This is a genomic window from Natronorubrum halophilum (assembly GCF_003670115.1).
Classification (GTDB): Archaea; Halobacteriota; Halobacteria; order Halobacteriales; family Natrialbaceae; genus Natronorubrum; species Natronorubrum halophilum.
Map to the genome: position 1 here is coordinate 112636 of NZ_QQTY01000007.1, position 46846 is coordinate 159481.

Annotated in this window: 46 protein-coding genes (1 of these 46 cut by a window edge); 22 read left to right on the forward strand and 24 right to left on the reverse strand. The window is 60.8% G+C overall.

The window, feature by feature from the left end; all coding sequences use genetic code 11:
• On the forward strand, window positions 1–560 hold the 3' portion of the coding sequence (locus tag DWB23_RS22530; RefSeq protein WP_121745019.1) for a cob(I)yrinic acid a,c-diamide adenosyltransferase. The gene continues 130 nt to the left of window position 1, outside the view; 560 of the gene's 690 nt are visible here — the last part of the coding sequence; the start codon falls outside the window, past its left edge; the stop codon is at window positions 558–560.
• Between the two features lie 112 nt (window positions 561–672).
• Here the strand turns inward: DWB23_RS22530 and trxA are convergent, their stop codons facing one another.
• Both trxA and DWB23_RS22540 read right to left on the reverse strand, forming a co-directional pair.
• The gene (gene trxA / locus DWB23_RS22535) at window positions 673–1035 is read right to left on the reverse strand and encodes a thioredoxin (RefSeq protein WP_121745020.1); all 363 of its coding nucleotides are present in this window, start codon (window positions 1033–1035) and stop codon (window positions 673–675) included.
• A gap of 288 nt (window positions 1036–1323) precedes the next feature.
• Window positions 1324–1728 (reverse strand): helix-turn-helix domain-containing protein, encoded by a 405-nt coding sequence (locus DWB23_RS22540; RefSeq protein WP_121745021.1) that lies wholly within the window; start codon window positions 1726–1728, stop codon window positions 1324–1326.
• A gap of 198 nt (window positions 1729–1926) precedes the next feature.
• Here DWB23_RS22540 and DWB23_RS22545 point away from each other — a divergent pair, with 198 nt between their 5' ends.
• From DWB23_RS22545 to DWB23_RS22555, 3 genes are all read left to right on the forward strand, one after another.
• Entirely contained in the window at window positions 1927–2688 is a 762-nt protein-coding gene (locus tag DWB23_RS22545; protein ID WP_121745022.1) for an ABC transporter ATP-binding protein, read from the forward strand.
• A complete protein-coding gene (locus DWB23_RS22550; RefSeq protein WP_238717558.1) occupies window positions 2685–4157 on the forward strand; it encodes a hypothetical protein in 1473 nt (490 codons plus the stop codon). The genes DWB23_RS22545 and DWB23_RS22550 overlap by 4 nt, the downstream gene beginning before the upstream one ends.
• A gap of 141 nt (window positions 4158–4298) precedes the next feature.
• On the forward strand, window positions 4299–5966 hold the full coding sequence (locus DWB23_RS22555) for a cobyric acid synthase (RefSeq protein ID WP_121745023.1): 1668 nt from the start codon (window positions 4299–4301) through the stop codon (window positions 5964–5966).
• A gap of 22 nt (window positions 5967–5988) precedes the next feature.
• Here the strand turns inward: DWB23_RS22555 and DWB23_RS22560 are convergent, their stop codons facing one another.
• Window positions 5989–6378, reverse strand: a complete 390-nt coding sequence (locus tag DWB23_RS22560) for a CopG family transcriptional regulator (RefSeq protein ID WP_121745024.1) — start codon at window positions 6376–6378, stop codon at window positions 5989–5991.
• 183 nt (window positions 6379–6561) lie between these two features.
• On the opposite strand from DWB23_RS22560, the gene DWB23_RS22565 reads away from it, so the two are divergent.
• The 5 genes from DWB23_RS22565 (at window position 6562) to DWB23_RS22585 (ending at window position 12272) form a co-directional block, all read left to right on the forward strand.
• Window positions 6562–7395, forward strand: coding sequence for a hypothetical protein (locus DWB23_RS22565; protein ID WP_238717559.1), 834 nt, complete (start codon window positions 6562–6564; stop codon window positions 7393–7395).
• Between the two features lie 220 nt (window positions 7396–7615).
• A complete protein-coding gene (locus tag DWB23_RS22570; RefSeq protein ID WP_121745025.1) occupies window positions 7616–7867 on the forward strand; it encodes an MTH865 family protein in 252 nt (83 codons plus the stop codon).
• A 458-nt stretch (window positions 7868–8325) separates the two neighbouring features.
• Window positions 8326–10509 (forward strand): bacterio-opsin activator domain-containing protein, encoded by a 2184-nt coding sequence (locus DWB23_RS22575; RefSeq protein WP_121745026.1) that lies wholly within the window; start codon window positions 8326–8328, stop codon window positions 10507–10509.
• A 529-nt stretch (window positions 10510–11038) separates the two neighbouring features.
• Window positions 11039–11302, forward strand: a complete 264-nt coding sequence (locus DWB23_RS22580) for a hypothetical protein (protein ID WP_121745052.1) — start codon at window positions 11039–11041, stop codon at window positions 11300–11302.
• Between the two features lie 196 nt (window positions 11303–11498).
• Window positions 11499–12272, forward strand: a complete 774-nt coding sequence (locus DWB23_RS22585; protein ID WP_121745027.1) for a zinc metalloprotease — start codon at window positions 11499–11501, stop codon at window positions 12270–12272.
• Between the two features lie 47 nt (window positions 12273–12319).
• On the opposite strand, the gene DWB23_RS22590 is transcribed toward DWB23_RS22585, so the two are convergent.
• From DWB23_RS22590 to DWB23_RS22600, 3 genes are all read right to left on the reverse strand, one after another.
• Entirely contained in the window at window positions 12320–12673 is a 354-nt protein-coding gene (locus DWB23_RS22590) for a winged helix-turn-helix domain-containing protein (protein ID WP_121745028.1), read from the reverse strand.
• A 482-nt stretch (window positions 12674–13155) separates the two neighbouring features.
• Window positions 13156–14040: a trehalose-phosphatase gene (gene otsB, locus DWB23_RS22595; RefSeq protein WP_121745029.1), complete on the reverse strand. Its 885-nt coding sequence runs from the start codon at window positions 14038–14040 to the stop codon at window positions 13156–13158.
• A 3-nt stretch (window positions 14041–14043) separates the two neighbouring features.
• Window positions 14044–15846 (reverse strand): alpha,alpha-trehalose-phosphate synthase (UDP-forming), encoded by a 1803-nt coding sequence (locus DWB23_RS22600; RefSeq protein ID WP_121745030.1) that lies wholly within the window; start codon window positions 15844–15846, stop codon window positions 14044–14046.
• A 396-nt stretch (window positions 15847–16242) separates the two neighbouring features.
• Here DWB23_RS22600 and DWB23_RS22605 point away from each other — a divergent pair, with 396 nt between their 5' ends.
• Window positions 16243–17514: an aminopeptidase P family protein gene (locus tag DWB23_RS22605; protein ID WP_121745031.1), complete on the forward strand. Its 1272-nt coding sequence runs from the start codon at window positions 16243–16245 to the stop codon at window positions 17512–17514.
• 123 nt (window positions 17515–17637) lie between these two features.
• Here DWB23_RS22605 and DWB23_RS22610 read toward each other — a convergent pair whose 3' ends face one another.
• The 3 genes from DWB23_RS22610 to DWB23_RS22620 all read right to left on the reverse strand — a co-directional run bounded on the left by DWB23_RS22610 (window position 17638) and on the right by DWB23_RS22620 (window position 23530).
• A complete protein-coding gene (locus tag DWB23_RS22610) occupies window positions 17638–18843 on the reverse strand; it encodes a Cdc6/Cdc18 family protein (RefSeq protein ID WP_121745032.1) in 1206 nt (401 codons plus the stop codon).
• A gap of 1829 nt (window positions 18844–20672) precedes the next feature.
• On the reverse strand, window positions 20673–21848 hold the full coding sequence (locus tag DWB23_RS22615) for an iron transporter (RefSeq protein WP_121745033.1): 1176 nt from the start codon (window positions 21846–21848) through the stop codon (window positions 20673–20675).
• Window positions 21849–21925: 77 nt separating this feature from the next.
• Complete coding sequence (locus DWB23_RS22620) at window positions 21926–23530, reverse strand: hypothetical protein (protein WP_238717560.1); 1605 nt, start codon at window positions 23528–23530, stop codon at window positions 21926–21928.
• Window positions 23531–23747: 217 nt separating this feature from the next.
• Here DWB23_RS22620 and DWB23_RS22625 point away from each other — a divergent pair, with 217 nt between their 5' ends.
• Genes DWB23_RS22625 through DWB23_RS22635 form a run of 3 tightly spaced genes read left to right on the forward strand, consistent with a single transcriptional unit; the run spans window position 23748 to window position 25791 of the window.
• On the forward strand, window positions 23748–24545 hold the full coding sequence (locus DWB23_RS22625; RefSeq protein ID WP_121745053.1) for an SCO family protein: 798 nt from the start codon (window positions 23748–23750) through the stop codon (window positions 24543–24545).
• Window positions 24546–24547: 2 nt separating this feature from the next.
• A complete protein-coding gene (locus DWB23_RS22630; RefSeq protein ID WP_121745035.1) occupies window positions 24548–25120 on the forward strand; it encodes a TlpA family protein disulfide reductase in 573 nt (190 codons plus the stop codon).
• Window positions 25121–25122: 2 nt separating this feature from the next.
• A complete protein-coding gene (locus tag DWB23_RS22635) occupies window positions 25123–25791 on the forward strand; it encodes a cytochrome c biogenesis CcdA family protein (RefSeq protein WP_121745036.1) in 669 nt (222 codons plus the stop codon).
• A gap of 64 nt (window positions 25792–25855) precedes the next feature.
• Here the strand turns inward: DWB23_RS22635 and DWB23_RS22640 are convergent, their stop codons facing one another.
• Together DWB23_RS22640 and DWB23_RS22645 are read right to left on the reverse strand one after the other, a co-directional pair.
• A complete protein-coding gene (locus tag DWB23_RS22640) occupies window positions 25856–26077 on the reverse strand; it encodes a hypothetical protein (RefSeq protein WP_121745037.1) in 222 nt (73 codons plus the stop codon).
• Between the two features lie 167 nt (window positions 26078–26244).
• Complete coding sequence (locus tag DWB23_RS22645) at window positions 26245–27207, reverse strand: PGF-CTERM sorting domain-containing protein (protein WP_121745054.1); 963 nt, start codon at window positions 27205–27207, stop codon at window positions 26245–26247.
• A 486-nt stretch (window positions 27208–27693) separates the two neighbouring features.
• Between DWB23_RS22645 and DWB23_RS22650 the strand changes: the two genes are divergently transcribed.
• Window positions 27694–30528 (forward strand): DEAD/DEAH box helicase, encoded by a 2835-nt coding sequence (locus DWB23_RS22650; protein WP_121745038.1) that lies wholly within the window; start codon window positions 27694–27696, stop codon window positions 30526–30528.
• Window positions 30529–30659: 131 nt separating this feature from the next.
• Window positions 30660–31514, forward strand: a complete 855-nt coding sequence (locus DWB23_RS22655; RefSeq protein WP_121745039.1) for a protein sorting system archaetidylserine decarboxylase — start codon at window positions 30660–30662, stop codon at window positions 31512–31514.
• A 43-nt stretch (window positions 31515–31557) separates the two neighbouring features.
• Here the strand turns inward: DWB23_RS22655 and DWB23_RS22660 are convergent, their stop codons facing one another.
• The 3 genes from DWB23_RS22660 to DWB23_RS23355 all read right to left on the reverse strand — a co-directional run bounded on the left by DWB23_RS22660 (window position 31558) and on the right by DWB23_RS23355 (window position 34043).
• Window positions 31558–32361 carry a DUF6036 family nucleotidyltransferase gene (locus tag DWB23_RS22660; protein ID WP_121745040.1) on the reverse strand — a complete coding sequence of 268 codons (804 nt, stop codon included), beginning with the start codon at window positions 32359–32361 and terminating at the stop codon, window positions 31558–31560.
• Window positions 32358–33284: a MarR family transcriptional regulator gene (locus DWB23_RS22665; RefSeq protein WP_121745041.1), complete on the reverse strand. Its 927-nt coding sequence runs from the start codon at window positions 33282–33284 to the stop codon at window positions 32358–32360. The genes DWB23_RS22660 and DWB23_RS22665 overlap by 4 nt, the downstream gene beginning before the upstream one ends.
• A gap of 573 nt (window positions 33285–33857) precedes the next feature.
• Complete coding sequence (locus DWB23_RS23355; protein WP_162989938.1) at window positions 33858–34043, reverse strand: hypothetical protein; 186 nt, start codon at window positions 34041–34043, stop codon at window positions 33858–33860.
• Window positions 34044–34310: 267 nt separating this feature from the next.
• Here DWB23_RS23355 and DWB23_RS23360 point away from each other — a divergent pair, with 267 nt between their 5' ends.
• Both DWB23_RS23360 and DWB23_RS22675 read left to right on the forward strand, forming a co-directional pair.
• Complete coding sequence (locus DWB23_RS23360) at window positions 34311–34649, forward strand: hypothetical protein (RefSeq protein ID WP_137288073.1); 339 nt, start codon at window positions 34311–34313, stop codon at window positions 34647–34649.
• Window positions 34650–35561: 912 nt separating this feature from the next.
• The gene (locus DWB23_RS22675) at window positions 35562–35816 is read left to right on the forward strand and encodes a DUF7692 domain-containing protein (RefSeq protein ID WP_121743872.1); all 255 of its coding nucleotides are present in this window, start codon (window positions 35562–35564) and stop codon (window positions 35814–35816) included.
• Between the two features lie 210 nt (window positions 35817–36026).
• On the opposite strand, the gene DWB23_RS22680 is transcribed toward DWB23_RS22675, so the two are convergent.
• From DWB23_RS22680 to DWB23_RS22710, 8 genes are all read right to left on the reverse strand, one after another.
• Window positions 36027–36773 (reverse strand): hypothetical protein, encoded by a 747-nt coding sequence (locus DWB23_RS22680; protein ID WP_121743873.1) that lies wholly within the window; start codon window positions 36771–36773, stop codon window positions 36027–36029.
• 234 nt (window positions 36774–37007) lie between these two features.
• Complete coding sequence (locus DWB23_RS22685) at window positions 37008–37397, reverse strand: hypothetical protein (RefSeq protein WP_121743874.1); 390 nt, start codon at window positions 37395–37397, stop codon at window positions 37008–37010.
• A gap of 162 nt (window positions 37398–37559) precedes the next feature.
• Window positions 37560–38726 (reverse strand): hypothetical protein, encoded by a 1167-nt coding sequence (locus DWB23_RS22690; RefSeq protein ID WP_121743875.1) that lies wholly within the window; start codon window positions 38724–38726, stop codon window positions 37560–37562.
• On the reverse strand, window positions 38719–39537 hold the full coding sequence (locus DWB23_RS22695) for a hypothetical protein (RefSeq protein WP_121743876.1): 819 nt from the start codon (window positions 39535–39537) through the stop codon (window positions 38719–38721). Before DWB23_RS22695 ends, DWB23_RS22690 begins: the two co-directional genes overlap by 8 nt.
• The gene (locus DWB23_RS22700) at window positions 39534–40079 is read right to left on the reverse strand and encodes a hypothetical protein (protein WP_121743877.1); all 546 of its coding nucleotides are present in this window, start codon (window positions 40077–40079) and stop codon (window positions 39534–39536) included. Before DWB23_RS22700 ends, DWB23_RS22695 begins: the two co-directional genes overlap by 4 nt.
• Window positions 40080–40081: 2 nt before the next feature.
• Window positions 40082–41956, reverse strand: coding sequence for a hypothetical protein (locus DWB23_RS23650; RefSeq protein ID WP_238709223.1), 1875 nt, complete (start codon window positions 41954–41956; stop codon window positions 40082–40084).
• Window positions 41957–42082 (reverse strand): hypothetical protein, encoded by a 126-nt coding sequence (locus tag DWB23_RS23815; protein ID WP_275086319.1) that lies wholly within the window; start codon window positions 42080–42082, stop codon window positions 41957–41959.
• Between the two features lie 16 nt (window positions 42083–42098).
• Window positions 42099–42530, reverse strand: a complete 432-nt coding sequence (locus DWB23_RS22710) for a hypothetical protein (protein ID WP_121743769.1) — start codon at window positions 42528–42530, stop codon at window positions 42099–42101.
• A gap of 89 nt (window positions 42531–42619) precedes the next feature.
• Here DWB23_RS22710 and DWB23_RS22715 point away from each other — a divergent pair, with 89 nt between their 5' ends.
• A complete protein-coding gene (locus DWB23_RS22715) occupies window positions 42620–42802 on the forward strand; it encodes a hypothetical protein (RefSeq protein ID WP_121743878.1) in 183 nt (60 codons plus the stop codon).
• Between the two features lie 67 nt (window positions 42803–42869).
• On the opposite strand, the gene DWB23_RS22720 is transcribed toward DWB23_RS22715, so the two are convergent.
• Window positions 42870–43298: a type IV pilin gene (locus DWB23_RS22720; protein ID WP_121743879.1), complete on the reverse strand. Its 429-nt coding sequence runs from the start codon at window positions 43296–43298 to the stop codon at window positions 42870–42872.
• Window positions 43299–43611: 313 nt separating this feature from the next.
• Between DWB23_RS22720 and DWB23_RS22725 the strand changes: the two genes are divergently transcribed.
• Window positions 43612–44403 (forward strand): hypothetical protein, encoded by a 792-nt coding sequence (locus DWB23_RS22725; protein ID WP_121743880.1) that lies wholly within the window; start codon window positions 43612–43614, stop codon window positions 44401–44403.
• Window positions 44404–44417: 14 nt separating this feature from the next.
• Here the strand turns inward: DWB23_RS22725 and DWB23_RS22730 are convergent, their stop codons facing one another.
• Entirely contained in the window at window positions 44418–44672 is a 255-nt protein-coding gene (locus tag DWB23_RS22730; RefSeq protein WP_121743881.1) for a helix-turn-helix domain-containing protein, read from the reverse strand.
• Between the two features lie 645 nt (window positions 44673–45317).
• On the opposite strand from DWB23_RS22730, the gene DWB23_RS22735 reads away from it, so the two are divergent.
• The 3 genes from DWB23_RS22735 to DWB23_RS22745 are packed head-to-tail and all read left to right on the forward strand — an operon-like array spanning window position 45318 to window position 46761.
• Window positions 45318–45539, forward strand: a complete 222-nt coding sequence (locus DWB23_RS22735; RefSeq protein ID WP_121743882.1) for a hypothetical protein — start codon at window positions 45318–45320, stop codon at window positions 45537–45539.
• Complete coding sequence (locus DWB23_RS22740; protein ID WP_121743883.1) at window positions 45536–45742, forward strand: hypothetical protein; 207 nt, start codon at window positions 45536–45538, stop codon at window positions 45740–45742. The genes DWB23_RS22735 and DWB23_RS22740 overlap by 4 nt, the downstream gene beginning before the upstream one ends.
• A gap of 14 nt (window positions 45743–45756) precedes the next feature.
• A complete protein-coding gene (locus DWB23_RS22745) occupies window positions 45757–46761 on the forward strand; it encodes a tyrosine-type recombinase/integrase (protein ID WP_170972315.1) in 1005 nt (334 codons plus the stop codon).
• Window positions 46762–46846: the final 85 nt, after the last annotated feature.

The following is a 46846-nucleotide window of genomic DNA, read 5'->3' on the forward strand; positions in this document are numbered from 1 at the left end:
GCAAAGGAAAGACGACGGCGACGCTCGGCATGGGCGTTCGCGCCGCGGGCCACGGCTACCGCGTGCACGTGCTCCAGTTCATGAAAGGCGGAGCCTCGAGCGTCGATGCGGTCCGCGGCGAGTACAACGCGATGGCGGTCCTTCCGGGGATCAGCTACGAGAATCTCGGCCACTACGGCTGGCACGGCATGGCGGACGGGAGCGACGAAGCGGATCACGAAACGGAAGCGCGGGCCGGTCTCGAGCGCGCCCAGGAGTTACTCGCAGCGGCGGCGGAAACCGACCTCGGCGAGCCGATCAACCTCGACGCCCCGCCGGAAGAGGGGATGCATATGCTGATTCTCGACGAAGTGCTCTACGCCGCCGATCGCGGTCTACTCGACGAGGACGACGTCCGCGACCTGATCGATTCGAAACCGGACGATCTCGAACTCGTGCTCTCGGGAAGTCACACCGAGCCAGCCTATCTCGAGGATCGGGCCGACCTGATCACGAACGTCCGGAAGGTGGCCCATCCGATCGACGACGGCCAGCGGGCGCGACAGGGGACGGAGTTCTGAGCGACGAGAAACGCGAGATCGACCCGTGCGGCGTAGACCGCAGCCGAGAGGCAGCGACACCGGAACCGACGACCGACACCGGAGACCGATTCACTCGGGCCGCGGCGCTCGTTCACTCGCTCGTATAGCTCTCGATCAGATCGCGAAGTCGGTCCGCCGGCAGCGCGCCGGTGTGCTGTTCGACCTGCTCGCCGTCCGCAAAGAGCAGGAGCGTCGGAACGCCGCGAACGCCGTAGGCACCCGCGAGTTGCTGGTGTTGCTCGACGTCTACTTTCGCAATCACGGCGTCCGTTTCGCTCGCCAACCCGTCGAGAACCGGCTCGAGCATCTGGCAGGGGCCACACCAGTCGGCGTAGAAATCCACGAGCACGACGTCGTGGTCGGAGACGACGGCCTCGAGGTGATCGGTGCCGTCGATACGGACCGGTTCGTCGAGCGACTGTTCCGATGATCCGCGATGTGTATCGGTTGCCATCACGTGTCCGTAGGATCCGAGCGCGGTTAAATATGTTGTATGAATTGCGCAATACTGATGGGGTCGCGGCTACGGTTTCGACGGATTCGAGAACGGTTGCTATCGGTCAGTGCGTCGTATCGCACTCAAAGCAGCCGGTTACTGAAAAGCGGCTCGGGAGAGAGGTAATCGAAGAACTGCTAGACGTCGTACTCCGGATAGGTTTACGTTCGATATTGTGTGCGGGATTCAATAGTGTCGAATCGCGTTCGATCGGCCTCGAGCGCCCCTCCGAATCGGTGTTCGTCGCTAGCCCTCAGCCGCCGGCGCACCGTCGTCGGCGCGCTCGTACTTGTCCTCGAACTCGTGGATGAGCTGTCCCATCTTCGCGTACCAGTCGTTCAACAGTCGCTGCATGTCGTTTGCGACCTGGGTCGAATCGGTCGGGTAGTAGACGTGATAGTAGCCGCCCTGATCGTAGTTGATCTGCTCCTTTTGAATGAATCCACTCTGGAGTAGGCGCTGGATCGATCGGTAGGCCGTCGACCGTTCGCGATCCACCCGCTCGGCGACCCCGTCGATAGTCAGGGGTTCGTCGCTTTCGACCAGTGCTCGAAAGCACTCCTTGTCGAGTTGCTTGAGGCCGTGGATACACTCCAACAGCCCTTCGCACTCCATATCCTGCTGGAGTTGTTCCGCCATCGAATTAGCCATCGTACCACCTCGAGAGACGGGACGAACTGATAAAAGGATTTGTGAATATTGTACAATCTCGATGATCGGCCGAGAGTTCCCTCACGCGACGGTACGTCCGCTCACAAGGATGGTGTCGTCGGCGCTCGTATCGCCGTACCGAGGTCGCGTCCCCGCCAGCACAATTAATATCAAGTAATTTGAACACTCCGACAACCAATGGGTGCAATTCAGGTGGACGGGTTGGGAAAGACGTACGGCGACATCGACGCGGTCGACGGGATGGATTTCAGCGTCGAGCGGGGAGAACTCTACGGGTTTCTCGGTCCGAACGGGGCCGGCAAGACGACCACGATTCGCGTCCTAACCGGCCAGATCCGACCGGACGCGGGGACGGCTCGCGTCCTCGAAACCGATCCGACGACGGAGCCGATCGAAACCCGACGATGGGTCGGCGTTCTGCCGGAGCAGGGCTCGCCGCCGAGCTTTCTGACCCCGCGGGAGTACTTCGAGTTCGTCGGGAGCGTCCGGGACCTCGAGCCGGACCGAGTAGCCGATCGAACGGAGCTCTGGGCGGACCGACTGGGGTTCGAGAGCAAACTCGATACGCTCCACACTGACCTCTCGCGGGGCCAACAGCAGAAAGTGATGATCACGCAGGCGTTCCTCCACGAACCCGACGTGGTCTTCATCGACGAACCGCTGGCGAATCTCGACCCGCTGGTCCAAGAACAGGTCAAGCAGTTTCTCGTGTCGTACGCGGCCGGCGACAACGCCGTCTTCGTCTCGACGCACAACATCGACGTCGCCGAGGAGATCTGTACGCGGGTCGGAATCGTCGCCGACGGACGGATCGTAACCGAACGGTCGCTCGAGGGCGACGGAACCGACGGATCGCTTCTCGAGGTGTTTCTCGATCGCGTCAACGACGCTGACGTTCGCGACGCGCCGTCGCTCGAACAGGTCGAGCCGGGACGATGACCGGGACTACGGGAGTCGAGACGGGAAGCGACGGCCGCTCAGCATCGATAACGCGGTGGTTGTTTACGACCCTCCTTCGCGAAGAGTGGCGGCTCCACACCCAGCTATTCGGCGGCTGGCGGTTCGCACTGTTCCCGCTCGTGATCGCCCTCCTCACGGTGAGCGCGACCATCGCCCTCCTCGAAACGGGAACCGCGGCGAGAACGATCGTCGGCGGGTTGCACGTCCTCGCGCTCGGCTTCGGCCTCTACAGCGGAACGGCCGGTTTTGCGGGCTCCGACATGCTCGAGAACGTGTTCGGCCGGCTTTCGCTCGTCCTCTCGACGTCGACGACGCTGCCGCTGTCCCGGCGACGGTTACTGGGGGTGTTTTTGCTGAAGGACGCGCTGTTCTACGCGGTCGCGTTCGTCCTGCCGATGGCGGTCAGTAACGCGGCTCTCGGCGGGCTTTCGGCGACAGCGCCGCTCGCCGTGGGGGCGCTCTGGCTCTCGCTCTCGCTCGCGTTCGTGTTTGGAATGACCCTGACCGTCGCGGTGATCGCGCTTCGGACCCGCGGCGTCCCGACGTGGGCGATCGCCGCGACGGTCGGTCTGGCTATCGGCGGGCTGTGGGCGACGGGCCGTAGCCGCGAACTTCGGGCGCTCTTCGTGCCGATCGATGGGTCACTGAGAGCGGCAGTCGGGTTGACCGCCGGGACCGTCCTCGTCGGCGCGGCCTCGCTCGCCCTGTACGATCCGAGCTACGGACGGCCCTCGCGGACCGCGAGCGATCGATTCGCGAGACTCAGCGGCGCGCTACCGTTGCGCGCCACCACCAACGCGCTCGTTTCGAAAACGCTGCTCGATCTGGCGCGATCTTCGGGCAGCGTCTGGAAGCCGTTCGTCTCGGCCGGTATCCTGCTCGCCCTCGTGGCCGCCCTCGTCGACGTGGTCGGTACGATCACCGGTATCGCCCCCGCCCCGGGAATCTTCTTCGGCGGCGTCCTGGGCCTGACGGCGTTTACGACCTACAACTGGCTCACGCAGTTCGACTCGCTCGAGGCCTACCTCGCGTATCCGGTCTCCATCGAGGACGTCTTCCGAGCGAAACGAATCGCGTTCGTCCTCGTCGGCGCGCCGACCGTGGCGGTGCCGTACCTGGCGGCGATCTACTGGTTCGAGGCGACGCTCGCGGACGCGGCGGTCGGAGCGATCCTGCTCGCGGGGTACGGGCTGTACTACTACGGCCTCACCGTCTATATTGCCGGCTTCGATCCCAACGAATTCCTCTTCGACGCCGTCCGGTTTTCGCTGTTCACCGTCGGCGTCGGGGTCGCTCTCGTGCCGACGCTGGTCGCCGGCTTCGTCGTCGTCCCGCCGTCCGGTAGCGTCGCGCTCGCCGTTGCGGGGGTCGGATTCGGCGCGGTCGGGGTGGTCCTCTCGAGCCGTGCGGGGCCGCGCTGGGAGGAGCGCTATCAGGCGGGCGACTGAGACGAGCAACGAGAAGCGAAACAGACGTTGTGGGTGAAGCGTGACCGAAGCGCACGGCGCGGGCGAGAGAACGACCGTCGCGTTCGGCGAGAACGAACCGATAGGACGATACTGCGAGCCGCGTGACTAGCCACCACGCGGATGACACGGACGCTCCTCGTCGCAGGGACTGCAAGCCACGTCGGCAAGTCGACGGTCGCCGCCGGACTCTGTCGGCTGCTCGCCGATCGAGGCGTTTCGGTCGCCCCGTTCAAGGCACAGAACATGAGTAACAACGCTCGAGTCGTCGTGCGACCCGAGGCCATCGGAGACGGTTCCGAAGGCCGCCACGGTGACGACGCACCGATCACTGATCGGTGGGGAGAGATCGGCGTCTCCCAGTTCGTCCAGGCGCGTGCGGCCCGGACGACGCCGACGACGGACTGCAACCCGGTGCTCCTCAAGCCCCGCGGCGACGGGGAGAGCCAACTCGTCCTCCAGGGACGAGCCCGCGAGCACGTCCCGGCGAGCGACTACTACGAGGCGTACTGGGAGGACGCTCGAGCGGCCGCCGAAGAATCTTACCGGCGACTCGCAGCCGATCACGACGTCGTCATCGCGGAAGGCGCGGGAAGCATCGCCGAGATCAACCTCCACGAGCGCGACCTCGCGAACGTCGAGACGCCCCGATTCGCCGACGCCGAGATCCTCCTGCTGGTCGATATCGAACGCGGCGGAGCCTTCGCCAGCCTGTACGGCACCATCGAGTTGCTTCCCGACTCGTTGCGCGATCGCCTCGTCGGGGCGGTCATCACCAAGTTTCGGGGCGACCCGACGCTGCTCGAGCCGGGCATCGAGGAGATCGAAGCCGAGACCGGCGTCCCGATCGTGGGCGTGCTCCCCTACGACGACCCCGGATTGCCCGAAGAAGACAGCGTCGGCCTCCCGGCAACGGGCGAGGGCGGCGTCCTCGGGGACGACGACGGTATTCCCGAGGCTCGACGGATCCGGATCGCCGTGCCCCGGCTGCCGCGGATTTCGAACGCGACGGATCTCGAGGCGCTCGCGGCCGAGCCGGGCGTCTCGGTCGCGTTCGTGCCGATCGAGACGGGTGCACTCGAGACCGAAACCGCGTCCGCTACCGACCCGCTCGAGGAGGCCGATGCAGACGCGGTCGTCCTTCCGGGAACGAAGAACACGGTCGACGACCTGCGAGCGCTCCACGAGGCCGGCTTCGGGGACGCGCTCGCCGGGTTCGGCGGTCCGGTCGTCGGCGTCTGTGGCGGCTACCAGCTGCTGGGCGAGCGGATCACGAACGCCTCGCTCGAGGGAACCGGCGACGACGACGTTCTCGAGGGGTTGGGATTGTTACCGGTCGAGACGCGATTCGAGGGGACCAAACGGCTCGAGCGGACGACGGTCCCCGTCGACGGCGACGCGACGCCGCTGCTCGCGGGTGCCGAGGGACCCGCCGCAGGGTACGAGATCCACGCCGGTCGAACGCGGGCGCTCGAGGACGTCGACCGGCCGCTCGGCGACTCGAGCGCCGCCCGCGGACGGGTTCTTGGGACGTATCTCCACGGGCTGTTCGATAACGACTCGGTTCGAACGGCGTTTCTCGCACACGTCGCTGCAAAAGCGGGAGTCGATCGAACGGCGGGCGACGAACCCGGTGCTACCGATACGGAGTCCGCGACAGGGCGACAAAACGCAACCGGTCGGACGCCGTCCGACCGGGCGGCGACGCTGGTTCGCAAGCACGTCGATCTCGAGGCGCTGGGCGAGCCCTTCGGGACGGGACTCACGTGCGGTAAGGAAGACGGTCAGTAGCGACGGTCTGGATCGAGACGACCTAGACGGATTTGTTGCGGTACGTTCCGAGCAGTTCCTCGAGAATGATGCACTCCTGATCGGCCGAATCGTAGTGCGTGTCGATGAAGCGTTCCGCGGCCTCGTACTCTCCGCGCAGACCGTGCTTGCGGATGGTTATGACGGCATCGAGGAAGAAGGTCCCCCCGTCAGCACCGACCACCGACGCGTGATCTCGCTCGTTGATATCGAGTTCGGACTTGATCTCGTCGAAGTTGAACGTCTTCACCTCGTGGTCGGTGTTGATCAGCGTGAGCACGTACTCCGCGGAGAAGCGATAGAACTCGGATTTGCTCTCGAACATACCGTCGTCGACGAGTTCATCGATCGCGCCGACGACCTCGTCCGGATATCTGACGGTATCTTTCGCCATGTCGTCACTGTGCACGCTACTGACTCATTATTGTTTCGAATAAATGTTATATCTCATATATTTTCGGGCCCCTCGAGGACCTGAATCCGTATCGATTTCGACGATCAGCGGACACTCGAGTCTCGTATCGAGCCTCGAAACGGAACGAACGTTAAAGCAACCGGGACCGGTTTGCTCACACGAGTGAGCCCAATCGACGCGTCCCCCGGATTCCTCGTCAGTTCCCTCCCCTGGTGGCTAGCAGCGCCGGTGATCCAGCTCGTGGTGCTCGTGTTCGGGATGGCGCTCGACGAGACGTACGTCAACCGGGTGACCATCCTGACCGGGGCGCTCGCCGTACAGATTCACGCGTTCGTCGCCGGTGACGTCGGGATGCTCGTCGGTCTGTACGGCGACCTCGGTCTCGTTATCGGAACGTACGGGCTGTACGCCTACGTCATCGACGGCTACGTCGGAGACTGGTTTCGACTCCTCGCCTACTTCGTGTACTCGCCGCTGTCGGTCGCTCTCGTCATCCTGGCCGCCGGCCCCACGCTGTTCGGCGTCGAACCGCTGGTCGTCCCCGCACTCGTTCTCGCCGGGTACGGCAACCATCAGTTCCGCGAGTACCTCCGCCCCGACGTTCCCTACTACTTCGGTCCCGAATCGCGGGCGTCGTTCGAGGCGGTCGTCGAAACCGAGGCCACCGTGGGGACGTCAACCGAGACGCCGACGGCCGATTCCGGCGAATCGACCGCCGTGTCAGCCGCGACGAGGGCCGACACTGAATCGGCTACGGCAGCACCAGCCGAGGGGGACGCGACAGCCAACGATAGCGGTGAACCAACAGCCAACGACGGCGGTGAACCGACAGCGGCGACGGGTCACGACGCAGGCGCCGCGTCCTTCGACGACGCAACGGCTACCGACAGCAACTCCGACGACGGCTCCGGCTTCGATCATCCCGGTGTCGAACCGGCTACCGCTGCCGACTCGAGCGAGCGGGGGATTCTTCCGGAGTTCATGCGACGGCTCTAGAAACCCGATCCGAACGGACGGGAGGAACCCGGTCTAAACAGGCGGCCGCGGATCGGTCGGTTTCCAGACAGAACCGTTTCCGCGGACGAAGAGTGTGAATTATTGTCTCACACGATCGGCTAGTACCTGTAACAGGCTATTCGGGGGTGAAAACGCAACGAGTCGGCCCGTAGCAACTACCTACAAATTTATTATTTATCGTGTCTAACCGAAGAGCGCAATGGCAGATGAATCCGAAATCCGTCAGCAGATGATCGACGCGTTCGGAGAAGCCGACTACCCGATTTCGAGTCCGATGGACCTCGTTCCGGCGCTCCCCAACGGACCCGGTACGAAGTTCGAATCCGGCGACTTCTCCATGACCGCAATGGAACTGAACACGAAAACGTCCGGTGGCGACTTCCCCTACGACGATCCCGAAACCTTCGTCGACGACATCATCGAAGACCTCAAAGAGCAGGGTGAACTCTAGACCGGAACACCGTGGTGCAGCCGGGTGGGGTGGAGGCGTCCACGCAGTTCCCGCACCGATTCATCCGAACTCGACACACCGGTAGTCAGTGGGCTGAAATCGATTACCGTCCGGTTCGTGCCGTACCGATCGAAACGGGCCTCACACTGATCGCACAGTCGTTGCGCGATCGAGACGGAGCATCCGTCAGTGGCGACTGAAGAGTGTCGTTCGATCATCCGGGCGCAAGACGACTATCGAAGCAACACATTGTACACTGTGTAAACCGTCTCCACTGTTCAGATTCGACCATCGGCAAGCCGTACAGCCGCCGAACACAGTGTCGCAAACTGATTTTATGACACTAGTTTTCGAAACAACTCAATCTACCAGTAACCTTTTATTCTGACCCCGTGTTTGCTCAGAAAGGCATCCCCGTCAGCGTTGCGATCGGCAACAGCAACGGTCCCTGATATTGTATGTCATATGATAATCGATCCGAATCGATCGTTCACGTTACGACCTCTCCGTCGAGTTCGCTCCGGACGCGTCTCCAAAAGAAGACAGAGATCGACGTTCTGTCGGTGTCGCCAGAGGCAGATCTCGAGACCGTTCTCGAGACCGAACGCCCCCCAGACGCCGAATCCGAATCGAGTGACGGCCCGGGGACGCCGTCTCGTTCGACGGAAATTTCTCCGGAGACGCCGGCGGAATCGTCCTCCGAACTACCCGAAAGCGAGTTCCAACGACCGATCGCCGTCGTTCTCGAACTCGAGTGCCCGGAGCAAACGAGTGCCGTCCTCGAGCGCATTCGGACGACCGCACCGACCGTTCCAACGATCGTCGTACCCTCGTCGGGAAGCGAAGCGCTCGCAGCCGCCGCGCTACGTGCGAACGCGGACGACTACGTTCTCACTGACGGGGACACTGAGCCCGTCGAACGGATCGTCGACACGGTACGCTCGCTGCGAGAGTCGGACGGCGATTCAGTAGGAGCGTCAGCGACGGTAACAAAGTCGGCGGAACCGATGCCGACATCCGAAACAGCAGAGACACGACTGGCGGCCGAAACGGCTGATGGCAAGTATCATCGAATTCTCGCGAACGAACTCCCTGACGAAGCGTTCGTTATCGGTGCTGACGGAACCTACTTCGAGGCGAAAGTCCGTTCCGACGTTGCGGATCTCTACTCGATGTCGGCCGACGAACTGATGGGGAAACGACTCGAGCGCGTGTTTCCGGACGGCGTTGCCGCGGAGCTACAGGGATGCGTCGATCGAACGATCCAAACGGGCGAGATTCAGTCCATCGAGTACAGCGTGGAAACCTTCGATGGGCGACGACGATACGAGGCACGGGTCGTCCCGATCGACGAACGAATCGAGGGCCAGCGCGCCGTCGTCTGGCTCGCGCGGGACATCACCGAACGGGCAAAGCGAGAACGCGAGTTGCGTTCGCGACAGGATCAACTCGAGACGCTCAACAGAATTAGCATGGTCGTCGGTCAGGTAATCGACACGCTGGTCGAGGCACCTTCCCGAAACGCCATCGAACGCGAGGTCTGTGAACAGCTCGTCGACTCGGAGCTGTACTGCGGGGCCTGGATCGCCGAACGTACTGGTGAGGGAACGCTCTCGTATCGAACCGGTGCGGGCAGTACAGAGACGTACCTCGAGTGCGTTCGAGAACGCGAATTCGACGACGAGTGGGCGGTACAACGAGCCGTTCGGACGGGAAAAACCCAGACGGAAACGGGAATCCCCGAGAACGAGGCGGTTCCCGAGCCGCTCCGGGAAAGCGCGCGCCAAGATGGTATCAGTTCCGCAGTCTCCGTTCCGATCAGTCACAACGAATCGATATACGGCGTGTTGGTGGTCCTGTCGAGTCGCGAAGAGGCGTTCAGTACGGGCGAACGTGCGGGCTTCAGTCTGCTCGGCGAAACGATCGGCTTTACCATCATGGCCGTAAAGAACCGCCAGTTACTGTTCTCCGACACCGTCATCGAACTCGAGTTTCGAATCGACGGTGGCGAGACCTTCTCGTTCGATCTCTCCGAGGAGTACGGGTGTACCTGTTCGCTCGAGTGGGCCGGCACCACCTCGGGCGGGCGTACCTTCCAGTACGTCACGGTCGACGGCCTCGCCGGCGAAACCGTCCTCGAAGCAGCGAACGCCCACGAATCGATCGAGGAGTGTCGGCTCATTCACGACGGGGAAAACAGTTGCACGGTCGAGATGCGACTCTCGAAGTCGGGCGTCCGAACGCTCGCGAACCACGGAGCGACGATCAGAGACGTCGCCGTCGAAAACGGCGTCGGGACCTGCCTGATCGAGGTTTCACAGGATGCAGACGTCCGAGAGATCGCGGATGCGCTGACGGTCGTCTACGAGAACACCGAACTCGTCGCTCGCCGAGAGGTCGATCGAGCGGTCCAAACCGCGGCCGAACGACGCAATCGAATGCTCGATCAGCTCACCGATCGACAGCTCACGACGCTGCGACTCGCCTACTACGGGGGATTCTTTGACTGGCCGCGTGAAAGCACCGGCGAGGAGATCGCCGAGGCGATGGGCGTCTCACCGCCGACGATGCACCAGCACCTACGGAAGGGACTCAAGTCGATTCTGGGGGAGTTCTTCGAAGCCGGCGGCGGGACACCGTAGGTCGTGCTCAGCGGAGACTGGACGGAGACGTCACAGAAACGTCTTCGAAATGCGAGGGAACGGTAGGTGGTGGCAGTTTGAATGGGTTCCGCTCGCATCGACCGCCTTCGGTTCCACGAAGGCAGTCGAGCGCTATGGATTCGAGATTGATAACACTAGTCAAACGGTCCAACGTATCACGCCGAGTTGTGTCAATGCGAACGCCGCCAACCAGCGGCGCAAGCCCAAAGATTGGGGAGAGTACAAAGCGCCACCGATAGCGACAGGATGCAAGTCGCGAGCGAGGATCTGTTCACCGGAAATGCGGTGTGTCAAAATCGACCCCCCGAGTCGATATCGGCCCGTCGCGAGCGCTCGCGAGGGGGAGCGATCCGAACGTATCACGAACGGCGATACTCACGGCGATATAAAAGTACGCGTTGTGAACCCAAGCATCGATAGCGAACCCTCGACGGTGTGCGAACGGGATGAAAACGACGAGCATCCGGGCAACCGATATCGTCTGTCGATCGACAGCGGGCACGCAGCCGTGATACCGAACGCACCCGTCGACGGGATCTACAGGGGATCGAACGGCCGCTACTACACCGACCGTCAGGTTACGAACTACCTGCGTGCCGAACGGTGGAACCCGTGCATCCGACAGCGCAATCCCGAGCGACGACTGGTGGCAACGAGCGACGACGATTTGCTACTGTTGCTGCCGACCGACGACATTCCCGCCTGGGCGGAGATTCGGGTCGACAACCGCGGTGCTCGCATCGTCGATACGCGGCGTCCGCTGCCCGAATAGTCGACACCGGACTCCCGACTCCCGCCGTTTTCGACCACCTGCCGAGACCGTCGATGATCCGCGTTTTGGAATGCAGCGGGACGCTACTGGTCGGCTGACCCACTCCGAGCGCTCCAGTCAGTATCCCTCCGGACACGTATAATGAGTGTACATGTGAACCGTCACGGACTGGCCGTCGAACTCGAGAGCCACTGTCGTGAAGCGGCGCGTATTCCTCGGAATGGTCGGCTCGCTCGCCTCGGTCGGGACGCTGGCCTATGCGACTCGAGATCCCGTCACCACGCTCGAGGTTCGGGTCTGGCTCTCGAACGGAGCCGTGACGTACGATGGCGTCATGGACCGCATACTCGAGTATCTCGAGGAGATTCTCGCTCTCGAACACTGGTCGCTCGAGCTGTCAGCCGGGGGAACGGTCGAGGTCTCAACCGAAGACGGGGCGCGGGTTACCACCAGCGGAGAGTGGCCGATGGCCATCGCCTCGGGAGCGATCGGGAGCCGTGATATCACGCCCGCGGCGGACGTCAACGTGCTCGTGACGGACGGACAGATGGAGCGGGCGCCGACCGGATACGGACTTCCGCATATCGCCTCGGTCGGCGGGGCTCGACATCTCTCCTCGCTCGACTCCTTCGACGCCCTTCTCGCGACGCCGGAGGCCGACGTCGACCGGTGGATCGTCCCGAACGAGCGTGGACCGCGGACGATGCAGATACTCGTCCACGAGATCGGCCACGCGCTCGGATTGCACCACGATCACGGTGTCTCGTTTCGCGACGGTGATGCGATTGTCGCGACGCCGATGCTGAGCAGTTATGCCTGGACGGCCGACTACGGTGGTGACCGCTCACGGTGTGGTGGGAGTTACCCGGATCCAGCCGACCACACTCGGAAACTCAGTCTGGCCTTCTCGTCGTGTGCACACCGCGACCTCGAAGCGTACAGCGGTGGAATGACCCCGCAGAACAGATAGACGTCCGAGTGGTACCAGTAGCAGCGGCCGAACCGATTTCGGAGCCGTTACTCGTCGTCGTTCCCCTCGTTTTCTCCGCGAACGAAACTCGCCTGCGTGTCACCGTCCTGTTCGGAACGATCCGCACTCGGTCCTTCGATGAGCGACTCGAAGTCGTCGACATCGTCGTACTGGTCCTGGTAGACGAGCGCTGCTTTTCCCGTGGCTGTAATCTCGTATAGCCCGGACCGGTCTGCCGGACCGATCTTCCGAACGAGCCCGTAATCCTCCAGCACCGGAAGCCGAGTGTTGATGTTCTTGCGGCTCTTGCCCGTGTGTGCAGCGAGATTCGTTGCGACGTTTCGACCCTTGTCCTCGAGCGCCTCGAGGATCAGGAAATCAGTAGGTTGGCGAAGCTTCACTATCGTTCACTCTCATGTGACACTATATTTCCAGTGGTAACTAATACTTTCGACTTAGTAGGTCATGTTTTGTATGGTGATGATTATTGAAAATAGTAAATAATGGTGGAAATTTGAATGAACAACACAACTGAGCCGTCGATAATCGGTTCGTTGTGAAGTCGAATCGATAACGAGATCGCCCTGACAGTGCGAGGGATAGGGCACCGCAACCGACAGTACGAGCGAAAAGAGGGCCGACCGAGGACGGGCAGCGAGGATTTTCGAGACCGGACCGTGGGAGGTTGGAATCGGGACACAGTGGGGCATTCGAGACTCCCTCATCGAATAACAGCGAGGCAACTCGCGCAGAACAGCGACGACTCCCCCTTCGAAAAGCAACGACAGCGGCTCACGCGGACCAGCGACGACGGTGAGCGCGGAACAAAGACGGCAATTCGCGCGGAATCACCTCGAACCCGCGTCGCACGGTCAGGTTCTGGTTAGCTCGAGCGGGTCGCTGTGCTCAGCGAACCGTCCGTGACCGATCGTGTACTGATCGAGCGCAACTCGGGTTCGCCGCGTTCGAGGGCATCGATACCGACCGATCCGAGCCACTCGAGCAACCGCGCCACCGCCTCGGGGGAGTCGATCCGACAGGAAGCCGCAGATGGCTCGTCGCCACCAACTCGAACACCGATCCCGTCCGATTCAACCGTCCGAAACGCCGACTCGTCGGTCACGTCGTCACCGATATAGATCGGCACCGTATCGGGGGGCATATCGGCCGCGATCAACGCGACCGCGTTCCCCTTCCCCCACGGAATCGACGGCCCGATCTCGTAGATCCGTTTTCCGGTCGAAACCTCGAGGGCGTCGCCGCCGACCTGGTCGACAACCGCGTGCGTCTGCCGTCGAACGAACGGCTGAGCGTCGTCTGGGACGGATCTGACGTGAACGGTTCCGGTCAAGCGCTTGTTTTCGATCCGGTAGTTCGGCACGGACTCGAGGGCCGTCTCGAGCGTTTCACAGACTCGTTCGACCTGCGACGCCCGTTTGTTAGCCACCGGGTGGACGGCGACCGATCCGCGGCGGGCGAGTTCGAGGCCGTGATTGCCGGCGTACATCTTCGGGCCATCGACCCGACCGCGAACGTCGGTCAGCGAACGACCGCTGATGATCGCCGTCGACACCGCGGGATCCGACGTGAGCGTCGCCAGGGCGTTCTCGTTTGCCGTTGTCGGCGTCGCTTCGTCCGGCTCTTCGACGATCGGCGCGAGTGTCCCATCAAAATCGAGACAGAGAAGCAGCCGTGACGCGTCGGCGAGTGTCGAACGGATCTGTGCTCGCTGCTCGTCGATCGGTGATGGCGGTGTTAGAGTCGACATCGATTACAGTTGCGGTGTTCGTTCGTGCGGATCAAAGTACGAATCCGAATTCGTGTCAGTGTCCGATCCCGTGTTTGAGCCCGCGTTCGAATCAGGATCGGAATCGCGATCAGTACGTTCGTCAAACTCTCGCTTCAGGTCCGAGTCAGGGCCTCGAGCGGGACCATCGCCGTGAACGCGACGGATCCAGTCGAACTGGGTCTCCATCCACCACTCGAGGTCGCCCTCGAGAACCCGCTTCCGAAGCGTGTTCATCCGACGCTGTCGCTCGTCGGAGGGCATCGAGACCGCCGTTTCGATCTGTCGTGCGAATCCGTCGATATCGGTCGGATCGATCGTGAGCGCGTGCGAGCCGAGCGTCTCGTGAGCACCGGTTCCCTCGCTCAACACTAACGTACCATCCCCGTCGATGCTCGCGGCGACGTACTCCTGTGCGACCAGGTTCATCCCGTCGACGAGCGGACTCACGACCATTAGATCCGCGCGCCGATACAGCGCACAGAGATCGGCGGCCGAGATGTGGTCTTCGGTGTAGACGATCGGATCCCACTCACGCGTGCCGAATCGCCGATTGATCCGTTCGGCTTCGCTCCGGACGAGTTCGCCGTGTTTCTCGTACGCCCGAATGTCGGTTCGGGAAGGGGTAGCCGTCTGAACGAACGTGAACTCGCCGTGCCACGCCGGATTTCGCTCGAGGAACCGCTCGATGGCGGCCAGCCGTTCGGGAATCCCCTTCGAATAGTCGAGTCGATCGACGCCGAGTCCGATGACGTTCTCGCGTTGAATGTCGTATCGATCGAACAGCGACGAGAGCTGTGACGCTGAAACCGATCGGGCATCCTGATCGTACGACTCGGCATCGACCCCCATCGGCGTCGCGACGACGCGGGTCGTCTCGCCATCGTATCGAACGGTCCGGCGTTCCCGGTCGACGTCCGCGGCCGGCAGGTACCGCTGCACGCAGTCGAGGAAGCGGTCGGCGTACCTGTCGATATGGAACCCCAACAGATCGTTCCCGAGCAACCCCTCGAGAACGCGAACGCCCACCGGGCAGCGCTGAAAGGTCGCCGCCGACGGCCACGGAATGTGCCAGAACTGCGCAACGGTCGTCGACCGTGGAACCGACTCGCAGATCATTCGCGGGGCGAGCGCGAAGTGGTAGTCCTGAAGCCAGACGACCGAGTCAGCCGTCGCGTGCTCGCTCACCGCCTCGGCGAAACGCTCGTTGACCGTCCGGTACCACTCGAAATCGTTCGGTCGGTTTTCGACGAGGTCGGTGAATCCGTGACACAACGGCCAGAGAACGCGATTGCTGAATCCGTAGTAGTAGGAGTCGACCGCCTCGTCCGAGAGGTCGATGCGCTGGAGCGTATAGGCCTCCTCGTCCGGCGGGACAGCAACGCGGTCGTGTTCGTCCGCGACGGCGAAGTCGGCGTCACCGTCGCCCCAGGCGATCCACGTTCCTTCGGCCCGTTGGAGGACGGGATCGAGACCGGCAGTCAGTCCGCCGGTCGGTTCATCGACCGTTATGGACCGATCGGCAGTCTCGGCAGCCGACTCGGAAACGGAACTATCGGCTTGCCTCTCTCCGTCTTCGGAGACATCCGGTGGTTCCTTCGTGTCCGCGGCCGACACCGCCTCCTCGTATTCGTGTCGATATGGTTGGCGGTTCGAAACAACGATCAGTGGACCGGGACAGGACGGCCCGTCGGACCGGACGTCATCGGTCCCTCGACCGTACCCGTCGGCCCGTAGCTGTCGATTGTTCGGGTGCGTCGACGACGACCGCGCGTCGGTAAATCGCATTCGCTGCTATATCACTCCCTCGGACCGGGTTGGTTCGCGGCCTGCATCCGCATGGGAGTCTAATAGTCCCCCCCGATAGTAGCCGAAATCGACCGACTGTCTGGACGGTGTGACTGACCGACGGTTGACTGTGTGCGGTGGTTGGCGTGCGTGCGGTGGTTGATCGGTGGTTGGCGTACGGCGGTGGTTGATCGCGGTAGGTTAGCCTACGTGTGGCGGTTGATCGCGGTAGGTTAGCCTACGTGTGGCGGTTGATCGTGGTAGGTTAGCCTACGTGTGGCGGTTGATCGCGGTGATTGGCGTACGTGCGGTGGTTGATCGGTGGTTGGCGTGCGTGCGGTTACCCGTCCGCGAGACGGACCAAACGTTCTTTCCGCTCTCGTGTGAATCGCCGGTATGCACTCTCCGTTCGAAAATCGGATTCGGGCGTGTAAGCGACGACTCGAGCGCACCGATGCGGCGTTGCTCGTCTGCTTTCCGAGTCCGAATCTGACCTACCTCACCGGCTTCGAGGAGTCGCCGTCCGAGCGCCACCTGTTGTTGTTCGTTCCGCAAACAGGCGATCCCGTCTTCGTCGCACCCGCGATGTACGAACAACAACTCGCGGGACTGCCGCTCGGCGATCCGCCGCTCGAGTTGCGATTGTGGGACGACGACGATGACCCCGTTGACCTGATCGATACCGTTCTCGAGGAGATAGTCGGCCGAAACGGATTCGAGGAAAAACTCGGTCGAGGTGAATTCGAGGATAGTCAGGATGAACGCGGTCGAGGCGAATTCGAGGGCAGTCGGGATGAACGCGAGGCCGCCTCCGCAGGCGATTCGGCACCGTCGATCCTCGTCGACGATCGGCTGTGGGCGACGTTCACGCACGACCTCCGGGAGTGCGTTCCGAACGCAACGTTCGGTCTCGCGAGTACCGTCCTCGAGGACCTGTGGATCCGCAAAGACGAGGTCGAACTCGAGGCGCTTCGACGGGCCGGGACGATCGCCGATCGCGTCTCGCTCGAGGTTCGCTCGCGCGGGGAGGACCTCGTCGGGACGACCGAAGCGGAACTGGCGAGTGAGATCGAGCGACTGCTCGCAACCTCCGGCGGCGGTGAGCCGTCGTTTACGACGATCGTCGCGTCGGGACCGAACGGCGCGCGACCACACCACCACAGCGGAGACCGAGCGATCGAACCCGGTGACCCGATCGTTCTGGATTTCGGCGCGTTCGTCGCGGCGGACCTCGAGGCGGGAACGGGTCGATATCCCGGCGACCAGACCCGGACGATGGTCGTCGGCGAGCCCTCACCCGAGTACGAACGCGTTCACGAAACCGTATTGTCGGCACAGAAAGCTGCGATCGACGCCGTCGAACCGGGCGTGGCTGCTGGCGCGATCGACCGGGCCGCGCGGTCAGTTATCGAAGACGCCGGCTACGGCGACGCCTTCGTCCACCGAACCGGCCACGGCGTCGGACTCGAGGTCCACGAGCCACCCTACATCGTCGACGGCAACGACCGCGAGCTCGAGCCCGGAATGGTGTTCAGCGTCGAGCCGGGCATCTACCTCGAGGGCAAATTCGGGGTCAGGATCGAAGATCTCGTCGTGGTCACTGAAGGCGGCGCTGAACGACTGAACGACTCACCCCGTGGCTGGGAAACCGGTGGTAGACGCCGGTAGCAGACACGAGTGGTACGAAGAGAGACGAACGCAAGACACCGGGTTTCCGATGAAACCGACACCAGGTTTCCGGTGGAATCCACCATTTCGATACCCACTACGCGCCATCCGTTCCGATACCCATTACGCGTCGTCCGTTTCGACGAGAACCTTCCGGACGACGTCCGGGTCCTCGAGCAGTTGGTGCTCGGTGTAACTTCCTTCCGCGCTACCGCCGCTCTGGCGGGATTGCTCGATAATATCGAGGAACGCGTGTTCTTTCAGCAGGTCACGAACCCGTCGAAGCGAGAGCGTATCGGAGCCTTCCTGGCGGCAGATCTCCTCGTAGACGTCGAAGATCTTGGTCGTCCGGAATCCATCCTCGTTGGGCGTGTTGAGCGCGAGAACCGCGAGCGCCTGCAACACGTATCGGGAATGCGGTGTCGAGCCCCGAATGAGCTCCCGGAACCGGTCGGTTTCGGCCCGTTCGCGGGCCTGCACGATGAACTCCTCGCGAACCGTCTCGCTGCCGTTGGACTGGGCGATCTCGCCGGCATACCGAAGGATATCGATCGCCTTCCGGGCGTCACCGTGTTCGCGCGCAGCGAGGGCTGCAGCCCGCGGAACGACCGACGGCTCGAGTATCTCGTCTTTGAACGCGTCGCTTCGAGCCTGCATAATGTCTCGAAGCTGGTTCGCGTCGTACGGCGGGAAGACGAACTCGCGTTCACAGAGACTGGATTTGACCCGCTCGTCCATCCGATCCTTGTACTTGATTTTGTTACTGATACCGATCACGCCGATTTTGCACGACTCGAGTTTGCCGGCTTCTCCCGCGCGCGAAAGTTGCATCAGAATGTCGTCGTCGTCGAGTTTATCGACCTCGTCCAGAATGATGAGAACGACCTCGTATTGGGTATCCAGGACCCGCCAGAGGCGCTTGTAGTACGTCGACGTGCTGAGCCCCTTGTCGGGAATCTTGACGTCGGTGATCGCTGAATCGTTCAGCGAGTGAGCGATCGTCTGGACGGCCTGGGTCTCCGTGCTATCCTGTGCGCAGTCGACGTAGGCGAAGTCGGCCGTGACACCTTCATCTTTTGCGACACGAACCAGCCGCTCCGAGATGTGTTTTGCACAGAGTGACTTTCCGGTGCCCGTCTTGCCGTAGATAAGCAGATTGCTCGGGCTCTGCCCGAAGATGGCCGGATTGACGGCGTTCGCGAGATCCGCGATCTCGTCGTCTCGGCCGACGATACGCCCCTCCTCGGGGAGGTGGTTGATCTCGAGCAGTTCCTTGTTCTCGAAGATTGGATCGTCACGGGTGAAGAGGTCATCGCCGGAGCTCGACATAGAGTATAGACACCACGTTTCCGGTGAAACGTCTTTACTGTTTGGACTCGAGAGCGGAAAATCCGTCACGGTGACGAATTTGGCGTCGAGAGCGATTCTCGAGCGGGTGGGGTGGACGAAGAGCGGGAGGGTGCTCGATTAGAGCACACACACACCGGGTTTCCGGTGAAATGGGGTGAACGGGGTGGGGGGTGCAGTTGAAACGGGGGTTGAGGTTCACCGGAAACCCGGTGTGTGAGAGAAACTGAGAGACACAAATTCGTGGTTCAGACCCATTAGAAGCACAATACGAGTAGTATTAGAATAGGAAAACGGGGTGATGAAAATACAGGAGAAGAGTAAATGAGACAAGAACCCCACAGGATAAGAAGCCACAAAGATGAGAGACAACAGCCCTCAAAGAGACTGTGGGGTAAGGAATAGTGAACAATAACCGAATGAGAATGTCACGATATCACTCGAGACCGCCATCGAGAACGGCTCAGAATCGGGATTTCCGGTGAATCATCGCTCGTTGGCTAACGCCAACACAGGCAAGATGTTATTTAACTTAATGGACTTTTTAGTTTACTGCACCTTATAATTAACTATTCCTCGGACGGGTGACTGTTAATTGTTCTACAGTTAAACTTCAATGGATGAGGGTGGTTAACCCAACATTCCCGCTATCATTCTAGAGTCCTATAGACTCGAGAAACTCTGCAGAGGACCTTCATGGGGCTCTACAATCGAGTCTCGTCCCTTCTATCCGAATGAAGGACGACAAATCATCGCATCACCTCTCCCCAATCCATTTCACCGGAAACGTGGTGTGCGCGCGCTCCGATTCTGCCCCTAGAATGATTTCGCTCGTTGGAAGGGTTCGGTACCTCTCCCGTGAATCCCTCCTCTTCTGGAGATCTCTCTGGTTTACCGTTTTGTCCCGCCGCCTCCAGACTCGTTCTCCGCCTTCACCCTCGTTTTCCATCTCCAGTTTTCTGACTCGAATCCCGACCCCAATCCACAGACCTCATTTCTGACCCTCTAGCTGTCCTAACTGTCCTCGTAGAATTCTCGTAGAACCCGTCTCATCGTCAGTCCCCATCCAGATTCACCCTCGCAATATTCGCAGTCGTTCACCTGTTTCACCGGAAACCTGGTGTGTCCGCCAAACAGTAGCGTGTGCTTTCTCACTCTCGTTCACCGGAAACGTGGTGTGTCTGTGCGGATAATCGCGTCGCCGTTCGTCTCTACAGGCTACCGCGTTTCAGTTCCCCGCTTCCCTCGGTCCGGACCTCCCAGACGGTTTTATCACGTCCCGAGTCACGTATCGCTCCTCCCGTTCGGCCCGGCCAATTCATCGGAAACCCGGTGTGTCCCTCGAGCAACATAGTCTCGAAAACCGGACAGTCACATTCGATGATTTCACCGGAAACGTGGTGTGGTTACGAGAGACTACTGCTATAGGTACGAGGTGTTTCAATGGGGGGTAGACCGCTTACTCGGTTTTCAGTAGTAGTAGAGCTCGACTTCGTGACCACAGCTTCGACACGTCGATTCGATTCCCTGGAGCCGGTTCGACTCGCTCTCTTCGATGATTCCTGGACCCGGTGGAACGGACGCACTGACCGTTGCCTCACACTCCGGACAGCCGATATGCATATCTGAGCGGTTCGATCGAGACATACCCTGAGCGTATTCGATTATTCCGGATAGTTATACTAGTCGTACGGGTAGTTCTGTCTCCGTTTCGGTGCATTTCGATGCTGTAGGATCGCATTTAACTTGCCACTCTGTGTCCCGATACCGTCGATATCCTCCCTCTCGGCGAGTAATCGTTCCCTGTCGATTCACGGCACCTCGAAGGATACGTCCTCGAAGTCGAAAAATGCCGTCTCGTAGCCATCGTGTCTCGAGACCGTCGGTGTATCGACGGACACCGTGATCTCGTCGCCGCTCTCGAGCGCGTCGAGGCCGATTCCGTAGTGATGGACGAACTCGTGGTCGACCGTCTCAGTCAGTGGCTCGTCCTCGAGGACGGTCGAGCCGTCCCGATCGATCGTCGCATCGAGCGAGGCGAACGGGAGACTCACGTCGTTGTACGGGGTCCGCAAGTAGAGCGCCAAATACACGCTCTCATCGTTAGTGGTAAACCGGTCGACGTCCGTGACGATCGCAGAGAGCTTCGCGTCGGCGCTGCGCTCGGTCCCGAGCAGTTCGCCGGGGAGTTCTTCGACCGGCGGCCCGGCCGATGACGGCGGGTGACCGGGATCGTAGCCACCGCCATCCGACCCGCCGTGTTCGTCGTGATCCGATCCATTGTGTCCGCCGTGGTCCGACCCGTCGTCACCGTCACTGTCTCCGTGCTCGCCGTGATCCATCAGCGGCAGCGCTTCGCGACTTCCGCGGCGATCCTCGTCGATCAGGTCGAACTCGAGGTCGTGGATATCCGAGCGGTTGAACTCGAAGTCGATCTCGAGTGTGGTCGCGCTGTCTAACCGATCGGCGAACGCGCCGGTCTGTGCGGCGTCGATCGGCCCGACCTGAACGCGGGCCGTATACTCGCCTTCGTCCGGAAGTTCGATGTTGTCGCCGTAGTGAAATCCCATCCGCTGAGAGAGCATCGCCCACGGCGTCAGCCGCCCGCCCACGGAATCGCCGTCACGGAGGATTTCGAGGCCGATATTCACCGGAAGGACGGTGTCCGTTTCGACGTCCCAGACGGTCATCATGAGATGCATGCTATCGTCAGGCTTGACGTCGACCTGTTCCGTTTCGCCGGCGATGATCCAGAAGCGGTGAGGAATCGTATAGGAGAGTTCGACGGCGTACTCGCCGTCGGTCGCTCGCCCGTAGGTGTTCATCTCTTCCATGCCCGCGGGAAGGTAGACGGCGTCAGGCCGGTTCTCGACGAGTGGCGGGTTCGACCAGGCGGACCGTTCCTCGAAGCCGAGGCGCTCGAGACAGCCGGCGACGCCGACGGTACCGGCCACGGCGGTTCCACGGAGAAAGCCCCGACGATTCATTGTGTCCGTCTTGGGTTGCCACCCTCAAAACGCCTGTTGGTTTAGCGGTCGAATGGCGGTGGTGTCTACTAACCGTCTCATCCGGTGACGTACACCGGATCCGTCGCCGGAAGCGTCAGGAGCCACAGACTGATCGCGGTGTAACAGACCATCACGACGACGAACGGGTACTGGCTGCGAATCGCCTGCAACCGGCCCGGAAAACAGTCGTAGGCGATCGCGTGTGCGGTCCAGATCGCGAGAATATGCCCCGCGATAAGCGCGCCGATCTCGACGGTCCCCAGCCAGTCGGGGACGACCAGCGTGGTCGGATTCACGGGCGGAGCGAGTGGATTCGAGAGGGCTGCCAGCGACGCGGGTGTGAGCGAGACGACGAACGCGACGTAGTGGGCGACGTGATAGCCCGCGGCGATCGCCAACAGCGATGGGGCGAAACGGCGGGCGAGAACCCGCTTCGAGAGGTACGTCGGCGCGGTTCGTCGTGATGCGCGCGCAGCCAGTCGGTAGAACGCAAGCGCTAGTCCGAACCCGCCAGCCAGTACGAGGAGATAGGCGACGGGTGCCGAAACACCGGTTGTGACGACGGTCTCGATCGTTCGACGGCCCGGCCGCGTGACGATGAATCCGTTGAACGTCAACTCCCAGACCACCAGGACGACGAACGCGACCTCGCTCGAGTCGGTGACGACCCCCGAATCACGCAGGCGAGCGCCGGGAACGACGAGTCGAAACCGGCCGCCCTGGTGCCGGGTTGAAACCTGACCGCCCTGATGCCGAGTCGGAACCTGGCCGTCTCGGTGCCGACTCGAAACCTGATCGTCCCGGCGCTGGATCGGTGCGATCGTTCCGTAGAGTCGAAAGAGCGCGGCCAGCGGATCCGCGTGCCGGAACCACGCCGCCGGCGAGAACAGGAGCGCGCCCGCGACGGTGACGACACCGTACCCCACGACGACGAGCGCGAGGGTTCCGGGATCGGACGTCACCGGAAGGACGAGTTCGAGCCAGACGAGGGTTCCCAGCCCGAGAACGGCCGGCCACGACGAGATCCGCGTTGGATACTCGAGAAGCCCCCATCCGCTTCCGTCCGCTGCCTTTCGTCCCGTCCGTCCGTCTTCTTCCGTTCGTTCGTCTCTCCTAACACGTCCGCACGCTCGAACGCGGGCACCTACGCCGATCACGCATCGTGCGATAGTTCGAAACGGATCGATCGCCGGCCACGGATTGACGACCAGGACGGCGATCATCGGTAGCAAGGCTCGAACTCCGACGAACGTGAGGACGACTGCGAGGTTCGCCGTCGGCATCGCCGGTCCCTCGAGGCCGACGACGACCACGGCGGCGAGGGCCGCGAGTCCGAGGAGGTTTCCAGCGGCAGCGCCGATGGCGATCGTCCGACTCGAAAGCGCCGTTGTCGTGCCCACTGCTGGAAGCGGAACCGTCCACTCGTGGATCGTCTCGACGAACTGCCGATCGGTCACGAGTGCAGCGAGCATGGCGGAGGCACCGACGGCCGCCCCGCCGGTGAGCAGGGTGAGCCACGTCGGTACCGCGAGTTCGCGGTCCTCGCCGAGTCCGGCGGCGACGTTCGAGGCGCGTGCGGGTTCGGCCCAGAGCACTGCGACGATACCGACCGCTCCGAGACCGAGTGCAACGAATCCCAGCAGCCGGGTCGAGCGAGACACTGTCACCGCTGGATTCCACGAAGGCGATCCACATGTATCCCCGTCCCGCTTGCGCCGCTCGAAACGGTTTCTCCCCTCAGTGCTCGAGTTCTTCCCTCGGTACTCGAGTTTTTGCCTTCCGATTCGAGCTTCCGCCTCCCGACATTTACTCTGTCGATCCGTCGGATTCGGTGTACGAACCAACGGACATTTGATGGCGCGCTCCTACGGATCAGACATGAAACGGCGGACGTATCTTCGCTCACTCGGTGTCGCCGGTACCGCTGGTGTCGTCGGTACCGCTGGCTGTCTCGACACGTTCGATCAGGCACTATCTGACGACGACAGCCGCACGATTCTGCCGGCGGCGGACGGCCACCCCGAGGATCCTGGGTATCCGAGCCACGGGAACGAGTTCCCCTCGTTTTCGATCCCCGATCCGGTCGCCGAAACGAATGTCTCGCTCGAGGATTTCGTCGGCGAACGCTCCTTCCTGCTGACGTACTTCTTCACCACGTGTCCGGACGGGGTTTGTCCGGCCCTGCTCACGCGATTGCGCTGGGCTCAGGACGACGCCATCGATCGCGGCTACGCGGACGATCTCGGGTTGCTCGCCTTCACGTTCGATCCCGAACGCGATACGCCCGAAGTCCTGACGGAGTACGCGACTCAGCAGAACATCGAGTACGAGGCCGAGAACTTCCACTTCCTCCGGCCCGAGAGCTACGAGGAGGCGAAGCGGCTGATGACCGATACGTTCGGCATGGCGCTGCAGCGAGAGGAAGACGGCGAGAACGGCGACGACGAATCGAACGGTACCGAGGGTACCGACGAGAGCAACGAAAGCGCCGACGGAAACGAGAGCCACGACGAGCACGATCACGGTGCGTACACGTTCACCCACAACAGTCGGATCACCCTCGTCAACGAGGACGGCATCGTCGAGCGCGCGTACCCGAACGCCGTCCAATCCGAACGCGCGGTCGATCGGAAGCGACTCCTCGAGGAAACCAGAACGGTCGTCGGGGTGGAGTAAAGATGCGTCGACGGGAGGTCCTCGCCGGCGTGGGCAGTGCGGGCGTCGTCGTCGGAGGCGGTGCGGTCGCCGTGTACGGGCTGCCGTCGTCCGACGACCTCCGCGGGGAGGAGTCCGGCGACGAGCCGCCCGAGCCGTTCGAGATCGAAACGGTCGACGCCGCCGGCAGCGACGCCGGGACGATCGAGGTCCCCGACCTCGGGCGCGCGACGTTCGTCGACCTGTTCGGGACGTGGTGTGGACCGTGTATCGAACAGATGCCGGCGCTCGGGGAGGCCAACGAACGAATCGGTGACGAGGTGCTGTTCTGTTCGGTTACCAACGAGTCCGTCGGCCCGAACGGCTCGATAACCGAGGCGGAACTCGTCGAGTGGTGGGACGAACACGACGGTAACTGGACGCTCGGACTCGATCCCGCCGCCGAGCTCACCGCGCGATATCCCGGTGGCGTTCCCAGAGGCGTCGCGATCGACGCTTCGGGCCGCGTCCAGTGGGCCGAATCCGGGATCAAGACCGCGGACGAACTGGTCAACGGGATCGAACAGGCACTCGAGGCTGATGCCGGTGACAAGTGAGTATGATCGACGGCTCACTGCCGCTCGCGTTCGCGTTGATAGCGGGCGTCGCGACGTTCTTTTCGCCCTGTGCGTACCCGCTCTTACCGGGCTACGTCGGATTCTACGTGAGCCAGACCGACGGTGAAGGTGCGTCGCTGCCGGGTGCGCTCAGCCGCGGTCTCATCGCTGGAATCGGCGTCCTCGCCACGTTCGGCGCGTTACTGGTCGCCGCGTACTGGATCGGCCACTCCACGCTGTCGAACGTCACCCTCTTCGAGCCGATCGTTGGCGCAATCCTGGTCGCGTTCGGGCTGTTGACCGTTCTCGGGCGCGCCCCGTCGCTGTCGATTGCGCTCCCGAAACGCCGTTCGAGCGTCCTCGGTTTCGGCGTCTTTGGCGCCGGGTACGCGCTGGCGGCGGCGGGCTGTGTTGCACCCCTGTTCGTCGCCGTGATCGCGCAGGCCCTGTCCTTACCGCCGCTCTCGGCGGCACTCGTCATCGGCACCTACGTCGGTAGCGTCGTGTTGTTGATGGTCTCGCTGACCGTCGTGACGGGAATGGGGCTCCTCGTGGGTGCTGGACAACTGGCCGCGTACAGCGAGACCCTCGAGCGACTCGCGGGCGCGGTCATGATCGTCGCTGGAGTCGGACAGCTGTACCTCGCCATCGTCGTCATCGACGTTATCTGAGCGCTCACTGCTGAATAGACGATCGTCAAACCGCGCGTTGCAGCGACCGTTTCAAGCAGCCTCGCTACTCCGATTCCTCGAGCAGTCCGAGATCGGCGGCTGCGAGGTCGGCGATACGGTCGGCGATGTCGGGATCGACCGCGGCGACGTCGCCGCCGCCGTGTAGCTGTTCGTTGTGTCGCTCGATCAGGTCGGCCACTTCCGCTAACGGGACGCGGGAAGTCGTCTCGCACTCGGGGCAGACGATCGGCACCTGCGGATCGTTCGAATCGCTTGCGGCTGTCATTGCGTACCCCTCTCGAGTGAACTGTAAAATATCATTGGTTGGTCCGTGTGTACGTTGTCGATGGTCTCGTACCCCCGCGTATTCCGTTTCCTGACGGGATGCGTTCTCCGCTCGAAATTCGCGGACACGATGCAGTGGAAGCGAAACGGAATCGCCCGTCAGGTCCGTCAGGTCGATCGACGGCGGAAGCCGACGAGCGCGACGGCCGCCAGCGCGACGAGTACGGCCGGGACTCCGAATCCGGGTAGTTCGTCACCGCCGTCCTCGTCGTCCGTATTCGCCGATTCGTCGGAGTCGTCGGTCGATCCGTTCGAGTTGTCGTCGTCGCTCGAGTTACCGTCGTCGCTCGAGTTGCCGTCGTTGACGCCGGTCTCATCGGCGTCGAGTTGGAGGACGATCATGACCTCTCCGTGGGAGCCGCCCGGTTCGTAGGTCCACTCGCCGCCGGCTTCTTCGTAGGATACCGCGTCTTCGATCGGATCGACGCTGGTGTCCCACGTGTCGTGTGCCTGTTGCACGTAGCCGACGACTTCGATCTTGTCGGCGTGTTCGCCCTCGATCTGGGCCTCGCCGTACTCGATGGTGGCGTTCTCAGGGTGACCGTGTAGCTCGATGCTGTGGGTATCCATGTAGCCGTCGCCCTGTGGCAAGTCGTCGGTCGTTCCGAACTGGTCGCCGTCGAGCGGTCGGTCGTAGTGCTCGGTCAGCGGGTACTGAACGGTTAACGGATCGGCGTGGGAGTGCCACGACGTCGTCTCGCCGGTCGGTATCGTGACGGTCGTATTCGGAACGCTTTCACCGACGATCGGTTCGCCCGCCTCGTTGAGCAACACGACGCCGATCTTCCCGGAGCCGTCCCCGAGGTACGGCGACCGGTACTCGTCGCGCGGGTTCACGTAGCTCACCCAGTTCCCGTCGCTCGCTTCGTAGTACGGATCGCCCGCTTCGGGCGCTGGCTCGGCGTACGCTTCCTCGCTCACGTTCGCGTCCGATTCGCTATCCGGATCGCTGACACTGAGGGACGAGTCCGCCGGGCTGGCACCTGCGCCGACGGCTCCGGCGGCACCGACGAGTCCGAGAACGAGCAGGGCGACGAGTCCGACCGCGAGCGCGGAACGCGATCGAAACATCGTCACTGTTGGACCCCGCGAACCGCGGTTTGTCGCTTCGTTCGGTATCTCAGTCGCCGCCGTGGCTTTCGTTGAGGATCTCGTCTTGGCCGTGACATACGACCACAGTACGAAATTCATGTTTCTTTATATGAACTCCCTACCGAACTGTAACGACTCCTTACATCCTCTCGGCGGACTCGTATTCCAACCGGTATCGACGTAGGCTCCCGTTAACCGACACGTGACGACCGCTGCGGATGCGGATGGTGACGACGAAACGGCTGTTACGGACGAGATCGGTGCCGACGAGGAGTAGACCCGTTCTCGAGCGTCGTCGTCTCCCGGTCGTTAACCGAGCCGAACCCGCACCATGGTACCAACCGAAACGATTCACACACCCCCCGCACAGCGGGCGTGCGATCAGGCGTACAGTGACTGTTGGCGGCTACTATAGTCGTCTCCGGAACGTGGCCCTTATCCGCCGTTCGCCCCTAGCGCGTCTCGATGACAGAGGGGGACGTCGCGGCGTTTACGCACCTCGGACCGACGGTTCGCGGGGCGCTTTCCGAACGCGGCTTTTCGACGCCGACGGCACCGCAGCGACTGGCCATTCCGCCGCTGTCGGCCGGCCAACACACGCTCGTGATCGCACCCACGGGGAGTGGCAAGACCGAGACGGCGATGTTGCCGGTCTTCGATCACCTTCTCGAGGATCGGCCCGAGGGGTTCGGTGCGCTCTACGTCACCCCGCTGCGGGCGCTCAACCGCGACATGCGCGAACGCCTCGAGTGGTGGGGCGAGTCCCTTGACCTCGAGGTCGACGTTCGCCACGGCGACACGACCCAGTACCAGCGCGGCAAACAGGCCGAGAACCCGCCGGACGTGCTGGTCACGACGCCGGAGACGCTGCAGGCGATGCTCACGGGCGAGCGCCTGCGCGACGCGCTCGAGGACGTTTCCCACGTCGTGGTCGACGAGGTTCACGAACTCGCGGCTTCGAAACGCGGGGCGCAACTCGCGATCGGTCTCGAGCGCCTGCAGGACCTCGCGGGGGACATCCAGCGAATCGGCCTCTCGGCGACGGTCGGCGACCCCGGCGAGGTCGGCCAGTTTCTCACCGGCGGCCGGCCCTGCGAGATCCGGGAGATCGACGTCGGGAGCAACGTCGACGTCGCCGTTCGTCAACCCGACATAACCGACGAGGACGAGCGACTGGCGGGACAGTTGATGACCGAACCGGACACGGCCAGTCACGTCCGCCTTATCCGGGACCTCGTCGCGGAACACGAGTCGACGCTCATTTTCGTCAATACGCGCCAGACCGCGGAGGCGCTCGGTTCGCGGTTCACCGAACTCGATCTCCCGATCGGGGTCCACCACGGGTCGCTCTCGAAGGAGGCCCGGATCGACGTCGAGGATCGGTTCAAAGCCGGCGAACTGGACGGACTGCTCTGTACGTCCTCGATGGAACTGGGCATCGACGTCGGCCGCGTCGACCACGTCGTTCAGTACAAGAGCTCGCGACAGGTTACCCGGTTGCTCCAGCGGATCGGCCGCGCGGGCCACCGCCAGGACGAGGTCTCGAGCGGAACGATCGTCACGACTCGCCCCGACGACACGTTCGAGGCGGTGGCGATCGCCCGCCGCGCTCGCGACGGCGAGGTCGAACCGGCCGCGATCCACGAGGGGAGCCTCGACGTGGTCGCAAACCAGATCCCGGGGTTCGTTCAGAGTCGCGGCTCGACCCGCATCCGCGAGGCGTACGAAACCGTCACGCGCGCGTATCCGTTCCGCGACCTCCCCGAGGAAACGTTTCGCGAAATCGTTTCGGAGCTCCACCGCAACCGAATCGTCTGGTTCGACGAGGGCGACGATCGCATCGAGACGACCGGCGGCACGTGGCAGTACGTCTACGCCAACCTCTCGATGATCCCCGACGAGGAGACCTACGACGTCCACGATATCGCCTCGAGCACCCAGATCGGAACCCTGGACGAACGGTTCGTCGTCAACTTCGCCCGGCCGGGCGAGATCTTTATTCAACGGGGAGAGATGTGGCGTATCGCGGAGATCGACGACGAGGAGGCTCGCGTCAAGGTCAGCCCGATCGAGGATCCGGCGGGCGAGGTGCCATCCTGGATCGGCCAGGAGATACCCGTCCCCGCCGCGGTCGCCGGTGAAGTCGGCGAGATCCGCGCCGTTGCGGAGCCACAGCTTTCCGCCGGCGCGGACGCCGGGGCGGTTGGCCGCGAACTCGGACACCGGTATCCGGCCGACGAGTACACGCTCACCGAGGCCTGCACGCAACTCGAGCGCCAGACCGAGGCCGAGGCACCGATGCCGACGGCGGATCGACTCGTCCTCGAGCGCCAGGGGCGCACCGTCGTGTTGAACGCGCCCTTCGGCCACACGGCGAACGAGACGCTCGGTCGCGTGCTCTCCGCGCTGCTCGGTCAGCAAGCCGGCTCTTCGGTGGGTCTCGAGACGGATCCCTACCGAATCGAACTCGAGGTTCCGAACTCGATCGCGACCAGCGACGTGCTGGGCGTGCTCGAGGAGACGGACCCCGATCACGTCGAGACGATCGTCGAACTCGGACTCAAGAACTCGGACGCGCTCGCGTTTCGGCTCGCGCAGGTCTCGGCGAAGTTCGGCGCGCTCAAGCGCTGGCAGGGCGACGGCTCCGGACGCCTCTCGAACGAACGCCTCCTCGCGGCGCTCGAGGACACGCCGATGTACGCGGAGTCGATTCGGGAGGTGTTCCACGAGGATCTGGACGTCGAGCGGGCGAGCGCGGTCCTCGAGGGGATCCAGTTGGGCGAGATCGACCTCGTGGCCCACCGCGGTCGGACGCCGGTCGGGCGGGGCGGTCGTTCCTCAGGCGGGAAGGAACTGCTGGCACCCGAGAACGCGGACGCGAGCGTCATCAACACCGTTCGGGAACGGCTGCAGGACGACCGGATCATTCTGCTCTGTACCCACTGTACGGACTGGACGGTGAAGACGAAAGTCAAGCGCGTCCGCGACCAACCAGAGTGTCCCGAGTGCGGTTCGACTCGGATCGCCTCGTTGAACCCGTGGGCCGACGAGGTCGTGCGGGCGGTTCGATCGCAGGAGAAAGACGAGGAGCAAGCGGAGATGACCGAGCGGGCGTACCACAGCGCCAGTCTGGTTCAGAGCCACGGCAAACGGGCCGTGATCGCGATGGCCGCCCGCGGCGTCGGCCCGCACAACGCCGCTCGGATCATCAACAAGCTTCGGGAGGACGAAGACGAGTTCTACCGCGACATCCTCTCGAAGGAACGCGAGTACGCGCGCACGCAATCGTTCTGGGACTGAGCCGTCTCGAGCCGGGATCGAACGCTCTCGACGGGGACCTCGTAGCGCGGATCGCTGTAAACGCGTCTCGAGAAGCCGGGCGTCTGCGTCTCACCGTAACCACCATACGAACCGACCGCGTTTATCGTTGTATGAACTTCGCGCCGGGAGCCTGGAAGTACGCGATCCTTCCCCTGCTCGCCGCCCCGTTCGCGTTCGTCTTCAGCGTGACGGCGAGCCTCGTCGCAGTCGCACTCGGTGTCGGAACGCTCGCGTTCTTTCGGGATCCCGAGCGAACGCCGCCGCCGACGGGCGTCGTCTCGCCGGCCGACGGGAACGTCTCCGTGCTCCGCGAGGAGAGCGACCGCGTTCGTCTGGGGGTGTTCATGAACGTCTGGCACGTCCACGTCGTCCGCGCACCGTTCGACGCGTCGGTGACCGACGTCGAGCACGTTTCCGGGGCGAACCGACCCGCCTTCTCGAAGGACTCGGACCGGAACGAGCGCGTGCACGTGCGGTGTGAGACCGAGTCGTCGAACCTGCCCGCGTCCGGATCGCTCGAGGAATCTGGCGGAGAGGGTGAGCTAGACGAGGTGGCGGACGCGAGCGATGCGGATCCCACCGCCGACGGCGGTAGCGCCGCCGGTTCCGAGGACCCGCACGCGAAACCCGACCAACCGCCGAGCGACGCCGAGGTGACGCTGATCGCCGGCGCGTTCGCCCGTCGGATTCACCCCTACGCCGAGCGCGGCGACGACCTCGAGCGCGGCGACCGAATCGGTCACATCGCCTTCGGCAGCCGGGTGGACCTCCTGTTTCCGCCGGAAGTGGATCTCGAGGACGTCGACGTGGAAATCGGAGACTCGATGACGGCCGGGGAGACGGTGGTGCTCGAGTCCGGGACACCGATCGGCGCGGAGATCGATCTCGGTATCGAGTCTGCAGATCTGGATGAGGGAGTCGAGGGCGGGAGTGAGGACAGGAGCGGCGACGAGTCGAACTCTTAGGATCTTATTCGTCGCGCCAGATGGCGAACGAGTGACCGCCGCGCTACTCCGCCGGTTCGATTCGCTGCCCGCTCCGCGTCACTCGGTCGAACGCTTCGAGGTACGCGACTCGCTGCCGAACCTCGGCGACGGATAGATCGAGTCTGGCCGCCAGTTCGTCTGCCGTCTTCGGTTCGTCGAGCGCCTGGAGCACCTCGATTCCGCGGTAGTATCGGACCGTCAGCTCCCGAACACGGTCCTCGATCGGCGTGGTCACCCCGTACCGCTCGTCGAGGTCGACCAGCGCTTCGTTCGCGAATGTGGCGAATCGATCGTCGCCGAGTCGGTCGATCTGCACCTCGAGTTCGGCGCTGACGACGTCGTGGTCCAAGCCAGTTTGCACGAGCGTATTCATGTCCTCGATGTCGCCGTCGCGACCGGCGATCAGCTTGAACAGAAAAATATCCTCGGCGCTGACGAGGCGGACGGCTAACGGGCCCGTCGCGAGGAACCGCTCGCTGCGGTCGATCATGCCCTCGGTCAGCACGAGCTTGTTCGCGACCTGCCGATTGAAGATGTCGAGGCGACAGCCGTCGTCGTTCTCTACGCAACTCGTCGCACCGAGCGCCCGGTAGTCGGGACCCAGCGGTTGCACCTCCGAGTAGCCGAGATCCATCAGGGCGGCCCAGAGTCGGCCGGACGCGTCACCGTCGGAGACGACGAGGTCGATATCTTTCGTCGCGGCCTTCAGGTCGCGGAGCGACATCGCGCCGCCACCGATCAAGAAGACGGTAACCGAGTCGGACAGCCCGTCGGCGATCCGCCGGAACTCGTCCTCGATGTACTCGCGTCCGAACGTCGGTCTCATGCGGAGAGCGTCACCTCGTAGTCCGCCGCCACGTCCCGGAACTCGGACCATTCGGGGAGGCGGTCGTCCTCGATATCGCCACCGGTCTCGAGATACCGGAGCAGGGCGTCGATTTCGTCCTCGAGGTCGTACGTCGCCGCCCGAGTTCGAAGCTCGTCCTCGTCGAGGTCGACGCGGCTGAGCAGGAGCAGACAGTACAACCGGTGACGGGTATCGTCGTCGATCAGCAGCGCGTGACAGCACAGGTCCGCCGGCGGGATCGACTCCAGGTCCTCGGCGTAGAAGTAGTAGCGACGGCCGGTCAGTAGAAACTGGAGGCCGAAGGCCGCGAACCGGGCGAGTCCGGTCTCGTGAAAGCCGGCGGCGTCGATCTCCGTCGCGGTCTGGGCGAGGAATTCGTCGTGATCTTCCCACAGGATCGTCCCGCTCGGCGCGAGCGTTTCGAGCCGCTGGCAATGGAGGTGATGCCCGAGTTCGCGGGCGAACTCGTGGATCCGTTCGAAGTCTCCGTTGAAGCTGTAGCGTCCGTCGTCCGCGCCGACGATCCCGCGGTCACGGAGGCGCGCGAGAACCCGATTGACGGTATTGCGGTAGTTGTCGCTCCGGTCGGCGAGATCGGCGACCGTTCGCGGCCGATCGAGGTAGTAGAGAACCTCCAGGGCCTTTCCATTCAGTAATTCGGAAAAGTCAATGTGGGCGTATTGACGGACGAGATCCCGATACACCTCGACCGCCCGAGCGTCGGAGGGAGTGATTCGCTTCCGGCGACCGTCGCGTTCCGTGTAGACCACGCCCTTCCCGGCGAGGTTCGCGACGACGCGGGAGACGTAACTTTCGCTGTACTCGAGTCTGGTCGCGAGTTCGGAGATCGTCTCGCCTCGTTCGATAGCCCCGAGGACCTCGAGTTCGCTGCCTCTGAGCACGGTGTAACATAGTACGAAACTATTATATAAACCAGTTTCGGGTAGTGTTACAGCCGGCGGGTGCTCGAGTTCGGGATTCTCGGTGAAGTCGCTCGAGAACGGACGACTTGTGGTGGAGATTGTGTCTCGAGGGGCAGTTCTCGAGAGGATCATCGCACTCGTCGTACTCGGGCGAACCGCGATGCATCGTTCGTCTGGACCGACAGCGATCTCATTCACCCGGACCGAAGCACGTCCTCGTGACGGACTACTAAGCTGGTTATTGAGTGCCCCCAAGGGGACAGAGCCAAAAATTACAGCGCCCCACCCCATTTCCGCATGATCTCCAGTTGATCCACACGAAACAGGGCCTACTGGTAATGATGGGTGGGACCTCGATAACCGGTGTTGTCGAGTCCACTTAGGAGGGGTACGCACGTTTAAATACAATAACGAAGCCCCGCCGGCGTGATGCGCCGTCCTCAAGATAATTTACTGATTGTCTTCGCGCTCGTCGAACTTGCTTGTGACCAGTGAGAAACACCCACTGAACTCATGCGCTCAAACTGGCGCGAAAATAATACTTTGTCTGTTTTATCTGCCAACTGTTACGATTGCAGCGATAATGATACCCAGTACGAACCCGGATATTACTATCTCTGCCAGTATATTTTGGATGTAGCCTGTTATTTCGATACCAATCAGCAACATAATCGGGATTATTCCAACCGCAGCGATTACGATGACTGCAAAGACTGTGTACCCTGGATTTTCACTCATGTTTTCACTTTAGCAGAGCGAAAGATATCTCTCATCATTCTTCCGCTAGTCCCACATATTCGTGTGGTATAGGTCCGCTACCTGTCTTTCGCTCTGTCTAATCAGAGCAGATTCAAATATAAAAGCGTACATCCTTAATGAATTCTAATACTTCAAAATCGCATGACTGCAACGGTATAAAATATTTGACTTATTTGGCCAGCCTTTATTTCTTCGTCAAACATCCGAATAGTAATATACATTATGTATACTGTATACGTGTAGTATATGGTCACAGTTGTATCTGAACAGATAAGTCATGGCTGGGGTGAAACTGTTCACAAGAGACTAGATGGTGAGAGCTACTATTTTGTGTCTTTTGACGAATACAAAGCAAAGCGCCGGGCCGATATATTTGAAAGTCTTTGGTTGGCAATTGACGGTGTAGATATCGTGGATCAGGATGTGATTCCAGTAAAAGTAGCACGTGAGGGAAAGGCGGCTATTGCTTCATACCTCTATAGTGTACATCTCAAGTCAATCGGCAATATTGCAGAAATCCTTAAAGTATCAGCTTCCACAGTTGAACAATACCTTACAGATGTAAAAGCAGGTAGAAGATTATAGATATATGACTGATCAGCTAACGATAAATCCTGATGCTTTTCTCTGGCTCAATCCCCTACCACTGGTCTTCACCTGTTGAGAGAATCGATTTTCCGAATATGAATACGAGCGATAATCGACTGTTTTCATATCGTGGCAGCTGCCATCGAGATAGTTCTCGTAGCGGCCACGCTTTGCTCGATACAACTCAATCAATGAATTATTTCGAAATTATATGATGGCTGTTATTTGATCTGGGGAAGTTCGTTGTGATGTTCCGCTAATAACTCTAATGTGGGTCTAATTTCACTGAATCGTGGTCCCCGTTCTACGCAATTCATGTTGGGACTCCATTCGATAAATCCGTAATCATCTAATTTGGGAAGGTGAACATGCCGGTGTTTGATGCTACTCCGCTGTTCAGTTTCTGCAACATCGGGTGGTGTGTCAAGGCAACTTGGGGAGTCTGTCTGGGGATTCTCCTTCAGCAAGGAGAATAGCAGTTCTCGTCGTTGTGCGTTTGATATCACTTCGTATAATTTGTCGTGGGGTGAATTCATGGACAGGTAAGCCCAAACTATCCATGCGGATAAAGTTCGGGCCAATATGTGTTGAAACCATGTTTTGAATATCTGAGTGAATCCCCTTCTACTCAGTTCGCACAAGGGCTTATCGTGCCGTATAGATGTTTTTTGTCCGAATAGAACGCCGTGAGAGACAGATTCAATGCTACTTCTTGGGGTTGCACGTCGACAGATCCGGTTTCCCGAATATGCACACGAGATCGGAAACGTCGTGTGCATATTGAGTGACGATCGCCGCGACGAACCTCGGAACAATTCTGATTGGGTGACAGAAACACCCCGATTATGGGCTATGGGCGGGGTTGAGTGAGTCGAAAAAACTAGGATTCGGGGGTTCGTGTGTACGAGTATGCGAATCCGAACCGACGGCGACTATGCGTACCGAAACGATGCGATCGACCGCGCAGCACGCTTCTACGACTGTAACAAGACGAAAGCCGTCGTCTCAGCGTGTGACGACGTGCCCCGACTGGTTGCAGCTGCCCGCCAGGTCCTCGAGCGCGACGACCTCACTCACGAGCAGCGCCGGGAGATCGCCGAGACGTTGAGTACTCGAGTCACGACCTTCGATGTTGGTCAGTCCGTAGTTGTTGAAAAAGAGTAGTGACCCTGCTCAAGTCCTGTTTTGAGAGGGGTATCTCAGTGAACGATACACTACAGATGCAAACTGAACGCCGCAATTTCTATCAGTTACCAATGATGCTCGTTGAATGGTGCTGAATATAGGGCGCAAATGTGGCACGTGTTGGGAGCAGGTCTGCGATGGATCGTGATTGGTCAGTACTGCAGCAATAGTTACTGACGTACGGACCTCTCAGTCCATCGTTCTGACCCACTCTAAGGTGAACAATTTACCAAAGAGATACCAGAACCGGTGCCGGTACAACATGATAAGCGGGAAGTACCGAATGATCCCTTCAATCACGAACTGATAGACACTGGGAGCGACGTACTTGAGCACGCCCATGAAGCATAGGACCGGAATCTTCCGCGAACTGCAGAGCCCGCGGTTCCACACCTCGTAAGCCACAAGTTCGGGTCGTCTCCGTTCCTTCGCATTCACCGCTCCGGGCCCAAATCGGAGCTCACGGTTGAACTCCTGTACGAACGTTGTATCCATCGTCAAGAGGAACGGGTAGAACAGGACTGCCCACGTAATAATCGCTGGGACGCCGTTGACCAGTTCGTGGAGCGGCAGCGAATACCAGTCCAAAACCATGGATACCGTGTCCATGACCGCCCAACCGACTGCGCTTGTTACGCCCCAGATAAAGAGTAGGATTATCCCAATCAACCAGTACAGGTCCTTCGCCAGAAAGATAGGCTGTGTGACCGGTTTATGTGGGTCGTGGTTGGCCGCTTGTTCCCCTGCTTTGATCGCACGTGTTCGCAAATCGGGATCGGAAACCGAACTAAATCCTGCAAAAATCGGTGGATACCAGTACACGGTTCGGTAGATCCGAAGAAAGTCGGCTCGCACCTCTCGGTACCGATCGATACTCACTACTCGATGGAACATGATCCGTCTTATCAGCGGGTGTGAGAGGAGTTTGGCGAGCACTTACAGAGGTATACAGTCCGATGGAATATAATCATTACCACGGTTTCTGATATAATGAACCGTTGTCATCAAATCCTTACTGTGGATGAGTTGCTGAATACATCCTCTATAGTCAGCAGGCACCTTTTGATAGATCCAAGAGAGATCGGTAACCACTCCAGTAACTATTTGACCTGTACTTGCCGCTAAGGATATTAAACCGAATTCTTTGCCGAGGTTTTCAATAGAGTCGGATTAGAAGACGTCGCCGATCGAGATTTTTGCTTGCTGGGTTCCGCGGTGATCGCCGCCACCGTGCCACCGGAGCAGCGGGAGATCGCTCGCTCGAACCATCTTGTCTGTGACGACCGTGCAGCCGGAGCGCCCATGTGGCCGGTAGACGACGAAACAGTACCAGCCGTCCGCTCGCCGAAGCTTGTCGTGATACGCTCGGTAGACCTTGAAGTTGCCCGGCTGGCCGTCGGCGTGCTCGAGCATGGTGCTCTTGATCTCGACGGGCGTTCCGTTTCCGAATCTCGCGTCGTGCCAGCTGGCGCGCTCGAGTTCGAAGCGTCGTTTCTTCGCCATCCGTTTCTCGCAGGCCGTCCCGAAGTGGTTCGCTCGCTTCGATCGACTCCGAGTCATGGCTGACTCATCACGCACGCGCTCGTCGCGCGTCTTTATTTATTTCTCCGCCGCCGTCTATGGATCGAATACAGGCGATGGGCCGTGATACGCGGCCCTGTCGGGCCGCGCCCATAGTAAAGGGGGGATAGTTGCCGTTGCCAGCGTGCCACCTGTACGCGGTCATGCAATTACCTCTTCGACTTTGGCAAGCGTATCGACGTGCTCGCCGTCGTCTTTGTACTCTCGCCAGCGAGTACCGACCCATTGGTGGCTGTAGGGAACGTACGTCGCTGTCTCGCGATTTGACATACCTTCCTCTTTGCACCTGATAGCCGTCCAAATGGCCGTTTTGCGGGCCGCCTCGCCCGCCCCCATTTCGTCGGTTTCGTCGCCGTAACTCGACCACGACCAATCACTCGCCTCTTTCGTGTTGTACCGGAGGTCCGTCGGAGGCACGCCTTCGATCTCGCCTTCAATATCGGCGAGTTGCGCGTTCCGAATCGAGTCGGCGATGACGGCCTTTTTCTGACTCACCTTCTTGACGATCGTGCCGACGCGCCAGAGCATTGGATGAATCGATCGCTCGCCGTGCGCGATGTAGATGAGAGCGCCGCCGTACTTCCGGATCTTGTATACCAGCGGAGCCATCTTCTTGCGGGTTTCGTGGCCCTGTTTGCCGGTCCCACTGGCGGCACTCGAGAACTCGTCACCGATGAACAGTTTGTCGCGCTGGCTGTGCTTGAGCGGATCGCCATCCTGCTCGACCCACTCCATAAGTGTGCCGTAGTCACCGATCCAGCCGTCCTGTACATCGCCGTCAGCGTCCACCCAGCGGTTCTTTTCCTCGAGCGACTGGATGTTCGTGCCGAGCAGCGAGTTCTCCTGATGGAGCGCACGCCAGCGTTGTGCGAGCAGACACGCGAAGTCCGTCTTCCCCGCGCCCATCTCGCCCAAGACAACGATCACTGGAGCCGGGCCGTTGATGAGTTCGTCCACCGTGCCGATGGCCTTCAGACCGCTCACATCGGCACGCTGTGACGTGTCTCCAACCATGTGCTTGATCGTGGCCATATCGCCGTTTTCCATCGCTCTGCGGAAGTTCTCGGTCCCTTCGACCATCCGGATTTCCTCGTGTTTCGCGAGGTTTTTCGACTGGCCGGGCATCTTGTCGGGCCGATCGGCCGACGTCGGATCGTAGTGGATCGATCGAACGGCCATCGCCCGGCTAATCTGCTCGTCGCGAACGATGCCGCCGTGGTCGGCGATCTCCCGATTCTCGCGCTGTCCGTAGCCTTCCTGGTGCTCCCGCGCTTCGGCCGTGACGTGTAGGTCATTGTCGTCAGTCATCGGTCCCTCCGTCGGCTGCTGCCGCCTGCTCGCCGCCCGTGTTGATCGTGACGGGTGCCGTTTCCATCGGGTCGGTCGCGTCGAACTCCTGTTCGTATTCGCCAAGGTCGCTAATTTCGTCGCTTGACCACTCTTCGGCGTCGTCTTCGGCTGCCTCGAAGCGTTCTTTGACGCTGGTTTTCTGGGTCATCAACCCGCGTTCGTCGGCTTCGGCGTGCGCGTTGATCGTATCGCGTTCAATCTCGATTCCCATCCGGCTGATCCGCCCGCGTAGCTTGTTGTAGGCAATCGCCGTTTCGACTAACTCGCCGTGGACGTCCTCGAGCATGGCTTTGATCGTGACGAGTTTCGAGTCCGAGAGTTGGCTGAAGTAGCAGCCGGTGACGATGAGCGTCCCGTTCTCGCCCTGATCCGGGTGCCAGTCGAACTCTCGAACCTCGAACGCTTCGTTGTCGTTCACGCGGTACGGTGACGGTCCCTCGACGGTCTTGTTCGACCACACCTCTGGTTCAACGTAGAACTTCTTTCGTACGTCTTCGACACCGTTGACGTGGTAGACTTCCGTCATCCGCCGGTTTCGGAGCGCTCGAGCGCCGGTGACGAACAGCGCGAGCAGCGGCGGTCCGAGCAACAGGAGCGCAGCGAACCAGCCGATCGCGATCGGTGGAATGCCGGGGATGCTCGGACGGATCAAGACGAGTGCCGCCCCGAGCGACACCACGACACCGAGCACGATCAGCTGGCCCTCGGCAGCGATGTACGTCAGTCGATCCGCCCAGGAGCCGAACGTCCCGCTCGTCTGTTCGCTCATGCCTCCATCACCCCGCTTTCTTCGGAGCGGAGGACGTGCCACGTCCCGACACCGGCCAGCCCGACGGTCATGAGAATCCCCGAGAACAGTCCCGACTCGCCGCCGAAGTGCCGGAACGGGTTCTCGTCGCCTTCGCTCGGTTCTTCTATCTTGCTCGAGAGACGGACGGTGGTTCCGCTGACGCTGACACCGACCGTCGACGCCCCGCGCATCTCGCGGACGTCCATCGAGATCGTCGTCTCACCGCGCTCGAGGTTGTAGTCTTCGCTCGGCACCTGGACCGCGCCTTCCTCGCCGACGCCCGCGAGTGCGTCCGAGACGGTGACCGTCCGCGGCCGATCGGCGTCGAAGGTGATCGTCGCGGTTCCGTTCGCGAGTTCGTACTCAGTAATTCGGAGACCGTCGCCGAACTCAGCTTCGAATGCGGGTTCGGCCGTCGCGTTCTCCGTTTCGTTCCCGTCCTGTGCGGCGACTGGCCCAACGCCCATGCCCATCGCGAGCGCCACCGCTACGACGACAACCACAAAAAAGATCCGTCGCATCCTCAGTTCCCTCCGAGTCCCGGAATGAGGTCGGTCACAACCCCGATGACAGCGAGAACGACGACTCCGATGAGCCCCAGACCGAGCAGTGCGCCACCCTCTCCGAGGTCATCGAGCGGATTGGGGACGGTAAGGTCTACCTCAGTGTCATCATCTGAGTTCATCTCTTCGACCAGTTCGTACTGTTGTTCTAAGAGTTCCTTCTGAAACTGCTCGAACTCGTCCAGCCGATCGTGTACCTCCTCGTAGTCGGTCGGCGTCTCGGTTGTGAGATCGTTATCCGTGAACGTCACCGAATCCGTATCGACTATCTCGCCGTCCTCGTTGAGTCCCTGTGCCGAGTCGATCGTGAACTCTCGCGTGTCTTCGAACTCCACGAATCCGGTTTGCTCGACCTGCTCGCCCTCCGAATTTTCGACCACGACAGTAGTAGAGAATAGGACGGTTGGGGCCGCAGTCGTTTCACTAACCAAATCCGTCAAATCTGCTGGCGTATAGGTCTCTCCCACCTGAAGATCGCCGTCCGGCCCCGGATCGATATACAACGTTCCGCTGATCGTTTTCCCCTCGATCGCGGCCACGTCCTCATTCGCTTCCGGCCCCTCGTCGTCCGGGTCGGTGAGCGGTCCTATTGTAATCGTGTTATGGGTCGTAGACGGCGTTTGACCGAGCATCGACAGGTGAGCATTGACGAGCGCGTGCGGGTCGTCTTCCGGCGCGTCGTCTGACAACGAGGTGAACGTCTGGATTTCTTCGTAGCTCAGTTCATCGTCTACGATTTGCTCATACACGTTGTCTACCATCGTCTCGACGTTGGTAGAGGCGGTGTTGAGCGCGTCGAGTACCGACTGAATCGCAGCGTTCCAATCGTTATGGGACCACAGGAGTTGTGCGCCGGCTACTTCGCCGTCCCGACCGAATTCGTTGTCGTAGACGTTCCGGTACTCCGCATCATCGAACTCCTTAATCTCTATCTCAAGGGTTTCAACGACGAACCAGCCGTTTGCATCGTCTGAGTCCCGCATCTTGTAAATTTCCTCCCCGTCATCCTCTGGAGTTGGGTCCAGTGCCGGGAGACCAATATTCCCAAGTTCTCCGACATCGCGAGTGGCTCCGGTTGCACTCTGGCCGTTATCGAACTCAATCGCAAACGTCGGTGCCGAAATTGTACTCCCGTCGGGGAGATCGTAGACCATATCGCTCACGTCATGGTCGAGATCTGTGATTCCTCCCGCACTTTCGTCAGACGATCCATAGGTGCTAGCGAGGCGGTAATATTCCTCATAATCAGCAGGCTCAGAGTAGTCACCGGCTTCATCGAGCGCGAGGTGCAGGCGCTGCCACCGATCACGAATCGAGCGTAGAACAAGATGCGACTCGTTGACGATCTCCTCGAGCGGGGTTGAATAGACTTCATCAACTTTCGCGGTAGCAGCGTCAATCGCATCCTGTCGGCTCGCTCCTTGCTCCTGAATCTCCCGGTAAGCCGCCTTCAGACCCTCGATATAGGCGCGTCCTTCCAGAAGTTCGGCGTTGTCCTGTACCCACGTGAGTGAGGTGCCAGTGCGAGCCTGCGTTTCGACACCGTATCGGTAGGTGTCGCCGTGAATCCGAAGAATCTCGTTTTCTAAGTATTCCTCGTGTTCCTCGTCATCGTCGCCGTCCGATCCGAATAGCCAGCCGAGAGCGTCACCCGCCCCCCATCCCGCCCCGATCGGCATGAGTGACTGTGCGCTCGCCGTTCCGCTCGAGGCCGCCCCGCCCGCCGCGATCGCCGCGGCGGTGGCCGTCCCCTGGAGGAACGTCCGCCGGTCGAGCGAGCAGCCGGGCGCGACCTCGTGGGCCGTGGGCTGTGGGCCAGAGTCCTCTGCCGCCATTCAGACCACCCCCGTCGTCATCAGCGCCGCCAGGCCGATCGACACGCTCGAGGCCGTGAGGACGTAGCCGGTGATCACTGAACTGTACCACTGTTCCGTCTGACCGCTGAAAACGTTGGAATGCATTGGTTGGAACTCCGGATTACTTGTAGGCGATCACGTAGAACGCGGCGGCGTTGAGGAAGACGGTGAACCAGCCGACGTACCACATGCTTGCCATCGTGACGGCCACAGCGGGCACGAGCGCCGCGAGAATGTTCATGATGATCGCCAGCAACACGACGACCGTTTCCACGTCGGTCCAGTCCTCTGGCGTCCCCTCGTTGGTGAGCCAGCCGATGAGCAGAATCCCCATCGAGAGGATGAACCCGTACGTGACCTCGGTGCCGTGCGCGCTGTACAACGAGTCCGCGAGCGACATGTTCAGCGGCGCGCTGAACTGGAGCGTGCCGACCGCGCCGACCGAGATCGACGCGAGCACGAACAATGGCGCGAGAATACTGTCTGTTAGGTCGATACCGTCTTCCTGACGAATCGAGTCAGGAACGTATTTCTGCGGTAGGCTAAGTGCCATACGAACGCTCCGTTTCCCCGCCCCATCGAAAAGGTCAGGAAAACCAAGGTTCACCAACCTTTATACCAAGGCGGGTTGCCGCCAGTCGCATGGCGCTGAACAAACTCAGACAGTTAGACCAGAACTCCGCCGGGATTACCCTCCCAAAAGACGATCTCCGAATTGAGGGACTGCTCGACGAGAACGGGAGTGTTGACGATGAATATCACTTCCACGTTCGTCACATCGGTGACGGTGAATGGACGCTTGAGCTCGTCGAAGAACTTGATTAGTAATTCTCTATCTACTCACAACAACATGTCGGAAATTGAAAAATCGTTCTATAAGGTTGTCTGTTATTTAGGTGTCGTACTCGACTGTCCCAACGATAGTTGTCCCACTTCGGTCAGTTTCTTCCCCGTAATAGGCAACAATATCATATTCCGTACCAGTCGTACCATCAATTGTTGCCCCCTCACCTACACTTTCTAACGGCAAACTTCCACTGCTCGTGGACACAACGTTACCACTATCATCAATAACAGTAACTCCATCTGCATTTGCCAGCGATTCAAGGTTCACTGTTGGCGCGGTGGATCCATCATCTTCCACCTGTACGCCTGCTTGGGCACTGTCTTGGAGTCCCGATCCCATATCGAGAACAAATGCAGCGATCACAGCCGCTAAAATAACTGTAATCGCAACCATAAGTATGACCCCTATCACTGGAGAGACCGCACGTTCATTTTCGTTACCAATCAGCTTACTTCGGAATTGTGTCAAATCCATGTGTCATCACGCACCACAAATCAGCAGGTGGTTCATCGTGCTCAACCTCGAGCACACACTCGACGGATCAGGGCAGCAACCCACTACCGTCGCCATCCTTCCATGCGATTTTCGGTGCTAACTCTAACACAAGAAGCACCCATAATAAAGGTATTCGAACGTGAAATTCATCTAATCTTATAGGGTTTCAGATCTGATAATCAGTGAGTGGCAGAAACCTTGCAGTGGCCCCTTGAAGCGCCGCCATCTATCGATATCACTTTTGAAACCGTCCAGACCGAACTTCTTTGCTTGCGGACTCAAATTCACATCTATGAGTGAATCGGACAGTTTGGTCCCCGAACGCGCTCTCGCGCGCACCTACGACGGTGGATATCACATCGACGGCTGGCAGAGTGTCACGGAATATCGGCGGGCGCTATCCTACGCGAGTCGGAACAATGTGAAATCCGGAGCCACGGCCAACGCTCTCGAGTTACCACGTGGGCGGGTCCGAACGTGGCTCGAGGGTGGCTGTCCCGACCCTGCACGAGCGATCGACATCGCTCGCGAGCACGGGTGGCTTGAGTGTACGTTCGGTGACCCCGAGTTCCAGGGTCTGAACGCGCTCGTCGCGAACATCTTTTCCGGCGGTTCGATCGCCGAGTCTACCTACGCGCCAGGGTTCGCGCTGAACCATCGCGGAGAAGACAGCCACGTTTTCGACGCGCTCGAGCTGGCCGGCGTTAAGTATCGCGTGGTCGACGATCGCGACGGCCGAGCCGATGAGGTCCGGCCGACGACGGATGCCAGTGTACTCGGTCGCGTGTTGGCCGTTCTTGGCGCTCCCGTGGGTCCGAAAGCTGATCAACACCTCTCGATTCCGGACTACCTTGAAGACGCGCCCGAGGGAGCCCGTGAGCAGTTTGTGTACGCCTATCTCGAGAATCGGGCGATCCCACACGAGGGGAAAGCAACGCTCACGCTTCGCGAAGATCGGAACCGGGACTATCTCGAGGGACTGGCCACGTTGATCGACGACGTGGCCGGCGGCGGGGTCCGAATCGGCGAGCGAGATATCGTGATCTCGAAATCGGCAACGGAGAATCTGGGGACAGTTCGATAACAGTAGTACGGTTTCTATTCGTCTGTCTCTAAGTCGCCAGCGTCGAGTTCTCCCTCGAGATACGCACGACCGCGGTCCGTAATTTGGTAAAATCCTGCATCTTCATCGTAGTATTCTACAAGGCCTTCATCCAGAAGCGGGCTCATTCTCTGCCGCACGTATCCGGCATTGAAATTGATATTTTCAGCAATCACACGTGGTGTCGCAACGATCTCTCGGTTCCCTTCATTCAGAAGGAACTCCAAGATGTGATCATCTGCATTCGTCATCCACGACACCCGTGGCCGTCGCATCTTGCCTGTTCTGACGCTTGAAACCAGAAAGTTCGTCCGGTTGTGTTTGGTGGACTGATCATGTCATGGTCCATGGCTAACAGAATCGTTAGTTAAATATAAGTAAATAGGGTGTTTGGATGCGGTCAACGGAAGCCAGACGGACCCACCGGTACCCGGTCGGGTCCTCGTCAGAAACGCGGACCCGGTGCTTGGGACACCGGCCCGCTGGCCTCCGTAACCACAGTACGGAAGCATGTATTCACGCAACGCTACGGGGGATAAAGCCCCCGATAGACGGCATCGATCGGCCCACGGCCCACAGCCTACGGCCGCCTCGAGTTCCGATATCGGAACTATCGGAAAGATAGCAAATCCCGACTCAACACTAACGAGAGCGTGTAAGTCACAGGATCCGACTATTTTCGGAACTATCGGAAATCACCTTCCGACAACTAAGAGGGTCGCATACAGTCGTTACAACGCACCGACGGACAGCAGCCGCGCGCGCCCCCAGTTCCAACTAACGGCGCACGCGGTGAGTCCGCGGTCCCACAACAGTGAGACCATGATTGAAATTACACGCAACCACAGTAAACGTACCGGAGGTAGTGCTGACGGCAAGCTACCCGAGGGGGATCGATGAGCGACGAGTTCCACGCCCTAGAGCGACAGGCCGACGCGATGGAACAACAGACGGCGGCCCTCGAGGCGATCGCGACGGAACTGCGCTACCAGAACGCGGCGCTCGTCGAGACGATCGACGCGATCGACCAGCTGGCCACGCACGTCGACGACCGCGAGGGCGAGCTGATGAATGGGCTGGATCTCGCGGAGAACTGGGCGGACGGTGATGGGCGATGAGCCTGTACGGCGTCTGCTACGACTGCGGCAAGCACGCGACGCTTCGGTACAAACCGGACGTCGCGCTCGACGATCAGCCGCGACCGTCGGTCTGTAACGTCTGCCGGTCGCGTCGCGAAGAGCGGATGATCGAGCAGTTCCGCGAAGACCGAGCTGTTTCGCCGTACGTTCCACGGACTCCTGACGAGGGTGACTACGAGTGATCACCCCGGAAGAGATGACGCCACGTAAGGCGTGGCATCGGTATCTCGACGGTCGGCGTACGGAGATCACCGACGAAACGGCATCCACGTATCACTACCGGCTGAAGCTGTTCGTCGAGTGGTGTGAGGATAACGAGATCGAGACAGTATCGGAACTCACTGGCTGGGTACTCGATCAGTACGAAAGTGCCCGCTCCGGCGAGGGTGTTGCTTCGACGACGCTCCACAACGAAATGGAGACGCTACAATCGTTCATCGAGTATCTCGAGCGGATCGAAGCTGTCGACGATGGGCTTGCCGATCGCGTGAACATTCCTGACGTGCCTGCCGACGAGAAGTCCCGAGAGACGAAACTCGAGGCAGATCGTGCACTCGGACTCATTCGCTACTACCGTTCGAGTAGTCGAGCAGGTTCGCAAAACCACGCGCTGCTCGAGGTCGCCTGGCATACGGGTGCGCGGTTGGGCGGGATCCGAGCGCTGGACTTGCGGGACTTCGACGCCAGCGACCAGACACTCGAGTTTGTACACCGGCCAGAAACCGATACGCCGCTGAAGAACAAGCGCAACGGTGAACGGATCGTTGGGATACGAGACGGTGTCGCGAAGACGCTGAGACAGTACATTCAGTCTGACCGGTGGGAGAAGCACGACGATCACGGTCGACAACCGCTGTTTTCGTCACTCCAGGGCCGTCCGGCGACGACGACCATGCGCGCCTGGATGTACGCTGCGACCTTTCCGTGCGTTCAGGGTCCGTGTCCTCACGGACATGACCCTGAAACCTGTGAGTTCCGGAGTCATACCCACGCGAGCAAGTGCCCGTCCTCACGGGCTCCGCACCACGTTCGGACGGGCTCGATTACCTGGCACCAAGATCGTGGTGTTCCGCGCGAAGTGACCACAGAGCGAGTGAACGCTTCGCAGGATATCATCGATCGGTTCTACGACAAGGCAACCAAGCGCGAGCGGATGGAACTTCGACGCCGTCCGCACCTCGAAAAACTCGAAATCGAATGAGAGATATGTACGCAAAATTCGGCAGTTCGATCGACGCACAGTCCGGCGATTTTCGTCCTAGTTCAATACCGGGCGATCCCATACT

What these genes read in the sequence shown, in the direction of transcription:
- DWB23_RS22640 (WP_121745037.1), bottom strand. Translation starts at nt 26,077, where the DNA reads ATGACAGCCGCAAGCGATTCGAACGATCCGCAGGTGCCGATCGTCTGC.
- DWB23_RS22550 (WP_238717558.1), top strand. Translation starts at nt 2,685, where the DNA reads ATGACCGGGACTACGGGAGTCGAGACGGGAAGCGACGGCCGCTCAGCA.
- DWB23_RS22645 (WP_121745054.1), bottom strand. Translation starts at nt 27,207, where the DNA reads ATGTTTCGATCGCGTTCCGCGCTCGCGGTCGGACTCGTCGCCCTGCTC.
- DWB23_RS22615 (WP_121745033.1), bottom strand. Translation starts at nt 21,848, where the DNA reads ATGAATCGTCGGGGCTTTCTCCGTGGAACCGCCGTGGCCGGTACCGTC.
- DWB23_RS22685 (WP_121743874.1), bottom strand. Translation starts at nt 37,397, where the DNA reads ATGACTCGGAGTCGATCGAAGCGAGCGAACCACTTCGGGACGGCCTGC.
- DWB23_RS22600 (WP_121745030.1), bottom strand. Translation starts at nt 15,846, where the DNA reads ATGCGATTTACCGACGCGCGGTCGTCGTCGACGCACCCGAACAATCGA.
- DWB23_RS22745 (WP_170972315.1), top strand. Translation starts at nt 45,757, where the DNA reads ATGACGCCACGTAAGGCGTGGCATCGGTATCTCGACGGTCGGCGTACG.
- DWB23_RS23650 (WP_238709223.1), bottom strand. Translation starts at nt 41,956, where the DNA reads ATGGCGGCAGAGGACTCTGGCCCACAGCCCACGGCCCACGAGGTCGCG.
- DWB23_RS22540 (WP_121745021.1), bottom strand. Translation starts at nt 1,728, where the DNA reads ATGGCTAATTCGATGGCGGAACAACTCCAGCAGGATATGGAGTGCGAA.
- DWB23_RS22560 (WP_121745024.1), bottom strand. Translation starts at nt 6,378, where the DNA reads ATGGCGAAAGATACCGTCAGATATCCGGACGAGGTCGTCGGCGCGATC.
- DWB23_RS22740 (WP_121743883.1), top strand. Translation starts at nt 45,536, where the DNA reads ATGAGCCTGTACGGCGTCTGCTACGACTGCGGCAAGCACGCGACGCTT.
- DWB23_RS22630 (WP_121745035.1), top strand. Translation starts at nt 24,548, where the DNA reads ATGCGTCGACGGGAGGTCCTCGCCGGCGTGGGCAGTGCGGGCGTCGTC.
- otsB (WP_121745029.1), bottom strand. Translation starts at nt 14,040, where the DNA reads ATGTCGACTCTAACACCGCCATCACCGATCGACGAGCAGCGAGCACAG.
- DWB23_RS22655 (WP_121745039.1), top strand. Translation starts at nt 30,660, where the DNA reads ATGAACTTCGCGCCGGGAGCCTGGAAGTACGCGATCCTTCCCCTGCTC.
- DWB23_RS22555 (WP_121745023.1), top strand. Translation starts at nt 4,299, where the DNA reads ATGACACGGACGCTCCTCGTCGCAGGGACTGCAAGCCACGTCGGCAAG.
- DWB23_RS22605 (WP_121745031.1), top strand. Translation starts at nt 16,243, where the DNA reads ATGCACTCTCCGTTCGAAAATCGGATTCGGGCGTGTAAGCGACGACTC.
- DWB23_RS22675 (WP_121743872.1), top strand. Translation starts at nt 35,562, where the DNA reads ATGCGAATCCGAACCGACGGCGACTATGCGTACCGAAACGATGCGATC.
- trxA (WP_121745020.1), bottom strand. Translation starts at nt 1,035, where the DNA reads ATGGCAACCGATACACATCGCGGATCATCGGAACAGTCGCTCGACGAA.
- DWB23_RS22660 (WP_121745040.1), bottom strand. Translation starts at nt 32,361, where the DNA reads ATGAGACCGACGTTCGGACGCGAGTACATCGAGGACGAGTTCCGGCGG.
- DWB23_RS23815 (WP_275086319.1), bottom strand. Translation starts at nt 42,082, where the DNA reads ATGCATTCCAACGTTTTCAGCGGTCAGACGGAACAGTGGTACAGTTCA.
- DWB23_RS22715 (WP_121743878.1), top strand. Translation starts at nt 42,620, where the DNA reads ATGGCGCTGAACAAACTCAGACAGTTAGACCAGAACTCCGCCGGGATT.
- DWB23_RS22625 (WP_121745053.1), top strand. Translation starts at nt 23,748, where the DNA reads ATGAAACGGCGGACGTATCTTCGCTCACTCGGTGTCGCCGGTACCGCT.
- DWB23_RS22650 (WP_121745038.1), top strand. Translation starts at nt 27,694, where the DNA reads ATGACAGAGGGGGACGTCGCGGCGTTTACGCACCTCGGACCGACGGTT.
- DWB23_RS23360 (WP_137288073.1), top strand. Translation starts at nt 34,311, where the DNA reads ATGGTCACAGTTGTATCTGAACAGATAAGTCATGGCTGGGGTGAAACT.
- DWB23_RS22635 (WP_121745036.1), top strand. Translation starts at nt 25,123, where the DNA reads ATGATCGACGGCTCACTGCCGCTCGCGTTCGCGTTGATAGCGGGCGTC.
- DWB23_RS22735 (WP_121743882.1), top strand. Translation starts at nt 45,318, where the DNA reads ATGAGCGACGAGTTCCACGCCCTAGAGCGACAGGCCGACGCGATGGAA.
- DWB23_RS22720 (WP_121743879.1), bottom strand. Translation starts at nt 43,298, where the DNA reads ATGGATTTGACACAATTCCGAAGTAAGCTGATTGGTAACGAAAATGAA.
- DWB23_RS22610 (WP_121745032.1), bottom strand. Translation starts at nt 18,843, where the DNA reads ATGTCGAGCTCCGGCGATGACCTCTTCACCCGTGACGATCCAATCTTC.
- DWB23_RS22545 (WP_121745022.1), top strand. Translation starts at nt 1,927, where the DNA reads ATGGGTGCAATTCAGGTGGACGGGTTGGGAAAGACGTACGGCGACATC.
- DWB23_RS22690 (WP_121743875.1), bottom strand. Translation starts at nt 38,726, where the DNA reads ATGACTGACGACAATGACCTACACGTCACGGCCGAAGCGCGGGAGCAC.
- DWB23_RS22725 (WP_121743880.1), top strand. Translation starts at nt 43,612, where the DNA reads ATGAGTGAATCGGACAGTTTGGTCCCCGAACGCGCTCTCGCGCGCACC.
- DWB23_RS22710 (WP_121743769.1), bottom strand. Translation starts at nt 42,530, where the DNA reads ATGGCACTTAGCCTACCGCAGAAATACGTTCCTGACTCGATTCGTCAG.
- DWB23_RS23355 (WP_162989938.1), bottom strand. Translation starts at nt 34,043, where the DNA reads ATGAGTGAAAATCCAGGGTACACAGTCTTTGCAGTCATCGTAATCGCT.
- DWB23_RS22730 (WP_121743881.1), bottom strand. Translation starts at nt 44,672, where the DNA reads ATGACGAATGCAGATGATCACATCTTGGAGTTCCTTCTGAATGAAGGG.
- DWB23_RS22695 (WP_121743876.1), bottom strand. Translation starts at nt 39,537, where the DNA reads ATGAGCGAACAGACGAGCGGGACGTTCGGCTCCTGGGCGGATCGACTG.
- DWB23_RS22575 (WP_121745026.1), top strand. Translation starts at nt 8,326, where the DNA reads ATGTCATATGATAATCGATCCGAATCGATCGTTCACGTTACGACCTCT.
- DWB23_RS22570 (WP_121745025.1), top strand. Translation starts at nt 7,616, where the DNA reads ATGGCAGATGAATCCGAAATCCGTCAGCAGATGATCGACGCGTTCGGA.
- DWB23_RS22700 (WP_121743877.1), bottom strand. Translation starts at nt 40,079, where the DNA reads ATGCGACGGATCTTTTTTGTGGTTGTCGTCGTAGCGGTGGCGCTCGCG.